Annotated in this window: 47 protein-coding genes and 1 pseudogene (1 of these 48 only partly in view); 14 read left to right on the plus strand and 34 right to left on the minus strand. The window is 71.8% G+C overall.

Annotation, left to right across the window (positions count from 1 at the left end):
- Positions 1 to 918 (minus strand): transposase (locus WG209_RS07060; RefSeq protein WP_337174318.1); only part of this gene is annotated, 918 nt, incomplete at its 3' end.
- A gap of 315 nt (positions 919 to 1,233) precedes the next feature.
- Here WG209_RS07060 and WG209_RS07065 point away from each other — a divergent pair.
- Entirely contained in the window at positions 1,234 to 1,995 is a 762-nt protein-coding gene (locus tag WG209_RS07065) for a HEAT repeat domain-containing protein (RefSeq protein WP_337174319.1), read from the plus strand.
- A 3-nt stretch (positions 1,996 to 1,998) separates the two neighbouring features.
- Here WG209_RS07065 and WG209_RS07070 read toward each other — a convergent pair whose 3' ends face one another.
- From WG209_RS07070 to WG209_RS07120, 11 genes are all read right to left on the minus strand, one after another.
- Positions 1,999 to 2,979 (minus strand): hypothetical protein, encoded by a 981-nt coding sequence (locus tag WG209_RS07070; RefSeq protein WP_337174320.1) that lies wholly within the window; start codon positions 2,977 to 2,979, stop codon positions 1,999 to 2,001.
- Positions 2,976 to 4,349, minus strand: coding sequence for an asparagine synthase-related protein (locus WG209_RS07075; RefSeq protein ID WP_337174321.1), 1,374 nt, complete (start codon positions 4,347 to 4,349; stop codon positions 2,976 to 2,978). The genes WG209_RS07070 and WG209_RS07075 overlap by 4 nt, the downstream gene beginning before the upstream one ends.
- 36 nt (positions 4,350 to 4,385) lie before the next feature.
- Positions 4,386 to 5,297, minus strand: coding sequence for a hypothetical protein (locus tag WG209_RS07080; RefSeq protein WP_337174322.1), 912 nt, complete (start codon positions 5,295 to 5,297; stop codon positions 4,386 to 4,388).
- Positions 5,297 to 7,132 carry a CRTAC1 family protein gene (locus WG209_RS07085; RefSeq protein WP_337174323.1) on the minus strand — a complete coding sequence of 612 codons (1,836 nt, stop codon included), beginning with the start codon at positions 7,130 to 7,132 and terminating at the stop codon, positions 5,297 to 5,299. Before WG209_RS07085 ends, WG209_RS07080 begins: the two co-directional genes overlap by 1 nt.
- 17 nt (positions 7,133 to 7,149) lie before the next feature.
- Positions 7,150 to 10,614, minus strand: coding sequence for an FG-GAP-like repeat-containing protein (locus WG209_RS07090; protein WP_337174324.1), 3,465 nt, complete (start codon positions 10,612 to 10,614; stop codon positions 7,150 to 7,152).
- On the minus strand, positions 10,611 to 11,438 hold the full coding sequence (locus WG209_RS07095; RefSeq protein WP_337174325.1) for an ABC transporter ATP-binding protein: 828 nt from the start codon (positions 11,436 to 11,438) through the stop codon (positions 10,611 to 10,613). Before WG209_RS07095 ends, WG209_RS07090 begins: the two co-directional genes overlap by 4 nt.
- Entirely contained in the window at positions 11,432 to 12,454 is a 1,023-nt protein-coding gene (locus WG209_RS07100; protein WP_337174326.1) for an ABC transporter permease subunit, read from the minus strand. Before WG209_RS07100 ends, WG209_RS07095 begins: the two co-directional genes overlap by 7 nt.
- A gap of 17 nt (positions 12,455 to 12,471) precedes the next feature.
- Entirely contained in the window at positions 12,472 to 13,647 is a 1,176-nt protein-coding gene (locus WG209_RS07105) for an ABC transporter substrate-binding protein (protein WP_337174327.1), read from the minus strand.
- 150 nt (positions 13,648 to 13,797) lie between these two features.
- The gene (locus WG209_RS07110) at positions 13,798 to 14,268 is read right to left on the minus strand and encodes a hypothetical protein (RefSeq protein ID WP_337174328.1); all 471 of its coding nucleotides are present in this window, start codon (positions 14,266 to 14,268) and stop codon (positions 13,798 to 13,800) included.
- A 253-nt stretch (positions 14,269 to 14,521) separates the two neighbouring features.
- A complete protein-coding gene (locus tag WG209_RS07115) occupies positions 14,522 to 15,019 on the minus strand; it encodes a hypothetical protein (protein ID WP_337174329.1) in 498 nt (165 codons plus the stop codon).
- A 168-nt stretch (positions 15,020 to 15,187) separates the two neighbouring features.
- A complete protein-coding gene (locus WG209_RS07120) occupies positions 15,188 to 16,834 on the minus strand; it encodes an AarF/ABC1/UbiB kinase family protein (RefSeq protein ID WP_337174330.1) in 1,647 nt (548 codons plus the stop codon).
- A 151-nt stretch (positions 16,835 to 16,985) separates the two neighbouring features.
- On the opposite strand from WG209_RS07120, the gene WG209_RS07125 reads away from it, so the two are divergent.
- Positions 16,986 to 17,303: a hypothetical protein gene (locus WG209_RS07125; RefSeq protein ID WP_337174331.1), complete on the plus strand. Its 318-nt coding sequence runs from the start codon at positions 16,986 to 16,988 to the stop codon at positions 17,301 to 17,303.
- 51 nt (positions 17,304 to 17,354) lie between these two features.
- Here the strand turns inward: WG209_RS07125 and WG209_RS07130 are convergent, their stop codons facing one another.
- The 4 genes from WG209_RS07130 to WG209_RS07145 all read right to left on the minus strand — a co-directional run bounded on the left by WG209_RS07130 (position 17,355) and on the right by WG209_RS07145 (position 21,322).
- On the minus strand, positions 17,355 to 17,879 hold the full coding sequence (locus WG209_RS07130; protein ID WP_337174332.1) for a tetratricopeptide repeat protein: 525 nt from the start codon (positions 17,877 to 17,879) through the stop codon (positions 17,355 to 17,357).
- Between the two features lie 148 nt (positions 17,880 to 18,027).
- Positions 18,028 to 19,206, minus strand: a complete 1,179-nt coding sequence (locus tag WG209_RS07135; RefSeq protein WP_337174333.1) for an ADP-ribosylglycohydrolase family protein — start codon at positions 19,204 to 19,206, stop codon at positions 18,028 to 18,030.
- Between the two features lie 396 nt (positions 19,207 to 19,602).
- A complete protein-coding gene (locus WG209_RS07140; RefSeq protein WP_337174334.1) occupies positions 19,603 to 19,890 on the minus strand; it encodes a hypothetical protein in 288 nt (95 codons plus the stop codon).
- An 880-nt stretch (positions 19,891 to 20,770) separates the two neighbouring features.
- The gene (locus tag WG209_RS07145; RefSeq protein WP_337174335.1) at positions 20,771 to 21,322 is read right to left on the minus strand and encodes a DUF2617 family protein; all 552 of its coding nucleotides are present in this window, start codon (positions 21,320 to 21,322) and stop codon (positions 20,771 to 20,773) included.
- Between the two features lie 233 nt (positions 21,323 to 21,555).
- On the opposite strand from WG209_RS07145, the gene WG209_RS07150 reads away from it, so the two are divergent.
- The 4 genes and pseudogenes from WG209_RS07150 to arfB form a co-directional block, all read left to right on the plus strand.
- Positions 21,556 to 22,284, plus strand: a complete 729-nt coding sequence (locus WG209_RS07150) for a class I SAM-dependent methyltransferase (RefSeq protein WP_337174336.1) — start codon at positions 21,556 to 21,558, stop codon at positions 22,282 to 22,284.
- Between the two features lie 29 nt (positions 22,285 to 22,313).
- Entirely contained in the window at positions 22,314 to 24,206 is a 1,893-nt protein-coding gene (locus WG209_RS07155) for a 4-amino-4-deoxy-L-arabinose transferase (protein ID WP_337174337.1), read from the plus strand.
- Positions 24,203 to 25,069 carry a CDP-alcohol phosphatidyltransferase family protein gene (locus WG209_RS07160; protein ID WP_337174338.1) on the plus strand — a complete coding sequence of 289 codons (867 nt, stop codon included), beginning with the start codon at positions 24,203 to 24,205 and terminating at the stop codon, positions 25,067 to 25,069. The genes WG209_RS07155 and WG209_RS07160 overlap by 4 nt, the downstream gene beginning before the upstream one ends.
- Before the next feature lie 215 nt (positions 25,070 to 25,284).
- Positions 25,285 to 25,707, plus strand: a pseudogene (gene arfB / locus WG209_RS07165) (alternative ribosome rescue aminoacyl-tRNA hydrolase ArfB); the annotation flags it as partial.
- A gap of 21 nt (positions 25,708 to 25,728) precedes the next feature.
- Here arfB and WG209_RS07170 read toward each other — a convergent pair.
- The 9 genes from WG209_RS07170 to WG209_RS07210 all read right to left on the minus strand — a co-directional run bounded on the left by WG209_RS07170 (position 25,729) and on the right by WG209_RS07210 (position 34,252).
- On the minus strand, positions 25,729 to 27,072 hold the full coding sequence (locus WG209_RS07170) for a TlpA disulfide reductase family protein (RefSeq protein ID WP_337174339.1): 1,344 nt from the start codon (positions 27,070 to 27,072) through the stop codon (positions 25,729 to 25,731).
- Between the two features lie 100 nt (positions 27,073 to 27,172).
- Positions 27,173 to 28,006: a prolipoprotein diacylglyceryl transferase gene (gene lgt, locus WG209_RS07175; protein WP_337174340.1), complete on the minus strand. Its 834-nt coding sequence runs from the start codon at positions 28,004 to 28,006 to the stop codon at positions 27,173 to 27,175.
- 94 nt (positions 28,007 to 28,100) lie between these two features.
- Positions 28,101 to 29,246 (minus strand): aminofutalosine synthase MqnE, encoded by a 1,146-nt coding sequence (gene mqnE / locus WG209_RS07180; protein ID WP_337174341.1) that lies wholly within the window; start codon positions 29,244 to 29,246, stop codon positions 28,101 to 28,103.
- Positions 29,247 to 29,353: 107 nt separating this feature from the next.
- Entirely contained in the window at positions 29,354 to 30,007 is a 654-nt protein-coding gene (locus WG209_RS07185) for a hypothetical protein (RefSeq protein WP_337174342.1), read from the minus strand.
- 44 nt (positions 30,008 to 30,051) lie between these two features.
- Positions 30,052 to 30,930 carry a UbiA-like polyprenyltransferase gene (locus tag WG209_RS07190; RefSeq protein WP_337174343.1) on the minus strand — a complete coding sequence of 293 codons (879 nt, stop codon included), beginning with the start codon at positions 30,928 to 30,930 and terminating at the stop codon, positions 30,052 to 30,054.
- An 8-nt stretch (positions 30,931 to 30,938) separates the two neighbouring features.
- Positions 30,939 to 31,787, minus strand: a complete 849-nt coding sequence (locus WG209_RS07195; protein ID WP_337174344.1) for an SDR family NAD(P)-dependent oxidoreductase — start codon at positions 31,785 to 31,787, stop codon at positions 30,939 to 30,941.
- Positions 31,784 to 32,404, minus strand: coding sequence for a flavin prenyltransferase UbiX (locus WG209_RS07200; protein WP_337174345.1), 621 nt, complete (start codon positions 32,402 to 32,404; stop codon positions 31,784 to 31,786). The genes WG209_RS07195 and WG209_RS07200 overlap by 4 nt, the downstream gene beginning before the upstream one ends.
- Entirely contained in the window at positions 32,401 to 33,168 is a 768-nt protein-coding gene (locus WG209_RS07205) for a class I SAM-dependent methyltransferase (RefSeq protein ID WP_337174346.1), read from the minus strand. Before WG209_RS07205 ends, WG209_RS07200 begins: the two co-directional genes overlap by 4 nt.
- A gap of 94 nt (positions 33,169 to 33,262) precedes the next feature.
- Positions 33,263 to 34,252 (minus strand): hypothetical protein, encoded by a 990-nt coding sequence (locus WG209_RS07210; protein WP_337174347.1) that lies wholly within the window; start codon positions 34,250 to 34,252, stop codon positions 33,263 to 33,265.
- Positions 34,253 to 34,372: 120 nt separating this feature from the next.
- On the opposite strand from WG209_RS07210, the gene WG209_RS07215 reads away from it, so the two are divergent.
- Positions 34,373 to 36,304: a metallophosphoesterase family protein gene (locus WG209_RS07215; RefSeq protein ID WP_337174348.1), complete on the plus strand. Its 1,932-nt coding sequence runs from the start codon at positions 34,373 to 34,375 to the stop codon at positions 36,302 to 36,304.
- 358 nt (positions 36,305 to 36,662) lie between these two features.
- Here WG209_RS07215 and WG209_RS07220 read toward each other — a convergent pair whose 3' ends face one another.
- The 5 genes from WG209_RS07220 to WG209_RS07240 form a co-directional block, all read right to left on the minus strand.
- Positions 36,663 to 36,944, minus strand: coding sequence for a hypothetical protein (locus WG209_RS07220; protein ID WP_337174349.1), 282 nt, complete (start codon positions 36,942 to 36,944; stop codon positions 36,663 to 36,665).
- Between the two features lie 21 nt (positions 36,945 to 36,965).
- Positions 36,966 to 37,133 (minus strand): hypothetical protein, encoded by a 168-nt coding sequence (locus tag WG209_RS07225; RefSeq protein WP_337174350.1) that lies wholly within the window; start codon positions 37,131 to 37,133, stop codon positions 36,966 to 36,968.
- Positions 37,134 to 38,298: 1,165 nt separating this feature from the next.
- Entirely contained in the window at positions 38,299 to 39,432 is a 1,134-nt protein-coding gene (locus WG209_RS07230) for an amidohydrolase family protein (protein ID WP_337174389.1), read from the minus strand.
- A complete protein-coding gene (locus WG209_RS07235) occupies positions 39,432 to 41,105 on the minus strand; it encodes a CTP synthase (RefSeq protein ID WP_337174351.1) in 1,674 nt (557 codons plus the stop codon). Before WG209_RS07235 ends, WG209_RS07230 begins: the two co-directional genes overlap by 1 nt.
- Positions 41,106 to 41,550: 445 nt before the next feature.
- Positions 41,551 to 44,013 carry a DUF1549 domain-containing protein gene (locus WG209_RS07240; protein ID WP_337174352.1) on the minus strand — a complete coding sequence of 821 codons (2,463 nt, stop codon included), beginning with the start codon at positions 44,011 to 44,013 and terminating at the stop codon, positions 41,551 to 41,553.
- A 426-nt stretch (positions 44,014 to 44,439) separates the two neighbouring features.
- Here WG209_RS07240 and WG209_RS07245 point away from each other — a divergent pair, with 426 nt between their 5' ends.
- From WG209_RS07245 to WG209_RS07255, 3 genes are all read left to right on the plus strand, one after another.
- Entirely contained in the window at positions 44,440 to 44,889 is a 450-nt protein-coding gene (locus WG209_RS07245) for a hypothetical protein (protein WP_337174353.1), read from the plus strand.
- Positions 44,890 to 44,975: 86 nt separating this feature from the next.
- The gene (locus tag WG209_RS07250; RefSeq protein ID WP_337174354.1) at positions 44,976 to 46,463 is read left to right on the plus strand and encodes a helix-turn-helix domain-containing protein; all 1,488 of its coding nucleotides are present in this window, start codon (positions 44,976 to 44,978) and stop codon (positions 46,461 to 46,463) included.
- A gap of 196 nt (positions 46,464 to 46,659) precedes the next feature.
- Positions 46,660 to 47,169 carry a hypothetical protein gene (locus WG209_RS07255; protein ID WP_337174355.1) on the plus strand — a complete coding sequence of 170 codons (510 nt, stop codon included), beginning with the start codon at positions 46,660 to 46,662 and terminating at the stop codon, positions 47,167 to 47,169.
- Positions 47,170 to 47,188: 19 nt separating this feature from the next.
- On the opposite strand, the gene WG209_RS07260 is transcribed toward WG209_RS07255, so the two are convergent.
- On the minus strand, positions 47,189 to 48,856 hold the full coding sequence (locus WG209_RS07260) for a hypothetical protein (protein ID WP_337174356.1): 1,668 nt from the start codon (positions 48,854 to 48,856) through the stop codon (positions 47,189 to 47,191).
- A 170-nt stretch (positions 48,857 to 49,026) separates the two neighbouring features.
- Between WG209_RS07260 and WG209_RS07265 the strand changes: the two genes are divergently transcribed.
- Positions 49,027 to 50,505 carry a M48 family metallopeptidase gene (locus tag WG209_RS07265; protein ID WP_337174357.1) on the plus strand — a complete coding sequence of 493 codons (1,479 nt, stop codon included), beginning with the start codon at positions 49,027 to 49,029 and terminating at the stop codon, positions 50,503 to 50,505.
- 462 nt (positions 50,506 to 50,967) lie between these two features.
- On the opposite strand, the gene WG209_RS07270 is transcribed toward WG209_RS07265, so the two are convergent.
- A complete protein-coding gene (locus WG209_RS07270) occupies positions 50,968 to 51,303 on the minus strand; it encodes a helix-turn-helix transcriptional regulator (protein ID WP_337174358.1) in 336 nt (111 codons plus the stop codon).
- 222 nt (positions 51,304 to 51,525) lie between these two features.
- On the opposite strand from WG209_RS07270, the gene WG209_RS07275 reads away from it, so the two are divergent.
- The 3 genes from WG209_RS07275 to WG209_RS07285 all read left to right on the plus strand — a co-directional run bounded on the left by WG209_RS07275 (position 51,526) and on the right by WG209_RS07285 (position 56,289).
- Positions 51,526 to 53,142: an ATP-binding protein gene (locus tag WG209_RS07275; protein ID WP_337174359.1), complete on the plus strand. Its 1,617-nt coding sequence runs from the start codon at positions 51,526 to 51,528 to the stop codon at positions 53,140 to 53,142.
- Between the two features lie 53 nt (positions 53,143 to 53,195).
- A complete protein-coding gene (locus WG209_RS07280) occupies positions 53,196 to 54,596 on the plus strand; it encodes a sigma-54 dependent transcriptional regulator (protein ID WP_337174360.1) in 1,401 nt (466 codons plus the stop codon).
- Between the two features lie 190 nt (positions 54,597 to 54,786).
- Positions 54,787 to 56,289 (plus strand): hypothetical protein, encoded by a 1,503-nt coding sequence (locus WG209_RS07285; protein ID WP_337174361.1) that lies wholly within the window; start codon positions 54,787 to 54,789, stop codon positions 56,287 to 56,289.
- Between the two features lie 38 nt (positions 56,290 to 56,327).
- Here WG209_RS07285 and WG209_RS07290 read toward each other — a convergent pair whose 3' ends face one another.
- Both WG209_RS07290 and WG209_RS07295 read right to left on the minus strand, forming a co-directional pair.
- Complete coding sequence (locus WG209_RS07290) at positions 56,328 to 56,804, minus strand: deaminase (protein WP_337174362.1); 477 nt, start codon at positions 56,802 to 56,804, stop codon at positions 56,328 to 56,330.
- Positions 56,805 to 56,826: 22 nt separating this feature from the next.
- Positions 56,827 to 57,048, minus strand: the 3' portion of a protein-coding gene (locus WG209_RS07295; protein ID WP_337174363.1) for an aldo/keto reductase. Its footprint extends 819 nt past the window's final position; the window shows 222 of its 1,041 coding nt (coding positions 820-1,041); the start codon falls outside the window, past its right edge; its stop codon occupies positions 56,827 to 56,829.

A 57,048-nucleotide genomic window follows, 5' to 3' on the forward strand; every position in this document is an offset into this window, starting at 1 on the left:
TGCTCTGTAGAAAACCCATAGTCGCACGATCATAACGTTGAGAGTGATGGCCCGGAGGATGATCTCGCGGGCCTGGGACGGTTCCGTCCGCGCGCGGAGCGCCGAGCCCAGATGACGCTTGATCATCGAGTTCACCGTCTCGACCTGCCACCTCTGGCCGTACCTGCGCTTGAAGGCCGCGAACCGCTCCCGCATCACCCGCCGCCAGCGGCCGGCGGGCGGCTTGTCCGACGGCCGGCCCCGCGTGGGCGGGACGATCGTCCGCACGCCCCGCGAGCGGACCGCCTCGTGGACCCATTCGGCGTCGAAGTCGGCGTCGGCGAGCAGCGTCCCGATCCTCGCCCGCCCGATCGCCCGGACGAACGCCCTCCGGAACTGCGCCAGGTCCGAGCCCGGCCCGCGCCCCGTCGCCGCCGACAGGATCATATGGCTCTGGCAATCGACCACGAAGACGACCTTCGGGAAGTGCGAATAGACGCGGCCCGCGTCCGGGTCGCCGCGGGCCCGTCGCCTGGAGAAATAGCGGCTGACGTGGCGGGATTCCAGGCCGGTGCCGTCGACCGCCGCCAGGCGGACGCGGCGCCTCCGCGTCCCGTCCTTCCGCGCCCGTTCGAGCACGGCGTCGAACATCAACCGGCCCGGCCGTGCGGCCAGGAGCCGTGCGGCGGCCTTCTGGAAGGTGGTGTAGTGCGGCGCCGCCTTCAGGCCGATCGACCAGCAGAGCGCCGGGTGGTCGGCGAGGTGGGCCGCGAGCCCCCTGTAGTCGACCTTGAGGAACTCCTTCAGGACCAGGCAGGCCAGGAGTTGCGGCTGGGTGAACTTCTTCGGGCTGTACTTGTGCCGATGGTCGGGCAGCGCGGCGCGGGCCGCCTCATAAGCAGTATGCAGGACGCGACGCGGGGATTTGCTCGTCTTCACAACTCATACTACGGAACCTCGTCGACGCCGGTTCACCGGTTTCCTACAGAGCATGTGACCATACCTATGCCCGGGGGGAGAGGGGACGCGCGTTCCACGTTTGGTGGACATGGAGCGTCGGCCGAGCCCGTCGCAATTCATTCGACGCTCATCGACCACTGCCCCGACAATCGACATAACCGCCCTCAGCAAACACGGCTTCCCTTCAAGCCCGCGTGACTTTAGTAAAAATGGGTTGCCTGGGCAACTACTCGCGCTAAGGTTGATTCAGACGTCATAGAGCCTGAATCCTGTCACCTTTCGCGAGTCGATCCGATGGCGATGGCGAGTCTCACCCTGATCCTGGCGGCCTCGGTCGGGATCCATGCCGGGCATGTCGAGGCGGGCGGCGACTGCCGAGGGTGCGGCGAGACCGACGCGGCGGTCCGGGCGAAGGTCGAGAAGTTGCAAACGGCCTGCCTGTGGGTCGCGCGACGCAAGGCCGCGCGCGAGCTTGGGGGCTACGACTGGGAGAGTCATCCCGAGGCCGTCGAGGCGCTGGCCGCAGCGGTCCTGCACGACCGCCAATGCCTGGTGCGCCAGGAGGCCGCGGCGTCGCTGGGCAAGATGCGGCCGTGCCTGCCGATCGCTCACGAGGCGCTGGCCCGCGCGGCGGAGACCGATTCCAGCCTGATCGCGCGCCACGCGGCGAAGAAGGCCCTGAAGTCGGTGGGCAAGGGGTGCGTCCAGGCGTGCGACGTTTGCGGGCCGGGGTCGTCGGACTTCGACGAATTCGTGCCGCCCCTCGGGGCCGAGCCGGGAGAGATCATCGTCCCTTCCGCGCCCGAGACCATGCTCGACCCGCTCGCGCCGACGACCCTGAGCGTCCCGGCCGTCCCGATGACGCCGTCGCCGTTCGCGCCGGTCGAGGCCGTGCCCGCGCTGCCGCCGCCACGCCGCGGCTCGATGCCGACGATCCGGCCCGAGGACTCGATCCCGCTCGTCGCCCCGGAAACGCCGATCGACCGCTACGCCCCGCCCGGCGGGCCGCCGACGCCGATGGACCTCCCCGCCCCCGAGCCCGGCTGGCCGCGCTGAGCGTCAGCCGCAGTCCGGGCAGGCGACCGGCGGCGGCGCCTGCTGGGTCGCGTTCATGACGCGGAGCCGTTCCACGCGCGCCGCCGAGCATGACGGACAGCGCGGGATGGCCTCGACGCCCCAGAGGTCGGCGAAGACCCGCCCCGCGCCAAGCGACAGCCCGTATTCCGTCGCCGCCTCCAGCGAGGCGAGCGACGGCGGCGCGTAGTCGCCGGAGGCCGCCAGCGCCTCCATCGCGCCGTTGCCCCCGCGCGTGGGGATCAGCGAGCAGACGGCCGCGCCGCAATCGAACGCGAAGTCGAGCGACCGCTTCGCCCACTCCAGCCCCTCGGCCTCCGTCAGCCATGGCGGTCGCACGAGGATGAAGACGCGCAGCGACATGCCGTGCTCGGCCAGGAACCGCGAGGCGCGGCGGAATCCGTCGAGCGTCAGCCGCTTGTTGAGCCGTTCGAGGACCTCGGGGTGGACCGTCTCCAGCCCCATCGCGACCTCCAGGGGCTTCCCCAAAAGGTCGCGGAACTCCAGCGCCCGCCGGCCGAGCGCCGAGGGGTGGCACTCGACGATGGTCCCCCGGAACGGCGCGGCCAGCCGCGCGACCCCCGGGTATTCCGACGGCGGGATCGCGCGGGGGTCGAAGAAGCTGCCGGCGTTGTAAAGCTTCAGCTCCGACCGCTCGGGGACCAGCCCCGGCATGCGATCGAGCGCGTACCGCGTCTGCTCCGCGATGGCGCCCGGCGGGACGGTCTCCTCCAGCGTGTCGCGCCAGAGGTCGCACATCAGGCAGCGCCAGGGGCATTCGCGGTTGGTGAGGAAGATCGTGGCGACGTCGACCGCCGGCCCGCCCGACGGCCCCGGCTCCGACTCGACCAGGAAGGCATAGGGCCGCCGCGGGTCGAGAGGGTTCCGGGGGGGCCGGCGTTCCAGGATCCAGCGGTCCCGGTCGGCCGGCGCGTCGGGGTATGGGGCGTGGTCCGGCGGGCTCACGTCGTCGGCATCGCGTTGCCGCTGACGCGCTCCGCGAACGGCGACCAGGCGACCTTCAGCCGCTCCTCCCACTGGCGCAAGAAGACCTGCCGGCACCAAGACTTGCTCACCTTCCAGCCGCGGTAGGAATCCCCCGCGCCGTCCTGGAACCGCCGCTTGGGGAAGATCGGCATCTTCACGCCCAGCACCGACTCCACCCCCGCGCCGACGACGTCGGCCTTGAGCGTGTCGAGCCGGCTCGCGTCTCCATTGAGCCAAAGCTCGAAGGGCATGGCCGCGGCGCGGGCGATGACGCCCCGCGTGGTGTACGGGCTGAACGCCTCGAACCCCAGTCGCCGCGCCGGGGCGTAGGTGCGCGTGTACGACCGCGAGAGCCCGCCCGAGTACGTCAGGCTGTGCTTCACGGCGTCGATCCCCCAGCCCTCCTGGTAGAGCAGCGGGTTGCGCAGGACGCTGGAGATGGTGAGGTCGGAGTCCTCCAGCGGGTACGACTTGAGGTTCTCGTCGCCGCCGTCGCCGTCGATCAGGTGGCGGACCGACGGGTCGCGCTGGCGGATCGCCTTCAGGAGCATCAGCGACGTGGCCGCGCACTCGACGTCGAGGGGGTGGTAGTCCTCGATGGTCGCGATCGCCTCCTCCAGGTCGGGCGTCGCCCCTTCGAGCGGGACGCGCTCCCACTGGTCGCTCAGCCCCATCTCGGCGGCCCAGCGCCCGGCCTGCGCGGCGTCCTCGCCGCCGCCGAGGTCCAGCGTGTAGGCGCGGGCGAGGTTCGGGTCGCGGCCCAGGTCGGCCAGGGCCTTGCGGGCGATGAGGAACGTCGAGCCGCTGTCGACGCCGCCGGAGAACAGGATCGCGATCCGCTCGCCGTCGGGCACGCGGGCGATCCACGACCGCGCCGACTCGTAGGCCGCGCGGACGTAGGCGTCGCCGGCCGCCTCGATCTCGCGCGGGCCCTGGGCGACCTCCGGGTCGAAGAACCGATGGTAGCGCGGGTTCGGGTCCGGGCAGCCCACCTGGTCGATCTCGACGAGGTAGTGCGCCGGGATCATCCGCGTGTACAGCGGGTCGAACTGCCAGCCGATCTTCAGCGAGCAGCAGTACTCGTACAGGGCGTCGATCCGGTCCGAGACGATCAGGTAGGGCCCGTGGTGGCGCTTGGCGACGAAGTAGCGCAGCGGCAGGCCGATCGTCCGCGCCAGGCGCACGGTGCAGCCCTCGCGGGCGACCGCCGCGAAGTGCCCGTCGGTCGCCCCCAGCCGCGCGACGTCGGCGCGGTCGACGGCCGATTCCACCTCGGCCAGCGTCGCCCCGGTGAGCCCCGACTCGCGGGGTCCGATCAGGTCGTCCAGCCTCTCGACGCCTTGCAACATGGTCCGATTCTCCTCGGGATGATGGGGTTGTCCGGGTCAGGCGGTGGTCGGCGCCGTCGCCGGCGTCGGCTCGCGCCTGGCGCGGGGGTCCGGCGTGGGCGCGGGGCATCGCAGCCAGAGGTCGATCATGAAGGCCGTCGGGCCGACCAGGAACAGGGCGTAGTACGGCGCGTGGACGACGCGGTTGAGCCGCAGGATCATCTCGGCCACGGCGATCAGGAACGCGACGAGGATCTGCCCCCGCTTCGACCGCACGGTCGTCGGCGGGTCGGTGATCATGAAGAATATGAACAGTTGATACATCGGCCCGGTGATCGGCGCCACCTGCGCCAGGAACGGCTCGCCGGTGACCAGGCTCCGGACGAACGCCAGCGCCACGAACGACGAGGCGTAGGTCGCGCAGATGTGGAACCGGCGCAGCCGCCAGATGATCAGCGAGCCGATCGTCCACACCACGAGCATCGGCCAGAGCGTGTTCCCCCACTGGACGCTCAGCGAGGCGACCGTCGCCGGCGCGAGGAACAGCATCACGCTCACGCCCAGGTTCGACGGGTTCCAGAGGTGCCGCCCGCGCCACCGGATCGCGTACTTCGAGGCGATCGAGATCCACGAGCAGAGGACGTAAGGCCAGAACGCCGGCGACCGCAGCAGGATGCCGACGCTGATCCCGGTGATGTACGAGCTGGCCAGGTGGGGCCACTTGCGCAGGAGCAGCCGGCTCAGGACCAGCTCCATGAGGATCGAGGCACCGATCGCCAGCAGCGTCCGGGTGAAGCTCTCCAGGAACCCGAACCCCACCTGCCCCACCAGCAGGATCAGCGTGATGAGCAGCGGCGGCAGGTAGCGGTTGTTGAACGAGAGGTAGTCGCGCGCGAACGCCCGGAGCCGCGACGGCGGGGTCGGCGCGGGGGGCGCGGGCTGGGTCTCGGTCAGGACGGAGGCCGACATCAGGATTCCTCCACGGTATGGACCCGCCCCGGCTCGGGGGCCTCGATCACCTGCTCGCGCCCGGACGGCCAGCGGATCACCGCCCGCTCCACCCCGGCGTCCTTCCCCAGCCCGAAGTGCAGCCGGCGCGGCTGCTGGGCCGAGTAGCCCACCCCGCCGGTGACCTGCTGCAGCTGCACCCGACCGCCCCAGTGTAGCCGCACCTCCGCGCCGATGGCGCTGGTGTTCGGCGCGGCGCCCCGGAGGTCGAAGCCGATCCAGCCGTTCGCCGGGTCGACGTCGTTCCTGTAGATCAGCAGCGGCCCCCGCTGGTTGGCGACGACCAGGTCGAGCGCGCCGCGGTTCCAGAGGTCGGCCAGCACCACGGCGCGGCCGTCGTGCAGGTCGGTGTAGCCGACGGCCTGCGAGACCTCGGAGAACCGCCCCGCGCCGTCGTTGAGCCAGACCTTCTTCTGCTGGTAGCCGGACAGGCTCTTGCCCTTCATCGCCGGCCAGTTCTTCGCGTCGGCGATGATCGACCCGTGGCCGCCGGCGATGATGGAGTAGTCGTACCAGTAGCTGGCGTCGCGCGCGTCGGAGACGTAGCCGTTGGTCAGGACGAGGTCCTGCGTGCCGTCGTTGTTCATGTCGCCGAACTGGGCGCCGAAGCTCCAGCCCCCCAGCTCCACGCCCAGGGCGTCGGCCAGGTTCTCGTACTTCAGCCCGTCGCCCGACGTCCCCTCCTTGGGGACCCAGAGGTTGTTCCCCTGGATGAGCACCCCTTCCTCGGAGATGTTGGTGACGTAGACGGAGAACCGGCCGTCGTTGAAGACGTCGCCGAACGCCACGTTCATGCCGCTCTTGGGGGAGAAGCCCACGCCGGTCTCCCGGCCGATCTCGCGGAAGCGTTCGCCGCCGTCGTTGGCGAACAGCTCGGAGACGCCGTAGTCGTTGGCGACGAACAGGTCGGGGAAGCCGGTGCCGCGGAGGTCGGCCGCCGCGGCGCACAGCGACCACCGCCGGCTGTCCAGGCCGACGTCCGCCGTCACGTCGCGGAACTTGCCGTCGCCCAGGTTGCGTAGCAGCCGATTGCCCCCGCCGTTCCTGGCGTACTCGAAGCTCTCCGGCATCACCTTCGTCGTGTCGAGGCGCCAGAGGTCCAGCTCGTCGCCCCAGTAGCCCCCCAGGAACAGGTCGACGCGGCCGTCGCGGTCGTAGTCCAGCCACGTCGCGCAGCCGACGTTCATCCAGGCGGGGATCCCGGTCCCCTCGGTCGCCCGGACGAAGCCCTTCCCGCCGTCGTTGCGGAACAGCTCGGACTTGCCCCACTTGTAGAGGAACATGTCGTCATAGCCGTCGCCGTCGAAGTCGGCCCAGACGGTCCCCATGGAGACGCCGGTCCCCTCGCGGTTCAGGTCGGCCACGCCCATCGCCGGGGCGACGTCCTCGAACGTCCCGTCGCCGCGGTTGCGGTAGAGGCGGTTGAGGCTCCCCTCGCCGCTGCTGGTGACGTACAGGTCGATCCAGCCGTCGCGGTCGAAGTCGACGGCCGAGACCCCCGCGCCCATCGAGGCGATCTGGGGCATGATGTGGTCGAGCTTGGGATCGAGCTTGGGCGCGACGTGGACGAAGTCGATCCCGGCCGACTTCGACACCTCCTCCAGCTTCAGCCCGTACCGCGCCCGGGCGTCGCCCCTCCCCGGGGCCGACGCGGACCGCGAGGCCGACGGCGCGTTCCCGCGCGCCGGGCCCCCGTCGACGTTCCCCGTCACGGTCTTGTGGTTGAGGATCGGGACGGCGGCGACGAGCCCCACGAACAGGATGATTGCGGCGATCCGGCCGCGATCGATGCCCATGAAATCCTCCGGTCGGCTCAGGGGGTCGCGATCGCCCGGGGCCGAAGCCCGTCGCGAAAGACCCCGGGGATGACGATGCGCGTATGATACCGTTCCCAGTCCGCCGGGTTGGCCCGGTAGACCGGGTCGTCCTCCAGCTCGCCCGGCGGCGTGTCGTAGGCGGGATTCGCGTGCGACGGCAGCGGGAGGACCGTCTTCGAGAAGGCCGTGTTGTAGTCGCCGTCCTTGTTCCAGCCGTCCCCGATCAGCACGAAGTCGCGGCGGCGCCCCGGCGCGGGCGGCCCCGGCGCGGGGAACCGCAGCGCCAGCTCGTCCCCCGCGTTGGCGATGATGTAGCGGTCGTCCACGCGCTCGATCAGCTCGCGGACGTCGCCGAAGCGGGTATAAAGTCCGATCAGGTCGTTCCATCGCTGGGAAGACCCGGTGAACACGTCATAACGCGGGATTTCCGGCGAGCTTTCGTCCGCCTGGGTCATCAGCGAGTACCCCCGCATTCGAAGCTCGGCCGTGGTCGGCGCCAGCCGCGTCGTCTCCAGGGCCGACGGATCGACCGGGCGCGCGAAGCCGAGCGCGTCCCAGAAGACTTCCAGGTTGGTCCGCAGCCGCAGCTTTCGCGGGGCCCCTTCCCGGAATACGCCGTCCAGGGGGATCAGGATCGTCTTGTCCTTGCCGGCGGGGAATCCCAGGTCGTCGCGGACGACGTCCCAGCCGCCGTCGGCCGTCGCGACCTCCAGCGAGAGCCCGCGCGGGGGCTCGTGGCCCCCCTGCCCCAGCGCGACGTTGATGGAGCTGTCGGTCGGGTGGATCCAGCCCTCGGCCACCAGCACGAGCGGGCCGTCGCCCGGGACGTCGGCGCCGGCCTCGACCTCGACCCAGTGGTCGCGCGTCACCCCCTGGTAGAAGCCCCGGCCGAAGCCGTCTAGCCGCTTGTCGTCGCGGGCGCGGACGACCTCCGTCACGTCGCGCCCCCGGTCGTCCCGCGCCGAGGCGACCGGCACGGGCCGCGTCGTCGCGTGGACCTCCAGCCTCGGCGGCGTCATGGCGAACCGCTCGTCGACGTAAACCTCGACGTCCTCGGGATGGTCGACGACCATCAGCGAGACGTGATCCCAGTAGTGTGTTTCCCACAGCTCGGCCGTCACGCGGACGTCGTACTCGCCGTCGCGGGGGGCGAGTTGGTCGCCGCGGATCTTGATCCAGTCCTCCGTCTGCGCCACGCCGGCGGTATCCTGCGCGTTGATGCGGAGCCCCAGCGGCGACCGCCAGAGGAAGTCGGTGACGAACCGGACCTGCTCGCCGTCGAAGGCGTAGACGAACGGGCACGAGCCCTTGAGCCGCTGCTCCGCGACGACCGCGCGATCGGCCTCGATGTCGAACTCGGCCTGCGAGGTGCCGTTGGGCCAGACCACGCGGGCGACGTCGGCGCGTTCCCGCCTCCCCAGGCCGAAGTGGACGACCGGCCCCGCGATCACCTGCGTCTGGACGAGCAGCCCGGCGCGGACCTGGATCTCGCCGCCGACGCCGAACGAGTTGATGCGTCCGTCGCCGACCGCCTTGGCCGCGCGGGGGCGGATCGCCTGCCAGGCGTAGGACTCGACGCCTCGATTCACGCCACGCGCCGGCCGGCCGTCCGCGAGCCCGATCAGGTCGACCCGGCCGTCGCCGTCGAGGTCGGCCACGGCGTTCGTCCCCAGCGCGGGGGCGTGCTCGGGCGCGACGAACGAGCCCGCCTCCCCCCCCAGCCAGACGCTTGTCGACCCGGCGTCGGACGCGATCAGGTCGACACCGCCGTTGTTGTCGAGATCGGCGACGATCAGCCGCGCGTCGCCCGGCGCGGCCTCGCGAGGCCCCGCGAACCGGACGACCTCGGCGAGATCCCAGGCCTCCCCGTCGCCGCGGTCGGAGAGGCGGCGGATCGCGTCGCGGCCGAGCAAAAGCAGGTCCATCGCGGCGTCGGCGTTCAGATCGGCGATCGCCAGCGCGTCGACGGGGCCCAGGCCCTCGGGCGTCGCGCGGGGGACGAAGTGGCCGGCCCGCTCGTTGTCCAGGACGTGGACGACGCCCTTCGCGTCGAGCAGCGCGACGTCGGGGTCGCCATCGTGGTCGATGTCGATCCAGGCGAAGTCGCGAAGGTCGACCACCGACTCGAACGTGGGGATCGGCTCGAAGACGCCGTCGCCGTTGTTGCGCAGGACGATCGTGGCGCCGGAGCGGAGGCCGACGACGAAATCCAGGTCGCCGTCCAGTTCCACGTCGGCGGCCCAGACGCCGTGGGCGTCGGCGTCGCGGATCTCGGGGGGGAGCTTGGCGGCCTCGGTGACATCGACGAACGCGCCGGCTTCCTCTTGCCGGAGGATTCGGACGCCCCCCGCGCCGGCGAGGACGAGGTCGACTCGGTAGTCGGAGTCCCAGTCGGCGGCGGCGACGCCGTGGGGCGACGGCGGGACGGCCGAGGGGCCGCCGGGGAACGGGGCGACGGTCCCGGAGCCGTCGGCCTTGCGCAGCTCGCGGCCGTCGGCGGCCAGGACCGTCGGCGCGCCGCCGTCGGCGTCGGGGAGGAGGAACGCGGCGCCGGCCGGTCCCTCGCCGATCGGCTCGGCGGCGAACGTCAGCGCGAGGTCGGGGGGCGCGGGGGTCGCGGGGGGGTTCGGCAGCGCGAGGAACGCGTGGATCGGCTCGCCGACGGTCCCGACGGGGAGCATCAGGGCGTCCAGGCTCCGCCGGAACTCCGGGATCGTCACCAGGGCGTTGCGGAGCATGAGGACGCGCGTGGTCGCCGCGCGGGGGTCGGCGGCGGCGGCCTTGGCGAAGGCGTCGTACTGCTCGCGGATCCGCGAGGGCCAGGCCTTCGAAGGTCCCTCCAGCCGTCGGGCCACGTCCGCCAGGGCGTCGGCGTCGTCGAGCTTCGCCGCCATCCGCGCGCGGTCCAGCAGCGCCGCGACGTTGTCCGGAGCGATCGTCAGCACGTCGTCCAGCATGCGGAACGCCTCGGCGTCGTCCTCGCCGCGACGCTCCAATTCCTGCGCCAGCGCGTACCGCGATCGGAGGTCTTTCGGGTCGTGCTCGACGGCCCGGCGCAGGTGCTCGACGGCCGCGTCGAAGTCCCCCCGGCGCTGCTCCAGCAGGGCGAGCAGGCGGTCGACGGCGCCGCTGTCCGGCGCGAGGGCGTGGGCCCGGTCCAGGGCCGTCGCCGCCGCGTCGAAGTCGCCCAGCCGTATCTGGGCCAGCGCCAGGTTGGCCCAGGCGGCGGGCTCCTCGGGCGCGACCTCGACGGCGCGCGTCATGGCGTCGCGGGCGATCGCGGTGGCGTCGGTGTCCAGCGCCGCGACCCCGGTGGAGAACGCCGAGACGGCCTCCTCGTACCGCGGCGAGCCCGGCGCCATCCCGCCGCCCCCCCGGATCGCGTACCACGCGACGACCCCGGCCGCGACGGCCAGCGCCGCCGCGAGCGCCCCGGCGATCCCGATCCCTCGACGGCTCACGGCGCGTCCCCCTCGGCCTCGGCTTCGACCTCGGCGCGGTCGTCGCCGGCGAGGTGCATCATCTCCAGGATCTCGGAGCGAAGCTCCAGGAACCGGGGGTCGTTGCGATGGCGGGGGCGTTCCAGCGGCACGTCCATCACGCGCTCGATCCGCCCCGGCCGGGGGGTCATGACGACGATCCGGTCGCACATGTACAGGGCCTCGTCGATGTCGTGCGTGACCAGGACGGTCGTGGTGCGCCGCGCCCGCCAGATGCGGACGACCTCGTCCTGCATCCTCATGCGGGTGAACTGGTCGAGCGCCCCCAGGGGCTCGTCCAGGAGCAGCACCTTCGGGTGGTTGATGAGCGCGCGCGCCAGCGCTGCGCGCTGGGCCATGCCGCCGGAGAGCTGGTGCGGGTAGCTGTCGGCGAACGGCTCCAGGCCGGTCAGCCGCAGGTATTCGTCGACCTCGGCCCGATGCTCGCGGAGGACGCCACGAGCCGCCGGGCCGGTCTCGATGTTGCGCCTGACGGTCTTCCAGGGGAACAGGTTGGGATCCTGGAACATCAGCCCGCGCTCGGCGCCGGGGCCCTCGATCGGCCGCGAGCCGACCCGCAGCGAGCCCGACGTCGGCCGCTCCAGGCCTGCGATCATCCGCAGGAGGGTCGACTTGCCGCAGCCGCTGGGGCCGATGAGCGCGACCATCTCCCCCGCCGCGACGTCCAGCGTCACGCGGTCGAGCGCCTCCACCCGGACGCCGTCGGCCCGTCGGAACGCCTTGGACACGTCGCGGACGTGCAGCGACGCCGGCTCGGCCGCCGTCTCGGCTCGCGCCGTCACCATCGGATCGCCCCCTTCTGCCACCCCATCGCCCGGTCCCGGGCCTTGAACAGCAGCGTCATCAACCCCGAGAAGAACAGCGACATGATCACGAGCGCCGCGTAGACGTGCGGGTATTCCAAGTAGCCTTGCTTCCACTTGAGGTACCACCCCAGGCCCGAGGAGACGCCCAGGGTCTCGGCCACGATCAGCGTGAGGAACGCGGCGCCCATCCCCATGAACAGGCCGAGGAAGACGCTGGGCAGGGCCGAGGGGAGCGCGACGCGGAAGATCAGGTGCGCCCGCCCGGCGCCCAGCGTCCGAGCCACGTCCAGGTAGGCGGCCGGCACGTCGGCCACGCCGGAGCAGGTCAGCATCGTGACCGGGAACCAGACCGCCACGGCGATCAGCGCGACGCCCGAGGCGAAGGCGTCGGGGAACATCACCATCGCCAGCGGGACGTAGGCCGTCGCCGGGATCGGCCCCACCAGCTTCAGCAGCGGCATGCCCCAGTATCGCGCCGACCTGGACCAGCCGATCACGATGCCGCAGGCCAGCCCGGCCGCCGCCCCGGCCGCGTAGCCGCAGGCCAGCAGCCGGAGCGAGTGGAACGCGCTGAGGCCCAGCGCGTCGCGGTCTTCCCACATCGCGCCCAGGACCCGCTCGGGGTCGGGGAAGTACGGCATCGGCAGCCACGCCAGCTTGAGCGTCAGGAGGTCCCACGCCGCGAGCGTCAGGATGATCCCCGCCGCCAGCGGGGAGCGATACCTCGCCCACGCGCCGAGCTTGCCTGAGGTCCGGCGCAGGGCGGCCATGGCGAGCGATCCGGCCAGCATCGCCGCCATCAGCCCGACGAACATCCGGCCCGAGGAGGGGGGCTGCCTGTCGGGGAGTGCCAGGTGGAGGGCCAGCGTCAGGGCCGCCGCGACGGCCGGCGCCGGCGCCCAGGCCGGCGACGACAGGCCGCGCCCCCGCTCGGCCCCGTCGGGGTCGACGTGGGCCGGGGTGGGGGCCGATGGTTCCGCGAGGATGGTCGCCAACGTCTTCGGGCTCCTTGTCAACGGCCGCAGAGGTCGGCGTCGGGGGACATCGCGCAACCGGGGCAGAGGATGGAATGCAGGTCCGTCTCCCCCGCGACCAGCTCCACGATCCGCTCGTCGTCGAGCATCGGGAGGCGTCCGCCGCCGGCGACCTCCTCCACCTTCAGCCCCCGGATCCAGTCGTCGGTCACGCCTTCCAGGTCGAGCCACGCCCGCGCGGCGAGGTCGTCCGGGTCGGTGCCGGCGTTGAGCAGGCCGGCCGTCTTCATCTCCCTCGCCGCCGAGCCCAGGCTGTCGCGGCAGCCGGAGACGCTGGGCATGAACTTGAGCTTGGCCAGGGCCAGGCCGTTCAGCTCGGCCGAGGACGCGACGTACTTCTTCTCCACCGCCATCTCGGCCGCCGCCCTCGGGTTCGTGTCGACCCAGAGGGCCCCCTTCAGCAGCGCCCGCGTCACGGCCGCCGCGGCCTTCGGGTTGCTCGCGGCGAACTTGCCGCTGAGGACCGTGGCGCAGCAATATTCGTCGTCGTAGGGCTCGTCGACCGCCTGGTCGGCGATCGTCCGCACCTTCGCCTGGGCCGAGAGGATCGACCCCATCGGCTCGGAGTTGGCCACGGCGTCGACCTGGCCCTTCTCCAGCGCGATCTTCATCAGCTCGGGGGCGACGACGACCCAGTTGACGTCGGTCCGGGGGTCGAGGCCCTGGGAGGCCATGGCCCGGCTGGTGAACAGGAACGGCGGGCTCCCCATGTTCGGGATGCCGATCTTCTTCCCCTTCAGGTCGGCCAGCGAGTTCGCGGGCGAGCCCTCGGGGACCTGCGTCCGGAGGCATCCCGAGTGGACGCCGCCGGTGATCTTGACGTCCAGCCCCTGCTCGATCGGCTTGAGCAGGTACATGATCAGCGTGTAATTCGCGTCGAACTTCCCCAGCCCCAGGCCGTCTCGCAGGCCGTCCCAGTCGGTCTTCACGAACTCGACGTCCAGGCCCTCTTCCGCGAAGTAGCCCTTCTCCTGGGCGACGAACATGGCCGCCTCGCACGTCAGGCCGAGGTAGGCCAGCTTCACCTTGCCGGGCCCGTCGGACGCCGACGACGCCTCGGGCTCCGACTCGCCGCCGCATCCGGCCGCCAGCAAGGCCAGCCCGGCCGCCGCCGCCAACCCCATCAGGATTCGGGGGCTCTTCCGATGGTCCATCGACGCTTCCTCCGCGAAAATGAGATCAGGACCCAGACGCACGGGCGCGCCCCCGGTGGCTCGATCGAGCCGACGAGGAGCGACCGGGATGGAGGCGCGACGGCGCGAACGCGACCGCGGCGCGGACGGCGAGCGGGCGCGGACGGGCCGTCAGCCGGCGAAGGCGAGCCCTCGCGGGGGGTGGAAGACGCCCGCGAGGGGCGGATTGGTCCAGCGCGCGCGGGCCTCGGGCGCGGCGGGGGCCGCCGTCGGGTCGGGCTCGCGAGGCGCCGCGCCGATCGCGGGCCACTCCGCCCGGAGCGGGGCCGGGGCGGGCGAGGGGGGGGCCGAGGCCGGCTCGGGGTCCGACGAGCAGAGCGGCCCGGAGCATCCCCCGCGGGGGTCGCCGAAGGGGACGCTCGCGGCGTGGGCCAGGGAATCGGCCCGGTCCGGCGGGGTCGCCAGCGCCCCCAGGGAGCGGAGGTTCTCCAGCGTCGGCCCGACCGCGGCTCGATCGCCGCCGGCGTCCCGGTGGCAGCCCGCCGTCGCCTCGGCCGGCGCGCACGCGATGGCGACCAGGAGCGTCAGGGCGGCTCCGGCCAGGCTGCGTCGCATGCGGGTCGACGGGAGGAAACCGGCCACGCGAGGATCTCGATCGCCGAAGGGTAAGCGTCGTCGGGGCTTCGCGCCGACGATTCCGTGAATTGCTCGATTTCGAGCATAAGCGACGCTCGCCCGATCGGCAAGGTCCCCGGCCGCGAGTCGCCCCGCCCCTCCCTCATCACCGGCGTGGGCGAGCAACGCCGAACGCCCGGCGAAACCCCTTTCAATGGGAGACGATGTCCCGGGCCGCGCGCCGCGCCGAGAGGCCCTGTCGGCTCCGCTCGGGGGCGAATTACCCGGCGTGGGATTCCTTCGCGTCCGCCCGGGCGATCAATCGGCCGATCGCGGCGAGCCGTCGTCGATCCGTGAGCACCTGGGGCACGAGCGTCGTGGCGACCGAACCATCGGGGTTGAGGACCACGATTTTCAGCCTGTTCCTGTCGGTAATGTGATCGGACACTTTCTCCGCGCGCAGGGCCGACCAGGGGACGCACACCGTCCGCGTCATGGGAAGCCCGAGCGCCGATCGCATGGCGAAAGCCATGCCGTCGTCGGTCGCCAGGTACGCGATCTTCGGCGTCGTCAGCCCACCGATGCCTTCCGCATGGAAGGAGGCCCATGGCTTGGAGCGGTCATAACGGGGGTCGTCATCCCCGACGCGATACTCGGTCGGGAAGCCGAGCGTGGTCCCGACGATACACCTGGATACCCACGAAAACAGGGCGTCGTAGCTGATATAGATGAATAACGGGCCGGCAAGCATGAACGCGAATTTGATCACGATCTCCATGGCCAGCCGCTCCCGACGAGGTTCGACATGATCGGTGCCCCCGGCTCGTCCGCGTCACATGACGGTCGACGGGATGAAATCGGTGGCCGAATCGATCGCTCTTGAAGCCAGCCGACGCGCCCGATCGGCAAGGGCCACGGCCGCGACTCGACCCGCCCCACCCCTCCCTCATCCCCGGCGCGACATGTTCCAGATCAACCACAGGCTCAAAGCCACGCCGAGCCCGTAGCCCACCTGCGCCAGCGTAGTCGCGCCGCCGCGGTAGATCAACGACGAGGAGACCAGGAGCCCGGTGATGACGATGCCCACGGCCAGGGTATTCGCCGCCCGCGTCAGCTGCTTCACCAGCCGCTCGAAGCCCTGGAGGTCGAACTTCACGTTCAGCTCGCCGCGCTTGATCGACTCCAGCGAGTGGCTGAGGAGGTCCGGCAGCAGCGTGGCGATGCGCTGGAGGTCCTGGACGATGGCGGTCGCCTGTCGCGCCAGCCGCGACGGGGTGAACCGCCGCATCGCCAGCTTGCGGAGCCTCGGCTTCAGCCGCCCGGCGATGTCGAACGCCGGGTCGAGCGCCCGGCCGGTCCCCTCGATCGTCACCAGCGAGCGGATCAGCAGGACCAGATCCGGCGGGATCGTCAGCCGATGCCGCCGGACGACCGCCACCAGCTCGCCGAGCAGGACCGACAGGTCGATCGACTCCAGCGAGAGGTCGCAATACGTCTGCACCAGCTCGCCGACGTCCCGGCGCAGCTCGCGGGGGTCGGCGTCCTCGCCCCGGACGTCCAGGTCGTCCAGCGTCGCGAGGACCCCGTCGACGTCCTGGGCCATCAGGGCGACGAGCAGGTCGGCGATGCGCTCGCGGGAGCGGAGGTCGAGCTGGCCGAACATCCCGAAGTCGAGCAGCGCGACCACGCCCCCCGGCAGGACGCGGAGGTTCCCGGGGTGGGGGTCGGCGTGGAAGAAGCCGAACTGGAAGATCTGCTTGATGAGGATCGCCGCGCCCCGATCCGCCACCTCCGCCGGGTCGAGCCCCAGCCGCCGGAGCCCCGGGACGTCGTCGACGCGGACCCCCTCGATGAACTCCATCGCCAGGACGCGGGGAGTGGAGAACTCCTCCACGACGAACGGGATCCGCGCCGTCGGGTCGTTGGCGAACTGGGCCTGGCACCGCTTGATCGTGCGCAGCTCGACGCCGAAGTCCAGCTCTCGCTTGATGGTGCGCTCGAACTCGCGGACCAGCGACATCGGCCGGTAGGCGGACAGGGCGGGGACGCGACGCTCGGCGAGCTGGGCCAGGTTCTTGAGGATGTCGAGGTCGGCGGCGACGACCTTGGAGATCTCCGGCCGGCGGACCTTCAGCGCCACCTCGCGGCCGTCGTGGAGCGTGGCTCGGTGGACCTGTGAGATCGAGGCGGCGGCGATCGGCGCGGGGTCGAACCGGGCGAAGCAGGCGTCGAGCGGCCGGCCGTACTCCTCCACGAGGATCGCCTCGGCCTGATCCGAGGGGAACGGCCGCACGTCGTCCCGCAGCGCGGCCAGCTCGTTGGTGTAGGCCTCCGGCAGCAGGTCGCGGCGGGTGGAGAGGACCTGGCCGAGCTTCACGAACGCGGGCCCCAGCTCCTCGCAGATCAGGCGGACCCGGCGGGGGCGGTCCAGCCCGGCGGCGGCCTCCCCCAGCGCCGCGCGCTCCAGCGGCCGGACGATCCCCTCCAGGCGAAGCGCGGCGACGACGTCCTGATAGCCGTAGCGAGCCAGGGTGCCGAGGATCTGCCGATAGCGCGGCAGGTCGCGCAGATGTCCGACGGTCTCGCGGATCAAGTCAAGGGGCCCCCGGCCCTCCCAGGGCCTCGCGACGACGACTTCCGGGGCCGCCGGCCCGTCCGCCTTGCGGAATCTTCAGGATTTGTTTAAACTCACGCTTATCGGTCGACATGATCCGGTCGACCAATCATCCCCGGGGATCCTTCGCATGCCGATCAAAGAGCACGCCGGTGTCCAAGTCCTGGAATCCGTCGACGACTTCGCCGAGGCGCGGGTGGAGGCCGTGGGGTTCATCTTCCACGGCGTCATCCCCGTCGTGAAGGGGAAGGGCTCGATCGCGGCGAACCTCCTCCACTTCGCCCGCTGCCCCCGCCTGGAGAAGATCGGCGACGAGCCGACCAAGATCTGGTTCCGCAGCGTCCGCGTCGCCCATCAGCACCTGGACGAGGCCATCGGCGAGAAGCGCTGGAAGTGGTGCAAGTACTGCGAGCGCGAGATCACCCAGCGCGTGCTGGACGAGGCCTGACCCCCGCGCCGGGCGGCCGACTCTCCTCGGCCGCCCCGCGGCGGGCCCCCGTCACTTCGACGGTGCCGCCCCGCGCGCCAGGCGGTCGAAGGCGGAGTCGCCCCGGATGGGGTCGAAATCCCCCTCGTCGGCGATCATCCGCCGCATCTCGGGGCGGAGCTTCAGGGCCGCGGCCAGGCCGGCCAGCGCCTTCGGGGCGTTGCCCGCCAGGCTCCAGTAGCACGCCAGGTTGTAATGGATCAGGGCGTTGTCCGGGTCGTGCCGCAACGCCCGCTCCAGCGCGTCGACCGCCTGCGCGAGCCGGTTGGTGCGCTTGTAGCACCACCCCTGCGCCAGCGCCACCGCCACGTCGTCCGGCCGCAGCGCCGCGGCGATCTCCAGGCACGCCAACGCCTCGCGATGCCGGTCGAGCGACCGCAACGCCTCCCCCTTCAGGAAGTTGGCCTCGAAGGCCATCAACGGCCAGTCCGACCGCCCTTCCAGGATGCGCAGGGCCTTCTCGGGCATCTCCAGCATGAGATACCCCTCGGCCTCGTCGAGCTGACGCCGGATCCGGACGGGGATGGTCGTGCTCATCGGGCAGGCGCTCCGAGCGGGACGCGGGGGCGCGCGTGGCGCGCGCTCAAGTCTATCTTACTCGGGAGCCTCGCGCCGAAAAAGTGGGGCTGGGCCCGCGAGCCCGCGTGGGGCCCCCCTCGATCCCGGGCCATCGAGCCGCCCGGGGTCAGATGACCGAGTTGGCCCCGCGGTCGCCGCGAGCCAGGGAGGCCGGGGAGGGCAGGCAGGCCCGCTCCCGGGCGTTCAGCTCGATCTCGGTGGCGACGAGGTCCGGGATGCCCGCCAGGTCGGCGGGGCGGCCGGCGATGGCCAGGGCGCGGCGCTCGACGCCGTCGCGGTTCTGGAGGCCGTCGAGCCAGCGGCCGGGGATCGCGTCGACGCCGTAGTGGGCGCCGGCCATCGCCCCGAGGATGGCGCCGGTGGTGTCGGCGTCCCCCCCCAGGTTGATCATCTCCAGCATCGCCTCCTCGAACGAGTCGGTCGTCAGCAGGACGTAGAGGCAGGCGGGGATGCAGGCGGGGGGGAAGCCCATCGTGGGCCGCTTGCAGTCGGGCTCGGCGCCGTGGCGGTTGGCCTCCTCGGCCATCGCGGGCAGGGCCCGCTCGCGCGGCTGGTCCAGCAGGGTCTCGGCGTGGGCGAGGGCCTTGGAGACGGCGCGGCCGTGGGTGTCGACGGCGGTCACGACGTCGGCGTAGCCCGCCGCGGCCATGCGGGCCTCGTCGCGGGCGACGTCGGCGGCCAGCCACAGCAGCAGGCCGGGGTCGCGGGCCTCGCCGGCGGCCATGCGGCGGACGCCGTGGGCAACGGCCAGCGCGCCGGCCAGGCTGCGCACGTCGCGATGGGTCGTGAGGCTGGCCTCCATCACCGGGACGAGCAGCTCGGCCGGGTCGTCGTGGAACAGGCCCACGGGCGCGATCCGCATCGCCGCGCCGATGCCCGGCTTGATCTGGCCGCTCCATCGCGGCGAGACCCCCATCCGCAGGTCGGCGACCACCTGGCGGAAGCTCCGGCCGACCCCGCGGTGGGCACCCAGGAACGGGCCCTCCGCGTCGGCCATCGCCAGGTACAACCCGGCCAGCTCCCCCTGGTCGACCGCGCCGCGTCGCAGCATGACGTCGCAGAGGGCCAGCGCCTGCTGCGTGTCGTCGGAGTAGAGGCCCCGCATCCGCCAGCGGTACGGCTTGCGCTTCCAGGCCTGCACGCCGTCGACGTAGTTCCGGACCTTGCCGTAGTGGGTCCTGATTTGCTGGGCCGTCAGCCCCTCAAGCGGAGCCCCGAGGGCGTCTCCGACGGCCAGGCCCAGGAGGCACCCGCGGACTCGGTCGGTACGGGACGTTTCCGGCATCTCTGGCATGACTCCTCGGACGCCGACCGGCAGGCCGTCGGCCCAGCGACGCCCCCTCGGGGGACGAACCGCAAGATACCCACCCGCGACGGCCTCGCCAACCTTCTTCCGGCCGCGAGCCCGGGTTGCGACGGCCCGGTGGCACCGCCGGCGCTTGCCCCCCGTGCCACTTACGGCGCGATCGGGAGGCCCCGGTTTTTTTCCCGGCGGCCCCGATTCCCGCCGGCCGGGGCCGCCCCCCCGGGACCGCGGCCGACGCCCGCTCGCCCGCCCCCCTGGTTATCGGACCGCCGGCCGCCCCGAAGCAACCAACCGGGCCGCGATTCGCCGCCCCGGCCGGGCGGCTCGGGCGCATCCGGCGCGACCGTCGCGGCCGCGCCGGGGGCCGTCCGGCGGTCACTTCTTCAGCGGCCCGCTGACGTGGAACTCGGCGACCGAGTTGCCGGGGGCGTTGCTGGGGACGACGTCCGTGTAGACGTTCCCCCTGCGGCCGTCGCTCAGCACCAGGCGATAGCAGCGGGTCGGGTCGATCACCTTGAGCCGCTCCGTCGGCATCTCGAAATAGCCGTAAAGGGTCTTCCGCCCCCCCTTCTTCTCGTGGCACGTCAGGTAGCCGTCGACGTCGTCGAGCACGAGGGCCTCGTCGTCGTACAGGCTGCCGCGGATATGCTCCATCCGTTCCATCGTCGACCTCCGGGACGGCGCGGCCGTCCTCGCTCGCGACTCGGGGTCCGGGGCATGGGGAACGGGTCGGGCCCGCCGAGGCGGCCGACCTCGCACGTCGGCCGACGCCGTCCACTCGTCGGGGCGGCGCGGAGGCCCATCCCCGCGACGCCCCGGACGCGCCGGGCGACTCCGGGGAGTCCTCCTCGATGGATCTTGCCGCGCCCCCAACCACCCGTCAAGCCGCGGGACGACGGCCTTCCACGCCGCCCGATTCGGCCGGGGCAGGCCGAATTTCGTCGGTCTTGGGCCGGTGGAAAGCAGCCCGTCGGCGACCTGGGAAAGGGGGCCTGACCGTGGGGCGGGCTACCCGACCGCGCGGCTCAGGCCCGCCCTCGCCACGAATTAATTGGAAACATGAAATCCCCGATCAACGCCCGCGGACTGTCACTGGAGATCGTGGACTCCGCTCTTTGACATCCCGGTATCGGTAAGCAGGGCAAGGAGAGCCGGCGACGTCGCGTGCCCCGTCACGGTCGGGTTCGGGACGGGCCCGTGAGCCCGCCGCCGGCGGTGTAGGAGAACCCGGCCATCGCCGATCATGGGGGCCATCATAACGGCCGTCCCCCTTCGCGCGTGTCGTCCCCCTCTCCTGGCCGACTCGTGGTCCGTCCCCCCTCGCGAAGTGGAAGACCGATTTCATCCCAGTCTCCCAAGAGCCGCGACGGTCAGCGGAAAACGCATTCGAAAACGACGAACGAAGCCAACTCAATTCCGCCGCAATACCTCATGGATTCATGACTTGCACGCAAGTCGAGGAATCGGCTCGGCGACGAACGAAGCCAACGTCGCGCGAAGTCGCGGCGGGGCGAAAACCCCGGATCGAGGGCTGCCCGCGACCTCAGGCGAGGTCGAGTTCGAACAGCGATTGCGACCGCAGGACGGCCAACTCGTCGGGGAACGAGTGGAAGGCCTGGATGGAGATCCCGCGGGCGAGTCGGTCGACGCGGAGCAGCGAGATCGGCCGGGGCGCGAAGCGGTGGACGGGGACGAAGGCGTGGAACAGCCGGCCGGGGGTGGCGTCGAGCCTCGCCTCGTCGCAGAGGTGGCGGAAGACCTCCGGGTCGACCCGCTCCACCTCGTGGCAGGATTGATAGCCCACGTCGCGGCCCGCGCGGATCGACTCGACGTGCTCGCCCTCGACGGGGGAGTCCAGCAGGAGGCCGCCGAGCGGCAGGGGGGACTCGCGGGCGCCCAGGATCTCGGTGACGACGGTGTTCCCCGCCCGGAAGACCACGACGTGGCCCCCCTGGACGATCCGGACGTCGGCCTCCCACGGTCCCAGGGCGTACCGCTCATGCGCGCGGACCGAGAACCACTCGGGATGGATCGCCTTCCCGAAGATCCGGAACACCCGGTCGCTCACGCGGACCCCGCCGGGACCGACTTCCATGGGACCTTGCCCTCGCTCGCCTCGGATCGGGTAACGGATGGCACGCCACGGGGAACTATAGGTCGCCTCCGGGCCCGCGGCAAACCGCGATCTCCGGCGTCTCGCGCGCGATCGGCCGGCGGCCCGCCTCGACTTGACCCCTTCTCGCGGCCCCCGTACACTCCGTCGCGAAACGCGGGGGGAGGCCGACTCGCCCCAGTCGCCCCGCCGCGAGGACCAGGGACGGTCAAGCCATGGATACGACGATCTCCGCCGCCCCCCCCCTGCCCCTCCGGGCCTGGAGGGCCGTCCGCGAGCGCGGCCCCCGCTACGCCTGGCACAAGGCGATGCGCCGGACGCTCGGCCGATGGCCGTCGTGGAAGCGCCGGCTCGTCTACGCCGACCCTCGCGAATACTGGACGCTGCGGGGGGGCCGCGACTACTTCCGCGAGCAGGAAGGCCAGGTCGGCCGGACGCTCCGGGCCGAGTGGATCGCCGCGCGGCTGGCCGCCTACCGGCCGACGTCGATCCTGGAGATCGGCTGCGGGTACGGCAAGCTGCTGAACGCCCTGCGGGACCGCCTCGACGCGCCGCTCGCGGGGATCGACTTCAGCCCGACACAGCTCGCCAGCGGGCGGGAGTTCCTGGCGTCGCGGGGGGTCGAGCGGGCCTCGTTGTTCCTCGGCCGGGGGGACAGCCTGCCGTTCGCGGACGGGTCGTTCGACATGGTCGTGACCTCGGCGGTGATCCTGCACAACCCGCCGGAGGTCGCAGAGCGGATCCGCCGCGAGGTCCTCCGCGTGGCGCGCCGGTTCGCGGCGCACAACGAGGAGACGAACCTCAGCTACAACCGCTACGGCTACGACACGGCCGAGTGGTATCGATCGGCGGGGATCCGGCTGGCCGAGGTCGGCCCGATCCCGATGGACGCCGACGCCGCGACGTCGCAGTTCTGCGTGGCCCGCCTCGGCGACCTGGCCTGACGCCCCCCCTCTCCCCCGATGGAAGCGCCATGCTGGACCTCGGCTTCGCCCTGCTGCTGACGCTCCTGGCGACGGGCCTGGGAGCGAAGCTCCTGACCCGGCTCGACCTGGCGCCGGAGCACCCCGTCGACCGCTTCGGCCTGGCGTTCCCGCTGGGGGCCGGCCTCCTCGCGCTGGCGACCCTCCTGCTGGGCGAGTTTCGCGCCCTGAACGCCGTGGCCCTCGCCGTGTTGCTGGCCGTCGCCGCGGAGATCGGCCTGCTTTCGGGCATCCGGCTGGCTCGCGAGCTGGGGGCCGTCCCGTTCGCCAGGCCCGACGCCGCGAGGCCCGTCCTCTACGACCGCCTCATGCGGGTCTTCCTGCTGGCGACGGTCGCCGCGACGGCGCTCTCGGCCCTGGCCCCGGTGATGGACGGAGACGCCCTCTGCTACCACCTGCAGGTCCCCAAGGTCTTCCTGATGGAAGGGGCGACGACCTACCAGCCCGACCTGCACGAGACGGTCTACCCGCTGGCGACGGAGATGCTCTACCTCATCGCCCTGGCGTTCCGCGGGCCGGTCGCCTGCCGCGTCCTCCAGTGGGCGCTGGGGCTGGCGATGGCCGCGAACGTCGCGGCGCTGGCGAGGCCCGCGCTCGGGCGTCGCGCCTGGTGGGCCGGCGCGGGGGCGCTGCTGGTCCCGGCGGTCACCAACGGCATGTCCGCCCCGCTCAACGACGTGGCCCTCGCCGCCTTCGGCACGGCGGCGCTGGCCTCGTGGATGCGGCTGTACGAGGCCCCCGGCCGCAAGGCCGCGCTGGTCGCGGGGACCTTCGCCGGGCTGGCGATCGGAGTGAAATACCCCGCGCTGGTGCTGGCCGGGATGCTGGTCGCCGGGCTGGTCGCTCGGCCGATTCTCGCCCGTCGCGGCGCCGCCCAACGGGCCTGGACCGACGGCCTGACGCTGGCCTCCTACTTCGTCCCGGCCATGCTGGCGGCGGGGGGCGCGTGGTACCTGCGGGCGTTCATCGCGACGGGCAACCCGGTCCATCCGTTCTTCCGCTCGGTCTTCGGCGCGGGGCTTGACGAGGTGCTGGACCCGATCAAGCGGCCCCTGGCGGTGACGGCGTGGAACATGGTGACGTCGATCGCGCCGCTGACGCTGGAGCCGCACCGCTTCGACAGCTTCGCCCACCAGTTCGGGCCGATCTTCCTGCTGTTCCTCCCGGCGCTGCTGCTGGAGCGGGCGCCGCGGCGGGTGCTCGGGCTGGTGCTGTTCGGCTACGTCTTCCTGATGCTCTGCATGACCCAGCGGCAGAGCATGAGGTTCCTGCTGATCGCGGTGGGTCCGATGTCGATCGGCGTGGCCTGGCTGGCCTCGACGTGGATCGAGCGGCGGACGATCCCGGCTCGGGCGTTGGCCTTCGCCCTGCTCGCGGCGCTGGGGCTGGAGTCGTGCGTGGCGATGGCCCGCGCGGGCCGCTCGGCCGGCGCCGTGCTGGGGCGCGAGACCGCGGAGCAGTACCTCGCCCGCCATGAGCCGTCGTACCGCGTCGGCCGCTGGATCGACGCCAACCTGCCGGAGTCGGCCCACGTCATCGGCCAGGACCATCGCGGCTTCTACATCCCGCGCGACTACACGATGGAGCTGGCCCACCGCCGCCGGACCGACCTGGGGGCGCGAGGCGAGACGGACCGCGAGATCGTCGCCGAGCTGATCCGCCGGGGCTTCACCCACGTGTTGCTCTGTCCCCCGCAAGAGGGCCCCGAGATCGAGTTCGACCCGACGCTCGGCGAGCTGCTGGCGCCCTGGCTGGACACGCGACGGCCGCTCTACGACGAGGAGCTGCCCGAGCCCAACGGCCCGACGCGGCGGTATTCCATCTATGAGCTGACCCCGGACGACGCCGCCGTGGCGGTCGAATCGGCGGGCCTCGCCCGATGAGGCCGTCGCGGCCGACCCTCGACGAATTGCGGGGGGCCGTCCAGAAGGGGCGACATCGCGAGATCGGCAACGTCCTGGCCCGTCGGTTCGCGCGGCCCTCGGCCGTGTACGGGACCTGGGCCGCCGTGCGGCTCGGCGTCTCGGCCCACCAGGCGACGACCGCCGCCATGCTCTCCGGGCTGGCCGGCGCCGCGGCGATCGGCACCGGGGACGCGCGGGGGTTCTTCGCGGGGGTCGCCCTGCTCTGGCTCGCGTTCTGGCTCGACCACGTCGACGGCCAGCTCGCCCGATGGCGAGGGACCGCGAGCCTGGACGGCGTCTACTTCGACTACCTGATGCACCACGTCCAGAACATGGCCGTGGGCTTCGCGCTGGGGTTCGGGCTGGCGACGCGCACGGGCCACGTCGCCTGGGCCGCCGCCGGCTTCGCGATCGCCGCCGGCTGGGCCGTCCTGGGCCTGCACAACGACTGCCGCTACAAGGCGTTCATCCAGCGCCTGAAGGCGACCGCCGCCAGCTACCGCGTGGATGGCGGCTCCGGTGGCAAGCCCGCCCCCGCGCCGGGGTGGCCGCGAAGGGGCCTCGGCGCGCTGACCTTCCCCGCGTACAAGGCGTGCGAACCCCACGTCGTCCTGATGGGTCTGACGGGCCTCTCCGCGCTGGCCGTGGTGAACGTCGCCTGGTGGGTGACCTGCTGGCAACTGGCGACCGCCGCCATGGCCTGCCTCGCCCCCCTCCTGGCCACCGCCCGAGTCCGTCGCGCGATCGCCCGCGGCGCGACCGAGGCCGAGTTCGCCGCGTGGTTCCGCCCGGCGGAGGACGCCCGGGAATTCGTCGGCGTGCCGGTCGATCGATTACACTAAGGCAAGCGCGATGTCCCCTCTCCCCCCGGGAGAGGGCAGCCGCGCAGCGGCGGGTGAGGGCCCGCGCGCTTCGGGGATGGCGTTGGCTCGCGATGCCGTGAACCGCCGCAATCTCTACAGTGCCACGACCCTCACCCGGCCCTCCGGGCCACCCTCTCCCGGGGGGAGAGGGGACCATCGAATCGGTACCCTACCGGCGCGAGCGAGACACGATGATCGAGATCAATCCGCGGGTTTCGCTCGACGAGTCGGAGTTGGACTTCGAGTTCATCCGGTCGTCGGGGCCCGGCGGGCAGAACGTCAACAAGGTCTCCACGGCCGTACGGCTGCGGTTCGACGCGACGAATTCGCCGTCGCTGCCGGAGGACGTGCGGCGTCGGCTGTTCACGCTCGCGGGGCGTCGGATCGGCGGCGACGGCTTCCTCACGATCCTCGCCCAGACCGAGCGGACGCAAGAGTCGAACCGCCGCGACGCCGTCGAGCGCCTCGTCGAGCTGATCGCCAAGGCGTGCGAGCGCCCCAAGCCCCGCCGGCCCTCGAAGCCGACTCTGGGCTCCCAGAAGCGACGGCTGGCGTCGAAGCGCAAGCACAGCGAGACCAAGGCGAGGCGCAGGGACCTGGGGCCCTCGGACGAATGAGCCCGAGGCCCCGACGGCCCGTCACTTCGGCAAGCACGCCTCGATCGACTTCGCGAGCGACTCGCGGAGGTCTTTCGAATAGCCGACGTGGAGGTCGCGCACGACGCCCTCGGGATCGATGACGACCACCGTGGGGAAGCCGCGGACGCCGTACTTCTCGGGGAGTTCGCGGTCGATGCGGATGGTGCCGTACTTGAGGCCCATCACGTCGGCGACGAGCTTCGCGTCGGCCTCGTCGCCGTCCGTGTTCATCCCCAGGACCGCGACGGGCTTGCCGGCGAAATGCTCGGCGACCTCGTTCATCTGGGGCATCGCCTTGACGCACCAGCCGCAGCCGCGATACCAGAAGTCGAGCACGACGACCTTGCCCCGGTAGTCGCCCAGGTCGTGCTCCTTCCCGTCGAGGCCCGGGGCCTTCCAGCCCGCCGCCGGCTTGCCCACGACCTCGGCCCGGCGCCTCGCCTCGTCGAGCGAGTACTCGGCCAGGGAGTCGAACCTCTCGACGCGGCGGTCGAGCGCCTCGCGGAACGTCGGCTCGGACATGGCGTCGCGGACCTTCGCCAGCTCGGCCTTCGCCGACGCCAGGGCGGCTTCGAGCTTCGCGGGGTCGTGCTCGCCCCGGGCGGCGTCGTTGGCGGACTTCTCGGCGTCGAAGTAGGCGTCGGCGGCCTGGCGGAACGCGGCGAGCTTGCCCTCGTCGAGCGTTTCGAGCGAGACCAATTCGACCACGCCGGTCCCCTTCCCCTGGAAGCCGTAGCCCTGCGTGTGTTCGGACTCGACCCGCTTGATCAGCCCGCGACCGGCGTCGAAATGGTACGTCAAGCGGCCGGTGGATTCGTAGACGCGGTTCTCCGGCCCCTCGCTCGCGGCGCGAATCATCCATCCCCCGGGCTCGGCCTGGGGTGCCTCGTAGCGCGTGCCGTCGAGGCTCCCTTCGTCGGCGTCGAACCAACCGGCCTTGGCCTGATCGCCGTCCTCGGGCAGGCGGGGGAAAATCGTCCGGGGCCGGATGCGATAGCCGGTCTCGGTGGCCGGGCCGAGCCGGCCGTCCGGGAACAGGTCGACGCGGCCGAAGTCGTGGTCCATCGGCTCCTTGTCCAATTCGGGGGCCTCGCCGTCGCGGGCCGAGGCGTATCGGCTCCCCTGCCGCATGACGATCCTCACGCTCCCGTCCGGGTTCCGGCCGACGACCCAGGCCGTCGTCTCGCTCTCCTCGGCCGAGGTCATCCGCGTATACCGAGACTGGCCCGAGCCCTTGTAGGTCAGCACCATCCCCGGCTCCAGCCGGTAGCGCGGCAACTCCTCCCCTGCCTCCGCCGCGCCGGCCGCCAGCGCCCCCGCCAGTATCATCGTAGCGCCGATCATGCCTCGCCCTCCCTCGCCGGCCGCCGATCTTCAGACAAACGTCGGAGTGCGAGGATACGCCGTCGAGGATCGAGGCGGCAAGCAAAATCGGCCGAGGGGCCTACGCGACGGCGGGACGCGGATCCGGCTTCGTGCTCGGCGACGGCCGTTCGTCGCGGCGGAGCCGCAGCCACAGCGCGACGCCCGAGGCGCAAAGGATCAGGCTGATGAGCATGGAGACCGTGACGCCGGCGAAGACGCCCGGGTCGTCGGCGCGGAGGAGTTCGACGGGCCATCGGGTGATCGGGTAGGCGATCATCAGCATCGCCATCACCTGCCCCGGCCGACGGCGACGCGGGTAGTACGCCAGCAGCAACGCGAAGAGGGCCAGGGCCGAGAAGGCCGCGTAGAGTTGCGTGGGCGTGACGGCCAGCGACCGCGCGGCCTCGGGGGGGATCAGGCCCAGGTCGACGTGCTCGACCCAGGCGTGCGAGCCGGCCGGGAAGCGGACGCCCCAGGGCGCGGACGTGAGCGAGCCGTGGCAGCAGCCCTTGAAGTGGCAGCCGAGCCGCCCGAAGAACGCCCCAATCGCGAGCGCCGGCGCGACGACGTCGGCCATCCTCGCGAATGGGAACGGCTTCCTCCGGTAATAGAGCAGCGTCCCCCCCAGGCCCCCCAGGATGCAGCCGTAGAAGACGCCCCCCCCGTCCCAGAAACGCACGAGGTCCAGGGGCGATCGGATCGCGCTCGGCTGGACCACGACGAACAACGCCCGCGCCCCGACGACGCCGCCGAGGAACAGCCAGGTGGCCAGCTCGTACACGGAGTCTGGGTGGATCCCCTCGCGGGGGGCGCGGCGGACGCAGAACAGGAGCGCGGCGGTGCAGGCCAGCGCCATGAAGACGCCGTAGGCGTGGACCCTCAGCCCGAGGATCTCCAACAGAATCGGTTGCATGGCCGCGTCCTTTCGGCGGGTCGTCCGGGTCCGGCGCGCGGGTTCGCGCGCCGGCAGGATGCCAGCCGATCGGGTTCCGGGCAAGGCCGATCGGTCAGGAGTCGAGGACGGCCAGGGCGGGGGTCCGGATCTTGGCGCCGGCCTTCCAGCGGTCGCCGTCGCGGCGGATCTCGCGGTAGAGCGTGTCGCGCTCGATGGGGGTGCGGCCGGCCTCCTCGATCAGGCGGCGGATCTCGGCGACGGTGATCTCCTGGGGGGTCTCGGCGCCGGCCTCGTGGTAGATCTTCTCGTGGACGACGGTGCCGTCGATGTCGTCGGCGCCGAACGAGAGGGAGATCTGGGCCGTCTTGATGCCGAGCATGACCCAGTAGGCCTTGATGTGCGGGAAGTTGTCCAGCATCAGCCGGCTGATGGCCATCGTCTTGAGGTTCATCATCCCCGACGGGGCGACGATGTCGGACATCTCCGAGTTGTCGGGGTGGAACGCCAGGGGGATGAACGTCTGGAAGCCCCCGGTCTCGTCCTGGAGCTCGCGCAGGCGGACCAGGTGGTCGATCCGGTGGACCGGGCCGTCGATGTGGCCGTAGAGCATGGTGGCGTTGGAGTTCAGCCCCAGCCGGTGCGCCGCGCGGTGGACGTCGAGCCAGGCCTCGGTGGACGCCTTGGCGCCGCAGATCTTCTCGCGGACCTCGGGATGGAAGATCTCCGCGCCGCCCCCGGGCAGGCTCCCCAGCCCGGCGTCGATGAGCCGCTTGAGGACCTCCTCGCGGGAGACGCGGGTGATCTTGGCGAAGAACTCGATCTCGACGGCCGTGTACGCCTTGACGTGGATCTCGGGGTCGACCTCCTTGATCCAGCGGATGACGTCGCAGTAGTAGTCCAGCTTCAGCTTGTGGTGCAGGCCGCCGACGATGTGGATCTCGGTCGCCCCGCGAGCGCTGGCCTCGCGGGCACGCTCGGCGATCTGGTCGCGATACAGGACGTACGCCTTGGGCTCGTCCAGGTCGGCGCGGAAGGCGCAGAAGTCGCAGGTGTAGACGCAGACGTTGGTCGGGTTGATGTGGGTGTTGACGTTGTAGAACGCCAGGTCCCCGTTCTTGCGCTCCCGGACGAGGTTGGCGAGGGCCCCGATCTCCAGGACGTCGCGCGAGGCCTCCAGCGTCAGCCCGTCCTCGAAGCTCAGCCGCTCGCCGGCCTCCACCTTCTCGCGAATCGCCCTGAGATCAGCGTCGACGGCCATATCCACTCCATTGCTGGGGAGCACGGTCTGCTACCTTCTGCTTCCCGAAATTCTAGTCTCGATCGGACGATCCGGCAACGCCTGGCGCCCCGGCGCGACGCCGGCCGTCACGGCACGACGATCGTTCGGAACGCCTCGGGGACGTGGAAATCGGGCTTCTCGACCGCCGGCCTCGCCCAACTGATCCAGTTGTCGTCGGCCTCCCCGCGAGCCTCGGGCCCCTCCCCGCGGAACTCGGCGCGGAACAGGCCGACGCGAAGCTCGCTCCCGCGCCCGATCGGCCGGCCCATGAGTTCGGCCAGGGTGGCCAGCGGGATGCTCCCGCGGACGGCGTACCCGGTAGGGGTCGAGGAACCCTCGGCCTTCAGGCCGGGGCAGTCCCAGTCGGCGTCGAAGACGCGATAGTGCCGGGCGTGATAATCGTGGACCCGGCCGAGCGGGTCGATCTCGATGCACCAGTAGTCGGCCAGATCGGCATCCCGCGCGAAGAAGATCTCGACTCGGTCCTCGCCGTCCACGGTCGATTCGCCATCCCAGGCATCGCTGACAACAACATCGTCGTCGTCGACCTCGAAGGCGAAGCGCAAAAGGTCGCCGTCGGTTCGGGTCCGGAAGACCGTCCGAGGGGACGGCTTCTCCGACCAGGGGAAGCCGAACTCCGTGACGGTGAGTTCCCGTGGCCCCTCCCCCGAACAGGCCGCGATCCCGAACAGGAGGGCGACCGCGGCGACGGCCAAAACCCCGCGTCGTATCGGTGGCATGGTCGTCACCTCGTACATGATCGCCCCGCTCTCAGCCCTGGAACTCACACGAGCAGGTCCACCAACGTCGCCGCCAGGAGGCCCATGCTGATGACGACGTTGACGTGGAAGAACGCCACGTTGACGCGGTCCAGGTCGTCGGGCCGGACCAGCGAGTGCTCGTAGATCAGCAGGACGGCGGCGACGGCGACGCCCGCGTGGTAGATCGGGCCCAGGGGGTACGAGAGGCCCAGGGCGACGAGCGCCGGGATCATCAGGGCGTGGCAGAGCGCCGCCAGCCGCAGCGCCCCGCGGACGCCCAGCCGCGCGGGGACGCTGTTGAGGCCCGCGCCCCGATCGTAGTCGGCGTCCTGACAGGCGTAGATCAGGTCGAAGCCGGAGACCCACCAGAAGACGGCCAGCCCCAGCCAGATCGGCGGCCAGGCGATGTCGCCCCGGAGCGCGATCCACGCGGCGACCGGCGCGAGGCTCAGCGAGACCCCCAGCCAGAAGTGGGCGAGGCTCGTGAACCGCTTCGTGTACGAGTAGCCCAGCAGCCAGAGCAGCACCGGGACCGATAGCCACAGCGGCCAGGGGTTCGGCAGGAATAGCAGCGTCGAGGCGACGAACGCGGCCGAGCAGATCAGGGTGAACGTCGCCACGGCCGCCGGGGTCATCGCCCCGCGCGGGAGGTGGCGCCCGGCGGTGCGGGGGTTCCTGGCGTCCACGTCGCGGTCGACCAGCCGGTTGAATGCCATCGCGGCCGACCGGGCCGTCGCCATGCAGAGGACGATCCCCAGCCAGTCGCGAGGCCGCCCGCGCAGGCCGTCGGGCCCCCACGCCGCCAGCACGGCCCCCATCAGGGCGAACGGCAGGGCGAACAGGGTGTGGCTGAACCGCACCAGATCCAGGTAGTCGCGGACGCGCCGCGAGGCGATCGACATGACTTCCCTCAAACCTTTCCCGACGACCCGGAGGCCCGATCGACGCCGAAGACCCGGATCACGAACCAGTCGCCCAGCGCCGGGAACGCGCGGGCCAGCGCCCCCATCGCCCGGAACGGCCAGACCATCCGCCGCAGGACCGACAGCCGCCGCCTCGGCCGCTCGATCAGCCCCACGACCCGACGCGCCACGTCGCCCACCTCGGCCGTCATCCAGCCCGAGGGGGTCTCGACGACCGGGTGCGGCCGGGCGCCGTCCGGGGCGAGCGCGCGGAAGGCGTCGGAGAAATCGGTCCCGATCGGCCCCGGCTCGACGAGGCAGACGGTCACGCCGTCGCGGGCCAGCTCGCGGCGGGTCGCGTCGTTCCAGTAGGCGAGCCCCGCCTTGGTCGCGCCGTAGACCCCGAGCGCCGAGTTCGCCACGCAGGTGATCGCCGAGCCGATGTTGATCACCGTCCCGCGCCGCGAGGTCAGCGAGTCGACCAGGTGGCGCGTCAGGAGGATCGGGGCCCGCAGGTTGACCGCGAGCTGCCGGTCGAGGTCCCCCGGCGGGGCGTCGGCGAACAGGGTCGGCAGGCCGAGCCCCGCGTTGTTGATCAGCACGTCGACGCCGCCGAACCGTTCGACCGCCTCGCGGGCGACCCGCGCGCAGGCGTCGGCCTCGGCCAGGTCGGCGGCGATCGTCGCGATTTCCAGCCCCGGCGTCGAGCGCCTCAGCTCCTCGGCCAGCGCGTCCAGGCGGTCGGCCCGGCGGGCGACGAGGACCATGGCCGTCGCCAGCCCGCGGCGGACGACCTCGCGCGCGATGGCCGCGCCCAGCCCGGCGGAGGACCCGGTGATCAGGACGACCCGGCTCACTCCCCGTCTCCTTCGCCCCAGCGGGAGATGAGGCGGTTCGGGATCCCCAACTGGTCGCAGATGCGGCCGACGACGAACGCGACCATGTCCTCCAGGCCTTTCGGCCGGTGATACCACGCGGGGGCCGCCGGCAGGACGACCGCCCCGGCTCGCGTTGCCTGGGTCATGTTCTCCAGGTGGATCAGGCTCAGCGGGGTCTCGCGCGGGACCAGGATCAGCTTGCGGCGCTCCTTCAGGTGCACGTCGGCCGCCCTCGTGACGAGGTTCGTCGTGATGCCGTGGGCGATCGCCCCGAGCGTGCTCATGCTGCACGGGACGACGACCATTCCTCCCGTCAGGAACGAGCCGCTGGCGATGCCGGCCGAGAAGTCCCGATGGTCGTGGTAGACCAGCCGGCTCGCGTCGACCTCCCCCAGCAGCTCGCCCGGGTCGAAGGCGTCGAGCGAAGGCGCGCGGCCGATCTCCGCCTGCATGACCTCCACGGCGCTCGGGCTGATGGTCAGGTGGACGCGGCGGCCCAGCGTCAGGAGCGCGCGGAGCAGGGCGATCGCGTAGGGGGCTCCGCTCGCGCCGGTGATCGCGACGACCAGCGGCGGGGGCTCGGGCGTCGGCGTCATGGCCGCGCGGCCGGCTTGACGCCGACGTACAGCGTGGCGATGCCGAACGTCAGCGGGTGCATCTCCAGCTCCACCAGCCCGCGAGAGCCCATCAGGTCCAAAAGCTCCTGGCCGTCGGGGAACTCCAGCACGGTCTTCGGCAGGTAGTGGTAGGCCGAGTCCGCGTTGGGGGCGATCGCCTGGCCGACGCGCGGCAGCACCTTGCGGAAGAAGGCGAGGTAGAGCGGGCCGAGGATCCGGCCGCGAGGCCGCGAGAACTCCAGCACGGCCACCTTGCCCCCCGGGCGGGCGGCGCGGATCAGCTCGTCCAGCCCGGCGACGGTGTCGCGGACGTTCCGCAGGCCGAACGCCACGCTGACCACGCCGAAGGTGTCGGCCGGGACGGGCAGGTGCTGGGCGTCTCCCTCCACCAGGGCGATCCGGCCCGACGCGCCGGCCTTCGCCACCTTCGGCAGCCCGACGGCGAGCATCTCGCGGGTGAAGTCGACCCCGACGACGGGGCACGTCCCGCCGGCCGCCTTGTGGTACTCGATCGCCAGGTCGGCGGTGCCGGTGCAGACGTCGAGGACCGGGACGCCGGGCGTCGGCGGGACCGTCCGGGTCGTGAACCGCCGCCAGGAGCGGTCGATGTTCAGGCTCAACAGGTGGTTGAGCAGGTCGTACCGCCGGGCGATCGACCCGAACATCCTCCGGACGCGCTGGTCCGACTTGTCCTCGGAGGAAGGGGGCGTCGCGGGGGCGCTGGCGGGTTCGGTGAGCGGCACGGGGGGGCCTCGGATCGGGCGGGGTCGATCGGCCGACGCGCGTCATCTCCGTGCGTTCGCCGGCGTCCGGCCATTATGCCCCCCGGGCCCCCCGTCAGTCCAGCCAGCCCAGCTCGCTGGCGGTGAGCGGGTCGACGCTCAGGTCGGAGAGGCGCTCGGATTCCAGCCGCATGACGTCGGAATGGGTGACGCCGCCGCGGAAGTGGGAGAGGGGCCAGCCGTACTTGTCCTGGGCGCCGAACAGGTGCAATACCTCGTGGGCCATGACGGCCGCGCGGGGCGCGGGGGGGCGGATCAGGGGCTCCGTGAAGTTGGCCTGGCGGGCGTGGCAGAAGGCCAGGCTGATCCCCTCCAGGTCGGTATGATCCAGCGGGACCGCGTAGGACCGGCCGGCCAGCCGCAGGTGGAGCAGCCAGGCGACCGTCGCCCCCGGCAGCCGCGCGGCGACCTCCTGCACGAAGTCGACCGCGTCGCGGAAGCCCAGCGCGGCCGCCGCGCGACTCATCAGGGTGATCGCCCGGACCCCCATGTTGGCCTCGAACAGCCCGACCTCGCCGCCGCTCTGGGCCACCAGGATGTCGACCTCCTCGGCCGTCTCGCCCTCGACGGCGAAGTAGACGTCGGCGATCCCCACCCCCGCCTCGACGCCGTAACGCCCGGCCTCCTCCTCCATCCACCTCGCGGCGCGTCCGAGCGAGGCGAGATGCCGGGCGACCTCCGCGTCGCTCCAACCCCGGCCGTCCGCCCCGACGAACAGCGACACCAGGACCACCCGCCCCCGCAACGGCGGGCAGGGGGTGCGCCTCCAGGGCATCCCCGGTCGGTCCGGCGTCCGGTCCTCGTCGCGGAACGGGCCGACGTACCGCGAATGGCGAGGGTTGTCCGGGTTGGCCTCGGTCCGCTCGAAGGGAAGCTCGACGATCCCCGCGGGAGGGTTCTCGATCGGCGTCCTCGATCGTCGGGCGTTCGCGGCGACACGGGCGGCTCGACGCAACCGCTCGATCGCGACGATGATCGACGCGATGATCGCCACGACCAGCGCGCCGAGGAGGAGGAACACGGGGTCGGGTCGGACCGTCGGCATGAGGCGTCTCGATGCGTGGAGGGGAGGGCCGGCGGCGGCAAATCGCCATTCGAAGAATCGGACGGATGCGGTATCTATCTTCCGGGTTCACGTCGCGAGGTCCAGGAGGGACGCCGGATCATGCACGTTTGGAAGCGGGGCGGATGGGCGGTGATGCTGACGCTGGCGATGGCCGGCTGTCGAGAATCCACGCCCGTCGAAAACCTGCCGGGCGTCCGCCAGGCCCTGGACGCGGCCGGGATGCGGCTCGCCGGGATCAAGTCCGAGCGCGAGCTGACCGCCGTCGTCACCCGCGAATCGGCCCTGCTGGACCTCCTCACGCCCGAGGAGCGCGAGGCCCTGGGCCGCAACGCCCTGAGGTTCCGCGCCCCGGCCCCGGTGGTCGTCGCGGTGGCCGCCCCCCCCGGCGCCGAGCCGTTCTGGCTGGACGACCAGGGCTTCCGGACCTCGGGCGAGACGATCCGGGTCGACGGCCGGCCGTGGCCGATCCACCGTCGCCGCTTCCCGGCCGGCTGGATCGGCCTGGGGGTCAACGGCCTGGACCGCTCGCGCGACGAGCATTACGTCGCCTTCGTCCGCCCCGGCCCCGGCTCGCCCGTCGCCCCGGAGGAGTTGGAGCTTCGGCCCGACCCGGACGCCTCGTGGACCGTGGGGGTCGCCGCCGAAGGGGCGAGCGCCGCCAGCGACGCGCATCGGGCGATCACCGGCCTCCCCTCCGCGCTGGAGGGCGCCATCCTCCTCCAGCCGGCCCGCGACCGTCGCCACATGGCCGCGATGGCGACCGGCCGCGTCTGGAAGACGCACTCCCCCTCCTCCGAGCGCCCCGACCAGACCCTCATCAGCCTGGGGGCCGACCCCACGAGCCAGTTGGTCTTCAGCTGGCGGACGACCCCCTGGGCGACGGGGAGCGTCGTGCGGATCGCCCCGGCGCGATACCTGACGCCCGAGGAAGGCCCCGTCTCCCCCGACGACCTGGTCGGCCTGCGCGAGTACCACGGCTCCGCCGAGCCCATCCGCTCGCCCGGCCTGCTGAACGACCCGGTCACCCTGCGGCATGCCGTGGCGGTCGACGGGCTGGAGCCCGACACCACCTACTATTACGCCGTGGGCGACGGCACCCCCCGGCGATGGGGACCGTGGCGGACCGTGAAGACGGCCTCCGCCCGGCCGAAGCGGCTGGAGTTCCTCTTCCTCGGCGACGCCCAGACCGGGCTGGAGCGCTGGGGCGCCCTGCTCTCCTCCGCCTTCCGACGCCACCCCGGCATGGACGCCGTCCTCATCGCCGGCGACCTCGTCGACCGCGGCAACGAGCGGACCAACTGGGACCACTTCCTTCTCCGCGCCGCGCCGGTGTTCGACCGCGTCCCGGTCATGCCGGCGGCGGGGAACCACGAGTACCTCGACCGCGGGCCCTGGCTCTATCGCTCGACGTTCCGCCTGCCCGCCAACGGCCCGGAAGGGGTCGATCCGGGGCTGGTCTACAGCTTCCGATACGGCGAGGCGTTCTTCGCCGTGCTCGACAGCACCTCCGCCGTCATGAGCGACGAGGAGGCGGCGAGGCAGGCCGAATGGCTCGACCGCGCCCTCGCCTCGGCGCGGGAAGACTGGAAGTTCGTGATGTTCCACCATCCGATCTACCCGTCCCACCCCACCCGAGACAACCCCCGGATCCGCGAGCACTGGGTGCCGGTGTTCGACCGCCACGGCGTCGACATGGTCCTACAAGGCCACGACCACGCCTACCTGCGCACGCCGCCTATGAAGGCCCATGAGCGTGTCTCCTCCCCGGCCGAGGGGACCACCTACGTCGTCGCCGTCTCGGGGGACAAGTTCGTCCACGACCAGCCGAGCCGCGATTACATCGAGGTCGGTCGGACCGAGCTCTCGACCTACCAGACGATCGAGATCGACGAGGCGACCCGCCGGCTGACCTATCGCTCCTGGACCACCGACGGCGAGGTCGTCGACTCCTTCACCATCCAGAAGCCCGTCGACGACCCCGGCCAGGTCATCGCCGAACGCCCCATGGACGACCCCGCCGAGCGCCGCTGAGTCGGCGGCATCGGCTTCGTTCGCGCCGGGCCTCCGCGCCCGGCCCGCCTTGAAACGACAAACACGGTGACGTCGCGGCAAATCAACCCGGCTTCGCCCGCCGAACTCGAATGCATTTTCATGACATCTTGATCCGGCCTTGCGGCGAGGCGCGACCGGCGTGATATGATGGGCCAAACTCCGCCCACGGTTCTCACGCGACCACCCGCATGGCGACCGACCGCGACACCGCGGGATCCCCACGAGCCGGCTCCGATGCCGGCGCGCGGGCCTTCGTGTGGTCGGCCTGGGGAGCCCTGGTGATCATGGCGCTCTGGTACGTGGCCCGGTTCGGGGCCGACGTGCCGCGATGGGACGACTACGCCGTCGTCCCGCAGCTCTGCGGCCGGGCGCCGATCAGCGCCTCGTGGCTCTGGTCGCAGCACAGCGAGCACCGGATCCCCATCCCCCGGCTCGTGCTGCTGGGCGTCTTCGAGCTGGACGGGGCCGACCCCCGGCCGGTGATGGCGCTGATCGTCGCGACCCTCGCCGCGGGGGCGGCGGCGCTCCTGATCGCGGCCGCCCGCGCCCCCGGCGGGGCGCGGCGCGCCGACGCCTTCCTCCCCATCGCCCTGCTCCACCTGGGCCACCAGCAGAACATGATCTGGGCGATCCAGATCGCCTATGTGCTCCCCGTGGCGTTGCTGTGCGTGGCGGCGGCGGTCGCCTCGGGGGGACGGCCGAGCCCGCTCCGCGCCGCGGGGATGGGGGCTTGCCTGGCCGTCATGCCCCTCTGCAACGCCGGCGGCCTGCTGATGATCCCCGCGCCGATCCTCTGGCTCCTGGCCATGGCCGCGGTCGAATGGCGGTCGGGCGAGCGCGGCCGGGGGGCCTGGAACGTCCTGTGCGCGACGCCGGCCGTCCTGCTGACGGCCTCCTACTTATGGGGCTACCAACCGCCGGCCCACCACGCGCCCCCCGGCGACGCGACGGCCGTCCTCCGGACGACGCTCCAGTTCCTGGCGACGGGCCTGGGGACGGCGGGCGTCGGCCTGTGGCCGTGGTCGGGCCTGGCCGCGGCGGCCTACTTCCTCGGGGCGACGGCCCTCCTGCTGGCGGCGTTGCGCCGAGATCCCGGCGACCGGCCCCGGGTCGGGGGCCTGCTCGCGCTGATGACCTCGGCCGGATTGCTAGCCCTGGCGACCGGTTGGGGACGCTCCGGCGAGGGCACCACCGCCGGGTTGCAACTCCGGTACGCGACGCTCGCCGCGCCCGCGTTGACGCTGGCGTATCTGGCTTTCGCTCTCAGGGGGGGTCGATGGCTCCGGCCCGTCGCGACGACGGCCCTCTTCGCGGCGGGCCTCGCCCTGCTCTGGCCCAACGCCCGGGACGCGATCGACGCCGGCCGGATCGCCGCCGAGCGAGCGGCGGCCTTCGACCACGACCGCGACGCCGGCACCCCGATCTTCCGGCTGTCGAGCCGGCACGCGCCGTTCCTGCACCCGTCCCGGCAGGCGTTCCACGACCTGCTCGAGATGCTCCGCGAGGCGAAGCTCGGCGCGTTCGCGCGGCTGCGGCCCGACCCGGCCTTCCGCGAGGTCCCCGTCGAACTTCGCCCGGCCGACATGCGCCTCGCCCGCTGGCGCGACGGCGAGATCGCGGCCCTGGGGCCCGACCCGTGGGTCGGCTTCGAACTCCCCGCGCCGACGCGGGTCGCCGGCGTGCGGATCCGCTACGACCACCGCAACGACGACGGGGCTCCCGCCCGATTCCGCCTCGCCTGGCGGCCTGACGACCAGTATCGGGCCCCCGAACAGCAGTACGGCGACTGGTACCTACCGACCGGCGATGATCGATCCGTCACCGTCTGGATCGACGGCCCCGTCGCCCGGCTCCGCGTCCAGCCCGACAACCGCCCCTGCCGCTTCCGCGTCCGCGAGTTGACACTCCTGGTCGAGCCCTCGCGAACCGTCGCGTCGGCTCCCGGTCACGGCGAACGCGACCACATCGGACAGTCAGGCCTCGCGTTCGAACCACTCGCCGGCGATGCACGTCCGCAGGAGCGACAGGTCGCCGGGGGCGGGCCGGCGCAGGAGGACGAGGTCGGCGGGCTCGCCCACGGCGAGGCGGGGGGCGGGACGGCCGAGGAGCCGCGCGGGGTTGACGGTGGCGGCGTCGATCAGGGGGCGCGGGAAGCCGCCGACGACCGCGTCCATCGCGCGCAGGCCCGCTTCCAGGCCGAGCAACGATCCGGCCAGGTAAGGCGTGCCTGCCAGGACGATCTTCCCCGAGGGGTCGACGTCCCACGCGCCGTAATTGCCGGGGGGGAGCCCTGCGAGCCAGCCGGCGTCGCTGACGAGGATCGTGCGATCCGGCCCCTTGGCGCGGGCGAGGACGCGGAGCGTCTCCGGGCCCAGGTGGTGGCCGTCGGCGATGAGCGAGGCCGAAAGTCGGTCCTCGGCGGCCTGGATCCAGATCGGGTTGGGGTGGCGGGGAAGCTCCGCGACGATGCCGTTCCCCAGGTGGGTGCTCAGAGTCGCGCCGGCGTCGACGGCCGCGCGGATGGCGTCGGCGTCGGCGGCGGTGTGGCCCAGGGAGACCGCCACGCCCGAGGCGACCGCCTTGCGGATGAACTCGGGGGAGCCGGGGCGTTCGGGGGCGAGGGTCAACAGGACGACCCGGCCGCCGCTCGCCTCCTGGAAGCGTTCGAACAGCGGCCAGTCGGGGTCGCGCATGCACTCGGCGGGGTGGGCGCCGCGATAGCCGGGGAGTCCCGACAGGAACGGCCCCTCCAGGTGGATTCCGGCCACCAGCCGGGCCACGTCCGGGTGGGCGTCGCACGCGGCGGCGAGGGTCCGCAGGCCGCGCAGCGTGTCCTCGACCGGGGCGGTGATGAGCGTCGGGCAGACCTTCCCCGAGCCCAGGTTGCGCTGGGCTCGGATGATGGCGACGGCGCGGTCGACGGTCAGGTCGGGCCCGGAGAACGACCAGCCCCATCGGCCGTTGGTCTGCACGTCCCAGAAGGCCGGCGCGATCAGGGGATCGTCGGGCGCGGCGGGGCCGTCGGCCGGCTCGATCCGGTCGATGACGCCGTCGCGGACCTCGATCGCGATCCGCCCCCCGCCGTCCCAGTCGCGCCCGACGACCATCACGCCGTCACCTTCGGGGGGGCGGGGGCCGTGGGGGCGGCGGTCGCGGCGGGGCCGTCGGCGCGGCCGGCCTCCTTGCGGCGGAGGGCCGCGGCGATGAAGTCGCGGAACAGCGGGTGGGGCTTCGTCGGCTTGGACTGGAACTCGGGGTGGAACTGGACGGCGACGAACCAGGGGTGGTCGACCATCTCCACGATCTCGACGATCTGGCCGTCCGGGCTGGTGCCGGAGGCGATCAGCCCGGCCTCGGCCAGCCGCTCGCGGTAGGCGTTGTTGAACTCGTAGCGGTGGCGATGCCGCTCGGAGACGCGCTCCACGCCGTAGGCCTTGCGGGCCAGGGTGTCGGGGGCCAGGTCGCAGGGCCAGGCGCCCAGCCGCATGGTCGCGCCGCGCTTGGCGACGGCGAGCTGATCCTCCATCAGGGAGATGACCGGGTGGTCGCAGTCCTTCTCGAACTCGGTGCTGTTGGCGTCCTCCAGGCCGAGGACGGCGCGGGCGTGCTCGATCACCGCGGTCTGCATCCCCAGGCAGATGCCGAAGAACGGGATGCCGCGAGACCGGGCGTATCGGACGGCCTCGATCTTCCCCTCGATGCCCCGCATGCCGAAGCCGCCGGGGACGAGGACGCCGTCGACGCCGCCGAGCAGGGCCTCGGCCCCGCGCGTGGAGACCTCCTCGGCCTCGACCCGGACGACCGACACGCGGGCGCGGTGGGGGATGCCGGCGTGGTCGAGCGACTCGTACACCGACTTGTAGGCGTCGCGGTGCTTCATGTACTTGCCGACGACCGCGATGCGCACCTCGTGCTTCGGGTTCAGCAGCCGGTCGACCATCTCGGTCCAGTCGGTCAGGTCGAGCGGCCCGGCCTTCAGGGCCAGCTTCTTGACCAGCAGCGCGTCGAGCCCGCTCTGCACGAGGCTCAGCGGCACCTCATAGATGCTGAACTGGCGGTCGCGCTCCTCGATCACCGCCTTCTTCTCGACGTTGCAGAACAGCGCGATCTTGTCCTTCTCGTCGGTCGGGATGGGGTGCTCGGTGCGGCAGACGAGGATGTCGGGCTGGATGCCGATCTGCCGCAGGGCGCCGACGGAGTGCTGCGTGGGCTTGGTCTTCAGCTCGCCGGCCGCCTTGAGGTAGGGGACGAGCGTCAGGTGGATGTAGACGCAGTTCTCGCGGCCCACGTCGAGCGCGAACTGGCGGATGGCCTCCAGGAACGGCAGGCCCTCGATGTCGCCGACGGTGCCGCCGATCTCCGTGATGACGACGTCCACGTCGTCGGCGGCGAGCTGGTGGATGGCGGCCTTGATCTCGTCGGTGATGTGGGGGATGACCTGCACGGTCTTCCCCTCGTAGTACCGCCCCTCGCGCTCCTTCTGGATGACGGAGAGGTAGATCTTGCCGGTGGTGTAGTTGCAGTCCTTGGTGAGCTTGGCGTTGGTGAACCGCTCGTAGTGGCCCAGGTCCAGGTCGGTCTCGGAGCCGTCGTCCAGGACGTAGACCTCGCCGTGCTGGTACGGGCTCATGGTGCCCGGGTCGACGTTGATGTAGGGGTCGAACTTCTGGAGGCGAACCGTCAGCCCGCGCTGCTCCAAAATCATCGCGATCGAAGCGCAGGTGAGCCCCTTGCCGAGCGAGCTGACCACGCCGCCCGTCACGAAGATATGCTTGGCCATCGCCTAACCTTGGTGGGTGAGCCTGGACCGGGGGACGCCGTCGGGATCCACGGCGGGGGGACGAGCCCGGAGGCCGGGGGATTCCCCCTCGTCCGGCCTCCCTCGTCGCGCGTGTCGTCCGGACGGGCGTCGGGGGTAAAAGCCAAGTATACCGGACGACCGCCCGCCCCGCGAGAGCGGGTGCCCCGGACATGATGACGGCCTTCCCCCCTGGCGGGGGAAGGTGGCCCGAAGGTCCGGATGAGGGGGGGGCGAGCGGCACGACCGTCGGAATTCGACGGGGGCCTTCCGAGGGTCGTCGGCCTGGTCGGGGCCGCGAAATGCGAAACCCCGCGGGCAAGCTCCCCCTCATCTGACCGCTTCGCGGTCTGTCTTCCCCCTCCAGGGGGGGAAGAGCGTTATGATGGCCAACCCGGTCTCCGTAGTGCCCTACCCGCCGCCCCGCTCAATGCCGGAACAGGAACTCCTTGGAGTTGACGAGGACCCAGGCGAGGTCCTCGACGGCGGGGCGGAGTTCCTTGGCGGCCTTCAGGTGGTTGACGGCGGCCTCCAGCTCGGCCGGCGACGGGTCGCGGGAGAAGGCGACGAGGTAGAGCTCCTTGGTGATCTCCTCCGGGGGCTTGCCGCTCTGGGCGAGCGTCGCGACCCGGCCGCCGTCGTTGCGGAGCTTGTTGTTGACCGTCGCCCCGCCGATGAGCTGCAACGCCTGCGACAGGTTCGAGTCGGTCTCGCGCTCGCATTCGCAGGCCAGCTCGCGCGCAGGCCGCCCGAACGTCTTGAGGAACGGGTCGTCCATCTTGCCGTCGGGGATCTGGGTGGCGCGGGCGCCGGGGGGCAGGCCGGGGAAGGCGTTGGGCGACCCGGTGACGTCGCTGATGGCGTCCAGCAGCACCTCGGCCGGGAGCAGCTTCGTCGTCGCGTGCGAGAAGTAGATCGAGTCGTCCGCGTTGAGCGGGTTCGTCGCCGCCGAGAGCTGATACGTCCGGCTCCGCAAGATCGTGCGGATCAATGACTTCAGGTTGTAGTCCTCGGCCACGAACTGGGCCGTCAGGCCGTCCAGCAGCTCGTCGTTGGAGGCGGGGTTGGAGTCGCGGAAGTCGTCCACCGGCTCGACGATCCCCCGGCCCATCAGGTGATACCAGATGCGATTGACCATGCTCTTGCCGAAGACCGGGTTGTCCCCGGCCGTCAGCCACTCCGCCAGCTGGGCGCGACGGTCGGCGTCGGGCCCGCCTTCGATGGCCGGCCCCCCCAGGCCCTTCGGCGGCATCACCGCGCCGGTGCGCGGCTGCTTCACCTCGCCGCCGCCGGCGTTGAAGACGACCTCCTCGCCCGGCAACGCCCCCGGCTTGCGGCCGACCTGGGCGAAGAACGCGGCGAAGTGGTAGTAGTCGTCCTGCGTCCAGCGCTCGAAGGGGTGGTTGTGGCACTTGGCGCACTGGATCCGGACGCCGAGGAACAGTTGCGCGGTGGTCTCGACGGCCGCCTCGGGCTCGCGGCTGATCCGGTAGTAGTTCGTGGCCGGGTCGGAGAACGTGGAGCCGTCGGACGCCAGCAGCTTCCGCACGAACTCGTCCATCGGCATGCCCGATTCCAGGCTGGCGCGGATCCAGCGATGGAAGACGTAGGCCCCCTTGGGCTCGATCAGGCGGCCGTTGGACCGCAGCACGTCGGCGAACTTGAGCGCCCAGAAGTCGTAGAACTCGGGCCGTTCGAGCAGGGCGTCGATCAGCTTCTCCCGGCGGTCGGCCGGGCTGTCCTTCATGAACGCCTCGACCTCCTCGGGCTTCGGCAGCATGCCGACGACGTCCAGGTACGCGCGACGGATGAACTCGGCGTCGGTGCAATCCTCCGAAGGCGCGATCCGCATGTGGTTCAGCTTGGCGAAGACGGTCTCGTCGACCACGTTGCCCTGGGGGACCTCGGCGACCTGGAAGTCGGGGACGTCGATCAGGTGCGTGAGCCGGACGATCGCCACGTGGCTGAGGTAGTGGGCGATGATGGCGACCTCGCCGCGGCCCTTGAACTTGACGAAGCCGTTGGCGTCGACCTCGGCGATGTCCGGGCTGGACGAGTCGTAGTAGCAGATCGAGGTCACGTCCTTCCTGGTCCCGTCGGCCATGGTGAGCAGGACGGCGATCTGCTGCGTCTTCGCGGGGGCGTGGAGGATGCGGGCGCCGGGGACGGCCTCGAGCTTGGCGGCGGCGACGACGTTCGGGTCGTCGTGGGCGCCCTCGGCGATCCAGTCGCGGATGTACTCGAACGCCTTGGTGCCGTGCTTCAGGCGGATGCCCCCCTCGTGCGGGGCCTCGCCGAGCGGCTTGCGGAGGATGACGCTGGCGTCGGCGTCGAGCGTGCTGACGCGGCGCCCGCCCGATTCGCGGCTCAGGGCGACGAAGTCCTCGTCCGGCAGGTAGCCGCGGAGGCTGAGCTTGAGCCCCCCCTTGCCCGTCGGCGTGCCGTGGCAGGCGCCCGAGTTGCAGCCCGCCTGGCTGAGGGCCTGCACCACGTCGTTGCGGAAGCTGACCGGCGAGGGCCCGCCCATCCCCTCCACCCGGACGGTCGTGGACGCCTCCACGCTCCCGCGACGGGCGGTGATCACGGCCAGGCCGTCCCCCGCGGGGGTCACGACGCCCGTCGCCGAGACGGTCGCGACCTCGGGCGAGGCGCTCGACCATTCCAGCGCCCGGGTCAGGTCGCGGGCCGAGCCGTCGGCGTAGGTCGCGCCGACGATCAGCTGGGCGGTGGCGCGACGCCCGCGCAGGACGACCTCGCCCGGCTCGATCGCCACCGAGGCCGGCGCGCCGACCAGGGCGTCGACGGCGTCCTCGGCCCGCGCCCCGGTCGCCAGGATCATCATCATGGCCGCCACGGCCCATCCCCCGCGATGCTCTCGGCGTCCGTTCATGGCGTCTGGTCCTCGGCAGGAGCGGAAAGGGGAGGGAACCGTCCGACGGGGGACGGCGTCCAAGGGGCGGAATCCGGGAGGAGCCGGACGCCCACATTCTACGGCAATTGTTCAACAACCTAGCCGGGAAGCCGGGATTTTACAAGCCGCCCAACCGCCCGAAGGCGGACTTTGCCGGTCGCGAGGCTCGCCTTGCCCGGGAGGGGGGGAACCTTAGAATAAAAACTGGAGTGGATCCGCCGGCCCCGACGGCCGCCCGAGGCGGCGGCGACGGCCGGCCCGCCCGGCCTCGCGAAGCGCCGGGTCTCCCGGAAAGCGTGTGTTAGACTGAAGTCGAAAGTCGCCCGGGTGCGCGGGTTTCCGTGGCGCGAGGGCGCGTCGGCGTTCGGGACGAAGGCCGGCCTCGAGGCTCAAGGAGGGGGCGTGATGAAGGTTCGCGATTGGAGCGGGGCGGCGCGTTACGGTCTACCCGGCCTGATCCTGGGGGCGGCGGTCGCGTGGGCGGGGGGGGCCCGTGCCCCGGAGCTGTCGGCCCAGACGGCGGGCGAGCAGCCCCCGGCGGCCCGGCTGACGCCCCCCCGGGGCGACCGGCCGGCGGGGACGGGGGGGGCCAGCGACATGATCGCCCTGCTGAGCGCCAACCCGCAGGGGACGCCCGGCGCCCAGTTCCTGTTCCTGGTGGACGCGAAGTCGCAGGCCCTGGCCGTCTATCGTTTCGACCCGAACGCCCCGAAGGGGTCGCTGAAGCTGGAGGCCGCCCGCCGGTATGAGTGGGACCTGAAGCTCGACCAGTACAACAACCAGGCGCCCGAGCCCGGCGCCATCGAGGCGTCGCTGAAGGCGGCGCAGCCCGGACGAACCCCGAGGGACCGCTAGGCGGCGCGCGTCGGACGCGGTCCTCGGCACACTTGGATTCGACCCCCCACGGCCCGCGGGCCGATCTGATCGCGAGGACCATGTCCATGGCCGAGTTCTACACGCTTGAAGAAGCCGCCCGCGTGCTGGGGATGAGCCCCGACGAGCTGAAGTCGAAGGCCCAGCAGCACGAGGTCCGCGGGTTCCTGGACGGCGGCAGCTGGCAGTTCCGCAAGGCCGACGTCGAGGAGCTGGCCCGGCGCCACGGCCTGGGGAGCGACGCCGAGCTGCACCTCTCCGACCTGGAGGCGCCCGCCGCCGCCGGGTTCGAGGACCTGGACCTGTCCGAGTTCCAGCTGGGCGTCGCCCCGGCCGACCTGGGCGCCGAGACCGCGCAGTTCGGCGCCACCCCGCCGGACGCCGAGGGGAGCTCCGACCACGACCTGATGATCGACGACCTGTCGGTCCCCCCCAGCCCGGTGACCGGCTCCAGCTCGGTCATCATCGGCATGTCGACCTCGGGCAAGCTCCCCAGCGACTCCGACGTCCGCCTCGTCCCCGACAACGTCCCGGGCGCCAGCGACTCCGACGTCCGCCTGGCCCCCATTAGCCGCGCGCCCAGCGACTCCGACGTGACCCTCGTGAAGGACGACACCTCCGAGCACGGCCTGCTCGGCTCCTCGTCGGGCTCGAGCGTCGGCGCCTCCCCGCTGGTGGGCTCCTCGGCCGAGGTCCCCGCCGCCGGGTCGGTCAGCGACTTCGAGCTGGCCCCCTCCAGCGAGCTGGTCGACGCGCTCCAGCCGGAGTCGGGCAGCGACTTCGAGCTGAGCGCCCTGGACGGCAGCGACGAGTTCGAATCGGTCCCGCTGAAGCCCGGCGACTCGGACGTGACCGCCGCCGACCCCAACCTCTCGGGCATCAACCTCTCCCGCCCCAGCGACTCCGGCATCAACCTGATGGGCGCCTTCGGCGGCGGCGAGTCGATCGAGCTGGCGCCGCTGAGCGACGACGCCGTCCCCACCGGCAAGGCCCCCGCCGCCTCCCCGGCCAAGCCCTCCCCGGCCCTCTCCGCCACCCCGCCGCCCGCCGTCGGCCGGGGCGAGAAGGACATCTTCGACGACACCGACTTCGAGGTCGACGCCGCGTTCGACGACGACTCGGACGACAAGACCGTCCAGCTCACCCCCGGCAGCGACTTCGACCTCGACGACAGCGACAGCGCGTCGGAGGTCTTCGCGATCGACGAGGAGGACGTCGACATCAATGCCGCCACGGCCATGGCCCCGGCCAGCCTGGGCGACGACGACGACGAGGAGGACGACGGCTTCGACGACGCCGTCTCCAGCGAGATGGCCGACGCCTGGGCCTCCGACGACTCCCCCAGCGCCGTCTCCGCCAGCCCCGGCGTGGTCATCTCCCGCGAGCCGGCCGCCGACTGGGACGGCCTCTCGGTGGGCCTCCTGGCGTTCGCCAGCATCTTCGTCCTGCTCTCCTCGTTCCTGGCCTACGACCTGGTCCAGAACCTGTACAACTTCCACGAGACGGGCGTCGCCTCCGGCCTGGTCAAGTCGATCTCCGGCATGGTCTTCGGCTGATCCCCCCCGTCCCCCGGCCGGTCGGGCTTGCCCGTTCGGCCGGGATCCGCTAAGACGGCTTCGCGAACCCCTCGCGCCAACTCCGAGACCCGCCCCGGGCGAGCCGACGCTCGCGGGGCCGGGTCCTCTCGCGTCGCGCCTCGTCGTGCCCGACGCGACGGCGGGCCGGGGTCGCTCCCGGAGGGAATCGGGACGCATGAACCGCGCGCCGCGCCATAGAGCCTGGACGGTCCTCGCCCTGGCCTGCGCCGCGGCCGGGCCGGGGTGCAACCAGTTCGGCTCCCGCCAACGGCTGGAGGAGGGCCGCCGGACCATCCAGGCGCTGCGCTCGGAGAACGACCGCCTCAAGGACCAGCTCCTGACGCTCCGCAACGAGAACCAGGACCTCTCCGAGCGCGCCGTCGACGACGCCCGCCGGGTCGCCGCACTGGCCGAGACGGTCGAGCACTACCGGAGCAGCATCCACGCCTACCAGGCCGAGCGCGACGAGCTGAAGGACTCCTTCCGGACCCTGCGCGACAGCCTCCCGTCCGCCGTCCGATCCGCCCTGGCCGACTCCGACCGCCGCGTCGTCCTCGACGACCGCGAGCCCGCCGAGACGCCCCCCGAGCCCGCCCCGGCCGTCCGCGCCGAGCGCCGGAAGCCCGTCCCGACCGAGCACGACGCCCCTCCGCCCCCCTCCGACGGATGGTCCCCCGCGCGATGATCGCCTCGGGGACCGTCGCTCATTTCGCTGCGCGAATCTTCCTCCCGTCGCTCGCCCGGTAACGCGGCAGCCCCAACACCCTTTCCGTCGGAACGGCCCAGAGGCGCTTCGGCGTGGCGGCGATCAGACGGCCGCGCCGGCCGGCCCAGTGGAGCGAGCGGATCTCGTCCGGATCCTCGTCCTCGAACAGCGCGGGCTCGATGCGGAGGTAGACGCCCTCGTCGGGGAAATAGAGCTTCCCCAGGTCGCCGAGCTTGTTGTCCCCTTCCATGAGCAAGACGGCCCCTTCGGGCCCCGGCGACACGGCCATGACATTGGCGAGCCGGGGCAGGTGACGGACCGGGGACTGACCGCGACGGACGGCGTGCGGCTCTCGTTTCGAGAGGAAGAAGAAGCCGTCGGGGCCGTAGGGCGTCACGGGGGATTCGTCGCTGAAAGTCCAACTCGCCTTGAGGTCGAACGTCCGCGCGAGACGCCCGTCGCGAAGCTCGTAGCCGTCGCCGTCCCAGATGAGGACATCGGCCCCGTCGTTGAGTTGCACGACGCCGAAGCCCGGGAATTGCTCGGCGCTCGGGGGGAGATCGTCGACCGGGACGAGGCGTCCGTCCTGTTCCCACAGGACGTAGGCGGGCAGGAGGGTTTTCGCGGGGTACGCCACCTTGGCGCCCAGGACGGCGACGACCCGCTCGCCCAGGAATCCCGCCCAGGCGACGCCATTCTCGCGTTCATCCGGAGGGAGGAGGACCGCCTTTTCGCCGTCAGGCCGATCGCCCACGCGCGCTCGGTAAAGATAGGGACGGTCGCTCGTCATCGAGGCCGTCGCCCATCGCCCCCGCCGCGAGCGGGAGGCCTTCCGGGCGTACTCATGAGCGATGACGAACCGAGGGGGCCATTCGCCCAGGTCCGCGAAGGCGGTGCGGCAGTCCTTCGGGAAGCCGATGCCGTGCGCGAACGCGACCACGGGATCGGAGCGGCCGACGCACTCCAGGTACACGCCCTCGGGCGACTGGACCTCCTCCAGGTCCGCGCGACGCCCCTCGGCCGGGGGCATGATGGTCGCCATCCCCGGCACTGGCAGGTCCGTCCCCTCCCAGTAGGCCAACCCGCGATCGGCCGCGTGCTTCAAGACCAGGATCAGCCCGCGGAACAGGCGGCGATCCGGCGTCGCGTAGCCCCGAACTTTCCGCTCGACCCAGGCCAGGAGCCCCGGCACATGCTCGGCGGGGACGAAGCAACCCGGGCTATAGTTCGATTCGATCTCGGTCGGGAACTTCCCCCGGAGCGCCGGGTAGGCCGCGACAACATCGGCGAACAGCGACTCCGGGTCGCCCAGGAACTCCCGGGGCACGCTGGCCGCGACGCCCTCGGCCTGGTTCGGCCAGAGCGACAGGCAGAAGCCCCGCTCGTAGTGGTGGGGCAGCTCCGCGGCGCAATGGGCTATCGCCAGTTGGCAGACGAAGTTCGCGGCCGTCTCGGGAGACTCCTCGCCGCGTCCCGTCGCGACCAGGGCCGCCCGGACCTTCGCGTAAAGCTCGGCGGAGTCGGGGGCGTCGTCGAACGGAGGCCGATCCCCGGCGCGGCCGAGCAGCGCGGGGACGAAACGATCGCGTATCATCCGTTCGTCGACGACGTGCAGCGTGCAATCGTAGCCCATGCTCGTCCCCCCGCGCCCGGCGGCTGGACCCATGACGCCCCGTGACGGAGGCCGCCGCGGTGGAGCATAACCGTCGCGCGGCCGGGGATCGAGCCGGTCGTCGTCGGCGTCCCGGCCGCGCCACGCCCCTTGACGCCCCTTCGGATCGGGCCGGATAATCCGACCTGAGTCCGAAGCCTCCCCGACGCCGTCCCCGGGCCCCGATGATCCCCATCCCCCTGCTGCTCGCCCTGCTCTTGGCCTTCGGGATCGACGCCCCCGCCGGGCCGCCTCGCGACGCGACCGGGGCGCTGGCGTGGATCGCCGCCGCGATGGGGGGGGTCGCCGCGTCCGCCTTCGCGCTGGGCCTCTGGACCGCGTGGAAGGTGCGGCGGAAGGGGTTCGCCACGTCCCGGACGCGACGGGCCTTCGGGATCGGCTCTCGGCTGATCGCGCTGGCGACGCTGGTCGCCTTCGGCTGGATCGTCCACGGCTCGGGATGGCCGGCGATCGTGCTCGATGCGTGGGGGTGGCGCGGGTCGATCCTGGTCGACGACGCGCTGATGCTCGCGCCCTTCCTCGCGATGCAACTGCTCGCCTGGTGGGGGCTGTTTTACGGCGAGCGCGCCGTGATGGGCCTGCCGGCCTCGCACGCCGGCCGTCGCGTGGCGCGCCATCTCTATCTGAAGGAGCGGCAGTCGATCGCGCTGGTGCTCCCCGTCGTGCTGATCTTCGTCGTCCGCAACGACGTGATCGACCGCCTCTGGCCGGCGTGGCGATACCACCCCTGGGCGGAGCCCCTGGAGTTGGCGGCGCTGGGGTCGCTGGTGCTGGCGGTCTCGCCGCTGTTCATCCGGCTGGCGTGGCCGACGCGGTCGCTCGCCGACGGCCCGCTCCGGCACCGCCTGGAGGCGATCGCCGGGCGATCGGGGTTCCGCTGCTCGGACATCCGGGTCTGGGACACCGACCACATGATGGTCAACGCCTGCGTCACGGGGGTCCTGCCCCGGTTCCGCTACGTCCTGCTCTCCGACGCCCTGATCGACGGCATGACCCCCTCGGAGATCGCCGCGGTGTTCGGGCACGAGATCGGCCACGTCGCGCACCGGCACCTGCCGTACTTCCTGTTCTTCCTCATGGGCGTCATGATGCTGGTGACGGCGGCCTCGGACGCCTTCGTCGGCCTGGAGGACTGGGTCGCCGGCCTGACGACCGTGGACCCGACGAGCCCCGCCGCCCTGCGCGACGCGGCCGAGGGCCTGGCCCTCGTGGCGGCGATCGGGGTGCTGTTCTGGACCGTCTTCGGCGCGCTGTCGCGGCGGTTCGAGCGCCAGGCCGACGTCTACGGCTGCAAGGCCGTGTCGTGCGGGTCGCCCGACTGCCCCCCCCACTTCGACTACGAAGGCGCCGCCGGCGACGAGCCCCGCCGGCCGATCGCGGCGGTCTGCCCGGTGGGCGTCCGTATCTTCGCCGACGCCCTGGCCGCCGTGGCCCGGCTCAACGGCATCCCGGCCGACGCCCGGTCGTGGCGCCACGGCAGCATCGCCTCGCGGATCAAGTTCCTCGCCGACCTCGCCGAGTCCCCCGCCCGCGAGCCCGCCTTCCAGCGCCAGGTGCGCCGGTTCCGCCTGGGCCTCGCCGCCGGCATGGTCGCCGCCCTGGGCCTCGCCGGCGCGGCGTCGTGGATCGGGGCGATGGGGTGAATTCCTCCTCGGATCGTCATGACCATTCGACGATCCGGGACGGCGAATTCGTCCCCTCTCCCGCCGGGAGAGGGCAGCCGCGCCAGCGGCGGGTGAGGGTCGTCGGATTTCGGAAGGCATGTCGGCGCATGGAGCGAGCACGCCGATGCCAGGCGTCCATCTCTTCTCGCGAATAGGTCCCCACGGTTCGCCGACGATCGCGTCCGCGGGATTCTCGGGGCGAACGGTCTTCCCCCTGGAAGGGGAAGACAGGCCGCGAAGCGGTCAGATGAGGGGGAGCTTGCCCCAGGAGCCTAGGAGTTCGGGATTCCCATGCACGCCAACGGTCTCGGAAGGCTCCTTCAAACTCCAACAGCCGTCTCGCTCGTCCCCCCCTCATCCGGCCCTTCGGGCCACCTTCCCCCTCCAGGGGGGAAGGCCGTTGAAATGCCCGACCCGAAAGCCGCCTTCGCGCCCGCCCGATCACGTCGGCATCCCGGATTCGATCTCATGGATCATCCGCCAGAGCCTATCGACCTCCCCCCGCTCGATGACCTCAAGTGGCTTGAGGCCCGAGAACGCCGGATTCGGGGTGCCGAGCCAGGGGCCGATCGCCTCTGGACGCACCACTCGCGCCAACGCCCGTTGCAGCCGCTGGAGTCGCGACGCCGGTGGGGCTTTCCTCCCCTCCCACGAGGTGATGGTCCGCTCGGACAGCCCCGCGAACCTCGCGAAATCCTTCCGAGGCAGGCCGAGCCCCTCCCGGATCGACCGGACATCCGGGGCTACGGCCCGAGGCTGCCTGGTCTTCCGGCTCATGTCGCTACTCCTCCGCCCCATTCTCCCCGCCAGACGCCTTGGTCAAGGAGTTTTGCATGCAAATCTACACTGGCCCTCTCCGCGCTCGTCCCGCGAAGCCGGTTTCTTGAGTCGGCTTTGAGCGATGGGGGAGTTCTGGTATAAGGTGTCGGCCCGTCCTCGGAAGGATGCCGGGGCGGAGAGTTGGGGGTCCACGTGCGGGACCGCGACAGGGAGGTCGTCATGGTGCGTTGGCCGATACGCCTCAAGTTGATGGTCGGCCTTTGCGTGGTGGTGGGGATGATGCTCATCCTGATGGGTGGGTCCATCTTCGGCCTGCACGCCTTCCACATGAGCAACCTGTCGCTGACGAACCAGCTCCGCGAGCTGGGGGCGTCGAAGGACATGATCGAGGCCGTCTTCCGCCTCCACGCCCCGCGCGACGGCTCGGAGGAGGAGCGCCAGGCGCTGATCGCCACGGCGGAGTCGGCGCGGGGGTCGCTCACCGCCTACTTCCAGGAGCTGAAGCAGAACACCCTGCGCGGGAATCGGGCCAACAGCGGCGTGGACGAGCTTGGCCTGTCGTTCCTCATGGACGACAGCCTGACCGCCATCCTGAACGAGCTTCGCCCCGAGGGCCCGGCCGTCGAGCCGGTCCTGCACGGCACGGCGTTCTACGTCGGGCGGCATCCCGAGCTGCTCCCGCGGCTGGAGCCGGCCTCCGACCTCCCCTCGCGGATCGAGCGGCTCAAGCACGTCGTCATGCGCCTCCCCCAGGAGCTGCACGAGGACTTCTTCGAAATACTGACCATGTCCAAGACCCAGTACCAGGCCAGCCGGGTCATCGTCTGGACCTCGGCCCTGATGGTGCTGGCGATGCTCTGCGGCCTGATGGCCCTGTTCCACCGCTGGGTGCTCAACCCCGTCCGGCTCCTCCAGCGCGGGGTGCGCCGGGTGGCGCGCGGCTCGTTCGATTACAAGATCGACCTGCGCTCCGGCGACGAGATGGAAGACCTGGCCGCGGCGTTCAACGAGATGACGGCGCGGATCAGCATGACCTACGCCGACCTTGAGCAGCAGGTGCAGGAGCGCAGCCGGCAGCTCGTGCGATCCGAGCGGCTGGCGGGCGTGGGCTTCCTCGCGGCCGGCGTCGCTCACGAGATCAACAACCCGCTGGCGTCGATCGCCTTCTGCTCGGAGGCGCTGGAGAATCGGCTCGGCGGCATGCCCGGCCCGGCCGACGACCCCGACCGCCGTGTCGTCGCGAACTACCTGAAGATGATCCAGGAGGAGGCCTTCCGGTGTAAGAGCATCACCGAGAAGCTGCTCGACCTGGCGCGTTGCGGCGACATCAAGCGCGAGCGGACCGACCTCCCCAGCCTGATCCAGGGGGTGGTCGACATGCTCAGGCACATCGGCAAGTATCGCGGCAAGACGATCGTCTTCCAGCCCAAGGAGGCCGTCCTCGCGCACGTGGACGGCCAGGAGATCAAGCAGGTGGTCCTCAACCTGGTCGTCAACGCGCTGGAGTCCATGGACGCCGGCGGCACGCTGCGGATCGAGGCCCGCTACGACCACGGGATGGCCGAGATCGGCTTCATGGACGACGGCTGCGGGATGGAGCCGGAGACGCTGGAGAACATCTTCGAGCCCTTCTTCACCCGCCGCCGCGACGGCAAGGGGACCGGGCTGGGCCTCTCCATCACCCACCGCATCGTCAACCAGCACCACGGCGAGATCACCGCCGCCAGCGCCGGGCCGGGCCGGGGCTCGACCTTCCGCGTCCGGCTGCCGATCCACCCGTCCGAGGTGGCCGACGCCCGCCGCGAGCCGCCCGCCCCCCAAATCCACGCCGCGTGACCCCCCGCGACGCGACCACACAAACGGAATTGCCAGAGCCCAGGGAGGAACCCATGATCGACAAGTCGCACCGGGGAGGCCTGCGGATCCTGTTCGCCGACGACGAGGCGCACCTGCGGGATCTGATGGCGATGGAGCTGCCCCGCCTGGGCCACGACGTCAGCGTCTTCCCCGACGGCGCCGCCGCGCTGAAGGCGATCGAGCGCGGCAGCTACGACGCCGCCCTGCTGGACATCCGCATGCCAGGCATCACCGGCATCGAGGTCCTCACGCAGATCAAGCGGACGAGCCCCGAGACCCAGGTCATCCTGCTGACCGGCCACGCCACCGTCGACACCGCCGTCCAGGCCCTGCGCCTCGGCGCGTTCGACTACCTGACCAAGCCGTGCAAGTGGGCCGAGCTGGAGGTCATCCTCAACCGCGTCGCCGAGCGCCGCGACATGGCCAACAAGACCGTCGCGCTGGAGAGCCGGCTGAAGGCCGCCGAGGGGGCGCCGCTGATCATCGGCGATACCGCGGCGATGCAGCAGGTCAAGCGGCTGATCGACACCATCGCCCCCACCGACGCCACGGTGATGATCCTGGGCGAGACCGGCACCGGCAAGGAGCTGGTCGCCCGCAACGTCCACGAGCGCAGCGAGCGCGCCCAGCGCGTCTTCATCCCGGTCAACTGCGGCGCCCTGCCGGAGAACCTCGTCGAGAGCGAGCTGTTCGGCCATCGCAAGGGCGCCTTCACCGGCGCGGAGACCAACCGCAAGGGGCTGTTCGAGGTCGCCAACGGCGGCACGCTGTTCCTCGACGAGGTGGGCGAGCTGGACAAGTCCGTGCAGGTGAAGCTCCTGCGGTTCCTGGAGTGCGGCGAGATCCGCCGCGTCGGCGAGAACGAGCCGTTCCGCGTCGACGTCCGCGTCGTCTGCGCCACCAACCGCGACCTCCGCGACATGGTCGCCAACGAGCAGTTCCGCGAGGACCTCTTCTTCCGCCTCAACACCTTCGAGATCGTCCTCCCCCCCCTGCGCGACCGCCGCTCCGACATCCCGGAGCTGGTCCGGCACATGATCACCCGCTACGCCGCCCGCCGCGGCCTGACCGAGACCTCGATCACCCCCGAGGCCCTGGAGGCCCTGGCCGCCCACGACTGGCCGGGCAACATCCGCGAGCTGGCCAACGCCGTCGAGCGCGCGCTGATCCTGGCCGGCAACGGCTCGATCCGCCCCGAGCACCTGCCGACCCAGGCCCCCCCCCGCAACCGCCCCCAGGCCGGGGGCGGCCACGCCCCCAACGGCCCCCACTTCGCCATCCCCGACGGCAACCCCACCCTCCGCGACATCGAGATGAGCTACATCCAGGTCGTCCTGGAGAAGCACGGCGGCAACAAGCCCGCCGCCTCGAAGGAGCTGGGCATCAGCCTCAAGACCCTCTACAACAAGATCAATCAGCTCCAGCAGATGTGAGGGCGCGTCGCCGGCGTCCTCCCGTCGGGCGTGATCTCGCGTCCTTTCTCCGGCCCGGGGGGACGAGACTTCACCCGGGTCGCGCCCGGCTCCCCGGCCTCCGCGACGGCCGGCGGTTCCCTTCCGCGGCCGGCACGCCTACGATGACTGGAGCGACATCTCTCCAACATCGTGCGGAAGGGAGGCGATCATGGACCGGGGATTCCCTCGTCGCGACTTCTTGCGCTCGGCGGCCGTCGGCGGGGCGGCCATCGCGGGCTGGGAACGGCTCGGGGAGCTGGCCAGGGCCGACGACGCCAAGGTCGGGCCCGAGATGGTCCGGCTCCGTCCCGAGATCGAGCCCGTCGTGCGCTGGATCGAGGCGACCCCGCGCGAGGAGGTCTTCGAGAGGGCCGTCGCCGAGCTGAACGACGGCCTCTCGTACAAGCACCTGCTCGCCGGCCTGTTCCTGGCGGGCGTCCGCAACATCCAGCCCCGGCCGGTGGGCTTCAAGTTCCACGCTGTCATGGTCATCAACTCGGCCCACTACCTGGCGCAGTCGGCGCCGGTCTCGGAACGGCTCCTGCCCCTGTTCTGGGCGCTCGACAACTTCAAGGACTCGCAGGCGCAGGACGTGAAGGAAGGGGACTGGGCGCTCGGCCCGGTCGACGAGTCGAAGGTGCCGCCGCCGTCGCGGGCGAAGGCCGATTTCGTCCGCGCGATGGACGCCTGGGACGTCGACGCCGCCGACGTCGCCGTCGCCGGCCTCTGCCGATCCGCCGGCGCGGCCGAGGCCATGGAACCCCTGTGGCACATGGCCGCTCGCGACCAGCGCGACATCGGCCACAAGGCCATCTTCGCCGCCCAGGCCTGGCGCACGCTCCAGGCCATCGGCTGGGAGAACGCCGAGCCCGTCCTGCGCAGCCTGGCCTACGCCCTGCTCGACCAGGGGGGCGGTGCCCCCCGCCCCATCGGCCCGTACGAGGCCAACCTGGAGAACGCCCGGAAGATCGGCGCCGAATGGCAGGCCGGCCGCCACGACCCCGCCGCCACCACCTCCCTGCTGGCGACGCTCCGCGAGGCCGACCCCGAGGCCGCCTCGGCCGAGGCCGTCAAGCTGCTGGCCGCGGGCGTCTCGCCGGGGTCGATCTGGGACGCCGTCCTCCTGTCGTCCAGCGAGCTGATGATGCGCAACCCCGGCATCATCGCCCTGCACGCCACCACGACGGCCAACGCGCTCCACTTCATGTTCCGCGCCAGCGGCGACGACTCCAACCGCAAGCTCGCCCTGCTCCAGGCCGTCGGCTGGATCCCGCTCTACCGCGAGCGGATCAAGTCGCCGGACGCCGTCGCCATCGACGCCATCCCCGACGACGCCGAGGTCCCCGCCGGCCCCGAGGCCGTCGAGCGGCTCTTCGACGCCGCCGGCCGCGACCGCGCCCGAGCCGCCGCCGAGACGGTCGCCTACCTCTCCGGCGGGGGCTCCATGCGCGCGCTCTTCGACCTCGGCTCGAAGATGATCTTCCGCAAGGGGACCAACAGCCACGACTACAAGTACGGCGCGGCGATCTGGGAGGAGGCCCTGACCACCACCGACCCGAAGTGGGCCCCCCGCCTGGTCGCGGCCGCCATGTACAACCTCCCCCCCGCGCAAAGGGCCGACAGCCCACTCATGCGGCGCGCCCGCGAGGCCGTCGCCGCCGTGGTCGGGTGAGCCCGCGGACGGGACGATCTCGTAGAGATGTTTTCACGTCATCCGTCGGCGCCCTCGCCCCGCCGCGCCCACTCGCCGTAGAGGTCCGGGTGGGCTGGCAGGCGGGCCGGGACGTGGCGGATCTTCATGGACTGCTCGGCGAAGGGCCGCGCCAGGTCGACGTACACGGCGGCCGTCGAGAGGCCGTGGGGCTCGCCGTCCTCGTTCGAGTAGGCGTACGCCACCTCGACCACGCCGGCCATGCGCATCGCGGCCATGCACATCGGGCAGGGATGCCCGCTGGCGTAGACGGAACACCCCGCGAGGCTGGGCGTGCCGAGCGCCAGCCCGGCGGCGCGGAGCGCGAGCAGCTCGGCGTGCGCCGTCGGGTCGTCGACCAGGTGCATCTCGTTCACCCCGGTCGCGACCTCCTCGCCGTCCTTGACGACGACCGCCCCGAAGGGGCGACCGCCCGACTCGACGTTGGCGCGGGCCAGCTCGATCGCCCGCCGCAGGTGACGCTCGGCATCGTCCACGTTCAATCTCCTGGGCAAGCGATCATATCTGGACGGGGAACGGGTTGCGCTCGGAGAACGCGCCCCTCTGGTGCCAGTAGGGGTAGGCCGGCGGCCGGGCGCTGGCCGCGTCGAGCTTCGCCACCTGCTCGGCGGCGAGGTTCCAGCCGACGGCGCCGAGGTTCTGCCGGAGCTGCTCCTCGTTGCGGGCGCCGATGACCACCGTGGCGACCGTCGGCCGCTGGAGCAGCCAGTTGATGGCGAC

Origin of the sequence: Paludisphaera sp., from assembly GCF_037189885.1 — a bacterium.
Classification (GTDB): Bacteria; Planctomycetota; Planctomycetia; order Isosphaerales; family Isosphaeraceae; genus Paludisphaera.

What these genes read in the sequence shown, in the direction of transcription:
- WG209_RS07065 (WP_337174319.1), top strand. Translation starts at nt 1,234, where the DNA reads ATGGCGATGGCGAGTCTCACCCTGATCCTGGCGGCCTCGGTCGGGATC.
- WG209_RS07075 (WP_337174321.1), bottom strand. Translation starts at nt 4,349, where the DNA reads ATGTTGCAAGGCGTCGAGAGGCTGGACGACCTGATCGGACCCCGCGAG.
- WG209_RS07080 (WP_337174322.1), bottom strand. Translation starts at nt 5,297, where the DNA reads ATGTCGGCCTCCGTCCTGACCGAGACCCAGCCCGCGCCCCCCGCGCCG.
- WG209_RS07085 (WP_337174323.1), bottom strand. Translation starts at nt 7,132, where the DNA reads ATGGGCATCGATCGCGGCCGGATCGCCGCAATCATCCTGTTCGTGGGG.
- WG209_RS07095 (WP_337174325.1), bottom strand. Translation starts at nt 11,438, where the DNA reads ATGGTGACGGCGCGAGCCGAGACGGCGGCCGAGCCGGCGTCGCTGCAC.
- WG209_RS07105 (WP_337174327.1), bottom strand. Translation starts at nt 13,647, where the DNA reads ATGGACCATCGGAAGAGCCCCCGAATCCTGATGGGGTTGGCGGCGGCG.
- WG209_RS07115 (WP_337174329.1), bottom strand. Translation starts at nt 15,019, where the DNA reads ATGGAGATCGTGATCAAATTCGCGTTCATGCTTGCCGGCCCGTTATTC.
- WG209_RS07125 (WP_337174331.1), top strand. Translation starts at nt 16,986, where the DNA reads ATGCCGATCAAAGAGCACGCCGGTGTCCAAGTCCTGGAATCCGTCGAC.
- WG209_RS07130 (WP_337174332.1), bottom strand. Translation starts at nt 17,879, where the DNA reads ATGAGCACGACCATCCCCGTCCGGATCCGGCGTCAGCTCGACGAGGCC.
- WG209_RS07135 (WP_337174333.1), bottom strand. Translation starts at nt 19,206, where the DNA reads ATGCCGGAAACGTCCCGTACCGACCGAGTCCGCGGGTGCCTCCTGGGC.
- WG209_RS07140 (WP_337174334.1), bottom strand. Translation starts at nt 19,890, where the DNA reads ATGGAACGGATGGAGCATATCCGCGGCAGCCTGTACGACGACGAGGCC.
- WG209_RS07145 (WP_337174335.1), bottom strand. Translation starts at nt 21,322, where the DNA reads ATGGAAGTCGGTCCCGGCGGGGTCCGCGTGAGCGACCGGGTGTTCCGG.
- WG209_RS07150 (WP_337174336.1), top strand. Translation starts at nt 21,556, where the DNA reads ATGGATACGACGATCTCCGCCGCCCCCCCCCTGCCCCTCCGGGCCTGG.
- WG209_RS07155 (WP_337174337.1), top strand. Translation starts at nt 22,314, where the DNA reads ATGCTGGACCTCGGCTTCGCCCTGCTGCTGACGCTCCTGGCGACGGGC.
- WG209_RS07160 (WP_337174338.1), top strand. Translation starts at nt 24,203, where the DNA reads ATGAGGCCGTCGCGGCCGACCCTCGACGAATTGCGGGGGGCCGTCCAG.
- WG209_RS07170 (WP_337174339.1), bottom strand. Translation starts at nt 27,072, where the DNA reads ATGATCGGCGCTACGATGATACTGGCGGGGGCGCTGGCGGCCGGCGCG.
- lgt (WP_337174340.1), bottom strand. Translation starts at nt 28,006, where the DNA reads ATGCAACCGATTCTGTTGGAGATCCTCGGGCTGAGGGTCCACGCCTAC.
- mqnE (WP_337174341.1), bottom strand. Translation starts at nt 29,246, where the DNA reads ATGGCCGTCGACGCTGATCTCAGGGCGATTCGCGAGAAGGTGGAGGCC.
- WG209_RS07185 (WP_337174342.1), bottom strand. Translation starts at nt 30,007, where the DNA reads ATGCCACCGATACGACGCGGGGTTTTGGCCGTCGCCGCGGTCGCCCTC.
- WG209_RS07190 (WP_337174343.1), bottom strand. Translation starts at nt 30,930, where the DNA reads ATGTCGATCGCCTCGCGGCGCGTCCGCGACTACCTGGATCTGGTGCGG.
- WG209_RS07200 (WP_337174345.1), bottom strand. Translation starts at nt 32,404, where the DNA reads ATGACGCCGACGCCCGAGCCCCCGCCGCTGGTCGTCGCGATCACCGGC.
- WG209_RS07210 (WP_337174347.1), bottom strand. Translation starts at nt 34,252, where the DNA reads ATGCCGACGGTCCGACCCGACCCCGTGTTCCTCCTCCTCGGCGCGCTG.
- WG209_RS07215 (WP_337174348.1), top strand. Translation starts at nt 34,373, where the DNA reads ATGCACGTTTGGAAGCGGGGCGGATGGGCGGTGATGCTGACGCTGGCG.
- WG209_RS07220 (WP_337174349.1), bottom strand. Translation starts at nt 36,944, where the DNA reads ATGTTCTGCTGGTGGCCCAGGTGGAGCAGGGCGATGGGGAGGAAGGCG.
- WG209_RS07225 (WP_337174350.1), bottom strand. Translation starts at nt 37,133, where the DNA reads ATGGCCAGGAGCCAGAGGATCGGCGCGGGGATCATCAGCAGGCCGCCG.
- WG209_RS07230 (WP_337174389.1), bottom strand. Translation starts at nt 39,432, where the DNA reads ATGGTCGTCGGGCGCGACTGGGACGGCGGGGGGCGGATCGCGATCGAG.
- WG209_RS07235 (WP_337174351.1), bottom strand. Translation starts at nt 41,105, where the DNA reads ATGGCCAAGCATATCTTCGTGACGGGCGGCGTGGTCAGCTCGCTCGGC.
- WG209_RS07240 (WP_337174352.1), bottom strand. Translation starts at nt 44,013, where the DNA reads ATGAACGGACGCCGAGAGCATCGCGGGGGATGGGCCGTGGCGGCCATG.
- WG209_RS07245 (WP_337174353.1), top strand. Translation starts at nt 44,440, where the DNA reads ATGAAGGTTCGCGATTGGAGCGGGGCGGCGCGTTACGGTCTACCCGGC.
- WG209_RS07250 (WP_337174354.1), top strand. Translation starts at nt 44,976, where the DNA reads ATGGCCGAGTTCTACACGCTTGAAGAAGCCGCCCGCGTGCTGGGGATG.
- WG209_RS07255 (WP_337174355.1), top strand. Translation starts at nt 46,660, where the DNA reads ATGAACCGCGCGCCGCGCCATAGAGCCTGGACGGTCCTCGCCCTGGCC.
- WG209_RS07260 (WP_337174356.1), bottom strand. Translation starts at nt 48,856, where the DNA reads ATGGGTCCAGCCGCCGGGCGCGGGGGGACGAGCATGGGCTACGATTGC.
- WG209_RS07265 (WP_337174357.1), top strand. Translation starts at nt 49,027, where the DNA reads ATGATCCCCATCCCCCTGCTGCTCGCCCTGCTCTTGGCCTTCGGGATC.
- WG209_RS07270 (WP_337174358.1), bottom strand. Translation starts at nt 51,303, where the DNA reads ATGAGCCGGAAGACCAGGCAGCCTCGGGCCGTAGCCCCGGATGTCCGG.
- WG209_RS07275 (WP_337174359.1), top strand. Translation starts at nt 51,526, where the DNA reads ATGGTGCGTTGGCCGATACGCCTCAAGTTGATGGTCGGCCTTTGCGTG.
- WG209_RS07280 (WP_337174360.1), top strand. Translation starts at nt 53,196, where the DNA reads ATGATCGACAAGTCGCACCGGGGAGGCCTGCGGATCCTGTTCGCCGAC.
- WG209_RS07285 (WP_337174361.1), top strand. Translation starts at nt 54,787, where the DNA reads ATGGACCGGGGATTCCCTCGTCGCGACTTCTTGCGCTCGGCGGCCGTC.